Raw genomic sequence first — 57671 nt, forward strand, 5'->3', positions numbered from 1 at the left:
TAGTCGAGCGCTTTGGCGATGTAGTGGAACTTACGATTCAGCACGTTCCGTCTGCGGGAGTAAAGCGTCGTCTCCCCGCCAGTACGCACAACCTCGAGTCTGTAGCCGTCGAGCTTGATCTCATACGTCCACTCCGGACCCTCTGGGATCTTTGTAACGGGCAGGCACTCCATTGACTCGATAAATGTCGCTGTCTGAAGCGGTAATACGCTTTTCCTGGCCATAGTGTTTCGATGCACTTATTCGGGTGATACGCTTCTGGGATGGCGGAGCCCTATAAACTGACGGCCACCCCGTTCCTCTTGCTCGAAGGCGAGGACAAAGGACATTTGGAGACGGTCACCTTTATAGCCACTTCCGAACGCGATACGCAAAAGTGGTGGTCGGTGAACGTGGGTAGCTATGAGACCGATTTTAGTAAACTAGTCCATTCATCGGCCGCCAAGGAGATCGTCAATCGCCTTCGCTCTGGAGAGACTGTCGAGTTTCCTGGTCGCTATGAACTAAGCCAGCTAAAGGGTTTCGGCGGTAGCTGGGGAGATTAGACCAATGTGTGGCCGATACTACCGTCGATCAGACAAGCAACGCATCGCCGAGGCTTTCAAAGTCGGCAAGCTTCCGCCGGGCTTCGAGCTCCCGCCCGACTACAACATAGCTCCAAGTACCTATCAGCCCATTATTCGGGCTGACGCTGAGACCGGCGAGCGCGTTCTTGTCCAGATGCGCTGGGGATTGATTCCGGCCAAGATCGCTGATCCGGATAGTTTCAAAATCTACACAACAAGCAATGCTCGGGCTGAGTCGATTCTCGATAAGCCGATTTGGAAGGGACCCTTCCAACATAGCCGTTGTCTCATCCCCGTTGATGGCTTCTACGAGTGGCTGCAACGCCCTTCCCTGCCCCAACCACCGCCAATCGACCCCGGTGAGCACGGTCTTTTTGGAGATATTCCGGCGCCCCCGAAGAAGTCTCCCAAACCGAAGGCGGGTTCCAGACCCGTCTACAAATTTGAGATGCCGGACGGTGAGCCTTACGCCCTCGCCGGCCTCTTCTCCGAATGGCGGCCACGCAGAGGGGATTTACACCCGCCGCTTGATACTTTCTCGATCGTCACCACCGAAGCAAACGAGTTGATGGAACCTATCCACAACCGCATGCCCGTTATTCTGCACTCGCGGGACTTCGACCGATGGCTCAACGACTACGATGAGTCTCGGCCGCCCGTAGATCTGCTGCGTCCATATGAAGCAGACAAAATGCGCATGACACCCGCCAACAGACTCGTTGGCAATGTGCGCAACAACGGTCCCGAGATGCTGAATAGTGCTTGATACGCGGGAACGCCAATGGGATGCCTAATTGGAGTAGCCAGCATCCTTTTCGGCTATGCAGATTCGGCCCTCTGCCGAGTTCTTCCACGCTGTGTCTGCCTTCATCGCCTCTTTGCATTGTGAAGCGATGTTTCGCGCTACATCTGAGTGCTTCGTTAGCCAGATTTGAAGCCCAGCCACATCAGCCCTGCTCAGGTCTCCAGCACCGGCATCTTCAACCTGTTGCACGATCGTCCGCTGCTGAACGATTGAGGGCTTCGGCTCAGATTTACAGCCAGCTAGACAAATCAAGATCGCTAGAGCTACATAAGAACGGTTCAAGGCACTCTCCTTTTGCTCTTCAAGTTTATAGAAATGAAAAAGGGGTAAAAAGCTTTCTGACTTTTCAACCCTGGTTTTAGTGTTAAAAGCCAATTCCGTAGCCCTCTCGCTCAATTGAGGGGCCTGACGGTTCCGATCCGTTACTGAGACTCGAATCATTGGAAAGCTCCACGTTTGAAAGCTCTGGTTCTTTACCAATGCCGTTTGTCCTGTCCGATATGTAGATTGCGAGGTCGTGAATGTTGGGATTCAGCTTCGTGAGTGCGACTTGCTGCTCCGCGAGTTGGCTGCTCTCGCCGGTTATCAAAACCCGGTCCGCAGAGACGTACTTCGCTGTCTCCACGCTGTAGCCGTGCTCGATGTGGCGGGCCTTTTCGGGGCTAAGCTCAATGTCCTTTCCGTTGTCCAGGCGAACGGAAAGAGCGTTGTCCTCACCGATCCTTTCGACGGTGGCCAAGTCGCCGGAGTGGATGCGGTTTTCCCGGTCGGGCACGGTGAACTGGATGCGATCTCCTACAGCTAGGTCGCGCTCTTCGGCCCGGTAGACGGTGCTCTGCCCCGTCTGCTGTTTTAGGAGCGCCGGATTGTAAGAAGCCTGCTCACCGCTGCGTGTTTCTACGGTGAGGAGATTCTTGGAAATATCGACTGCTATAACAGTGGCCGTGCTGTTATGAATGATGCCATGCTCCTCTGGGTTTCCCTTCTTGTAGTGGATCTCATCTCCCGGTGAGTAGTTCGCAGCGAGACGGGGATTGCCAAATTCCTGTTCGACCAAGACCGACACTGAGCGGCTCTCGGTGAGTCGGCCCTGTGCGTGTAAATCGTCGCGGATGAGCTGGGTAAGTTCGTGCCGATCGGCTGGATCGGCGGCGACGATGACGGTGCGATCCGGCTGTGCTCCGTAATCCAAGGCAACGGCGGCTAGGCGATGATCTGGGTTCGCGTATTCGTAAATTCGGCCCTGCTGCTGTAGCAGTTCGGTCGCTGTGGCTGGGTCGTTGTTGCGGAATGCCTCAACGGCTAGCCGGGTCTGTTCACTGGAACTCGGTTCCCTGAAATCGAGAGCAGCGGTCTTGCTGATGTCCGTTGCAAGCCGCTCTCCTAGCGTCTCCGCGTTGTTCGTGTAAATGCGGGCGTCTTCTGACGCGCGGGAGATGGCCACATACGCAAGCCGTGTATTGATAAGGCTGTTTGATGATTCTGTATCAATGTTTGCGATGACTCGGCCCGCAGTGAGACCTTGAGAGCTGTGAGAGGTAACGGCGTAGCCGTGATCGAATTGCCGGTACTCCGCGGCGTCGAATGTGACGGTGCGCTCGGCTTTGCCGTCGAGTCGAACGGTCATTTTTTCGTCCTCGAGGCCGAGGACTGTTCCAAGATCGCGGTTCGCAAGCCCGAGGTCTTTGTTGGGCACGGTGAACTGGATGCGGTCGCCGGTTGCGAACTCACGCTCAGTCTCTCGAAAGACATTCACTCCTCGGAGTCGTCGCGGGTCATAGGTAACGCTCGATCCATTTTCCAGCTCGACGGTAAGAGAATTGGCGCGTGCATCAACAGAGCGAACGGTAGCGAAGCTATCGCGCCCAATGCCTTCGGCCTTGCTGCCAGTGGTGTATTGCAGTACCTCGCCCACGTTATATCGCGCTGCCCAAGTACGGTCTGCGCCAGTCATATCGGAGCGGTGGGCAAGGGTGCTGAACTTCTGGCCGTCGTCGGCCAGCGTGCCCTGCTGTAGCAGCTCGCCGCGCACGGCTTCATTGATCAGTTGGCGGCTCTTGTTGTCGGGTGACACGATAATGGTGTTTTCGGGCCGCGTAGCATAATCCTTTGCGATAGCGTTGATACGTTCCTGGCCGTTCGTAATCTCCGAAACGCGGCCCTGCTCGGCCAACATCGCAATTCCCTTCTCCGTCTCATTGTTCGCGAGATGCTGGACGGCCTTTAGCAGCTCCGCGTCTTTTTGCCGCATGATGTTATCCAAATGCGAGGTCTGCATCCCGGCCTCTTGCATCTGTTGAAAGGGTCTGCCCGCATCCACACCCTGATGCTGCCGCGTGTCTCCAATTACCAAGACACGGTCGTCTGGATTGAGCTTGTCCAGAAACGCCAGCATCTGCCGGGTGCTGGCAAGGCTGGACTCATCGAGCAAGTAAAGGTGCTTGATTTCGGGATTGGCGCTTGGGTGATTTTCCCCACGCGCAAGGAAGCTTTGGAGCGTGTTAGCGTCGATCCCGGCCTCGCGGAGCTGCCCTGCCGCCTTTGAGGACGGGGCAAAGCCCTCGACCGTGTAGCTGTTCTTTTCTGCGCCCTCGCGTATGACCTCAAGCGTCGTCGTTTTGCCGGTTCCTGCCAGCCCTTGCAAACCGTGGATTCGGTCGGAAGAGTTTAGAATTTCTTCGATAGCCTTCCGCTGGGAGTCATTGAGGAAGTCGCGGGCGTTGGCCTGCTCTCGGGCTTGCTCTGCACCCATAATCGGCGTGACAGTGTTCCGGCCGTCAAGGACGTGCCGCACGTTGGCACGTTCGGCGGCGATGGTTTCGGGCGTGGTGAAGCTCCGCCCTGAGCTGTACTTCTCTCCTTGAACTGATCGGAAATCTCCGGCCTCACGTCGTCTGTCGAACTCGGACCGAATCTCTCCGTATGTCGCCTCACCCATACCGCGACGGAGCGCGTCTCGAAGTATGGCTCGCTCGTCAGCTACCGCCTCGCGCTCGAAGATGCTCTCGCGGGCGAAGGTAATGGCCTCCTTCGCTTGCGTGCTGTTCTCCTGGCGAAGCTCCTGCTGCTCGGCCCGCTCGCGAGCGGCGGCGACGACCTTCTGCGGCTGGTTGCCAAAATCAGAAGCCATGTCTTTGTGCGCCGTAAGAACTTCTTCGGGAGTGAGCGTTTGCTTGCGGTCGCGGGTGGAGTGCGCTGCAATCTGCGCCGCCTCCGGGCCGCTGTGTCCTGTTTTCTCCAATTGATCCTTGATTTGCTGAGAGCGGGGGCTTGAGGCATCAAGGTATTCCCTGGAGTAGCCTTTGATCTCGGGTGCTCCGCTCTTCCCTGCCTCGATTTCATATCCGAGATTGCGGAGCTGATAGGTAAGCGCTGATTGGTAAACGGCGGTCGCATACTGCTGGCTTTCAAAGAAAGCTCGCTCCTGTAATGCACGAGTGGAACCATCAGCCCTTTCCGTCACATTGAAAATGACCGCGTGAGTGTGTAGCTGTGGTGCAGCGTAGCCGTCCACCGGGCGAGCTGTATCATGCTCGAACTTTGCAGCTATGAATTTACCCGTCTCCTCAGCGGGGTTGTTGCCGCCAATCCGCGCATGTGTGTAACGCTCCAGCTCGTCCAAGGCAGTTGCGACGGCGGCACGGTGAGCATCTCGCACGCGCTCATCACCCCCGACCAGGGCGGTAAGCGAAACGGATTTGGGTGCTGAAAAGGTTGCATCCCATCCGGCTCGATGTTCGACCGCCTTGGTAGTTGTCCCGTCCTCGTTCGTATACTCCTGCGCGAGACGGTGTTTGACCATTTGCTCCTCAGTTTGTGGATGCATCCCTTCGGAGAGGCGGTGGAACTCCGACGGCGAGACTTCACCGCTGAGTCCAAGCGATGCGGCGAGCTTCCCTTGCCACTCGCCTTTCACCGTATCGCCCTGCTTGTAGTAATTCTGTGCGTCAGACGTGAACTCTAGCTTGTGATAGCTTTGCGCCTGACTCGAAGAAAGCGCTTTGGAAATAGTGAGCATGGGCGTTATGGCCTCAACTCGAAGGCGGGACCGTCCAGCTCAGTTGTGCCGTTGGCTACCATGATCTGCTCGGCGGTTTCAGCTTGGCTTGTTGTATCGGCTTCTGCAGCTAGCGCGAGTGTAGAGGTAGGCGCGAGCCGGTTCTTCTCGTCGGTGCGGGCTGGTCCAAATTCGTTTTCCTTTGGCCAAGGGATAGGCCGCTGTTTTAGCGCGTGAGCGATCGGAGCGCCGCTGGAGCTGTCCGCCGTTGGCTGAGTTGCCGTACTCTCTGGCTCGGTTTCGACCGTCTCGTCGTCGTCTTCTACTTCAGTGTTCAGGTATGCAGCGCGGCGTGGTTCTAAGGTGTCGGGATCAAAACCCATCCCTCCGTCCGCGTACTTCCGTGGTAAGAATCCCGGCGTCGGAGTCGGCAGGTCTAGGTAGTCAAAATCAAAGCGGGCGACGTTGTTTCCCAGCTTCAAATACGCATGTCGGTCGTCCAGTCCGCTAATCTCAGAACCCATGACAAGCGGTTCAATCTGGCGATCAAGGCTGAAATTATGTCCTGATCGGGTGCCGTCGTACTTAGTCTCTTTGAGCCGTTCGATTTCGACTTTGCCTATCGCTTCAGAGATCCACTCGGCTGCTTTTGGCTCGGCAGTCTTCATGAATATTTTGGTCGCGGGCTGGGACAGCATGACCTCGGCCAGATGGCCATAGATTACTTCAAGCTGGGCTTTTCCTTGGAAGCCCAACACGAGCGGATTTTTGCTCTTACGGTTCTCGGTGATTGCTGTGTGGAGTTGGGGAAGCTTCTGGAGGCTGGCCAGCTCGTCGATCACAAACCAGACCTGTTTCTGTCCGGGCTGTGGGGCGCTCAGCAGGCGCATAACGAGCAAATCTATCCAAAGCGAGTGGAGCGGACGGAGTGTTTCACGCTCGGGCGGGCGCGAAGTGATGAAGATCCAGCCTTTGCGCTCCAGTGACCAGGTGCGGGCACTCCACGTCCGTTTTGCTTGGTCTCGCTCTGGCAACAAGCGGAAGGATTTTGCTACCAGTCCGAGGGAGGCGAGTACGCCTGCTCGCTGTGGTCCGGCCTTGCGGTCGATATAGAAGCTCATCTCCGTACCCGCTACTAGCCTCTCCAGCGTCGTGCCATCTGCCAGCCATTCGGCAAGCTGATGCGGAGACGGACCTTTCTTGAGGAGGTGAGCGAAAATCTGCGCCGGAGTCTGATGAAAGAACTCGTCCTTGCTGTCCGTAGTGGGCTGATAAAGTGATACCGCGATTGCATCGGCTTCAGCATTTGTGGCCATCTCTTGCGCTGGACCCCAATATGGGCAGCGCTCGTCCAACGGGTTCAGAATGATGTCCCCGCGCGCCTCATCGTAGAACCGCTGGACGTACTCGCAAGCCGGATCATAGACGATGGCCGAGTCACCACGGCCTCTGATCTGTCGAAGAATTTGCATGATGAGCTGCGTTTTTCCAACACCGGTGTCGCCCATAATCTGAAAGTGCTGTGCCTCCTTTCGTTCTGGAATACGCATCATCTTTCCCAACTCTGTCGTTTTAAAACCGATGCCATCTCCCTTTGCCGCTCTATTGAAGTCGGCGGGCGTTAGCATGACAGGGCCGCGCAGGACGCGACCGTATTTCATCTGCCGGAAGCGTTTCAGGTCTTTGGGAATCGCGAAGATTAGCATAGCGACTAGGCACACGCCGCTCTCGATCATGCTCACCCGAAACAGTTCTAAAAACCCTTTGTCGTTGTAGACCGCGCCCCTTAGCCAGCGGTGCATCGCGCCGTCTGTGAGCTTCTGAGATGGGCCACGATAGAACCAGCTATAGCCTTGTGCCTGGGCCAGCTCGGAAAGTCCGATCGGCACAGTCTTACCGCTTGGAAGAGTTGTTTTACCATCAGTGAGGTCAACTGGAAGGGCGAGTCGTGGCTTCATTTTTGCGCCAGCAAGATATACAAGTCGATAGTTCCCGTGTGAGTTGAAAGCTGACCCCGCCTGCGACGATACATACTCCATGATGTAGCTCTGCTGAAGCGGCGACATGGAGAAATTCAGGCGCTCCCACATGAAGAACAGCGTGCAGAGCAACGCCATTGCGAGCGCGGAATAGCTCATAATTGGCGCGTGCGGTGGCCAGATGATCGTTTCTTTACGTCCCCATTGCGATGCCATGTTTATCGTCCTCCTGCGTTCTCTTCGCTGTATTGCCGGCGTACTTCCTGCGCGGCTTTCCGTTTCTCTTTGCGTACAGCCGCCATAACTTCAGTGACCCATTCCGGCGATACTGACTTGCCTGTGATGAGGGGCTTGAAGAGGTTCACCATTAGCATTCGTGTGGCTACCAGCTCCGTAAAAAGGGCGTCAGCATCATCTCGTCGCGCTTCGCGTAGAAGAAATTCACGCGCCCACTCGCGCACCGTCGTGCCCTGGGCCGATGCCACATCTTCAAGCTCTCGTGCTTCATCCTCTGTGAAGCGTATGGCGATGCTGCGGACACGCGACGGTCGCCCGATTCTCTGTCTAAGGCGCTCCTGCATATCGAGAATTACTTCGGTCACTGGAACCTCCTATGTGAATGTTTCCGCCCGGAAACACAATGATTCCGCCCGGAAACGTTGTCTCTGTAAGTGATTGCTGCGACAGACGTTTCCGGCGGGAAACATCTGTCGCTCTCCACACCACCCTCCAAGGGATGGAGTGTCATCATTCCTCATGTGCGGAGCACATCCGCCTCGTCGTTTGCTGTTGTTGTTGCATTTGTTGTTGCCGTTGCTGTTGTCTCTACGAAGTGCAGCGAAGTGATGCAGAACTGGAGACGTGAAGGAGACGCACCCTGCGGGTGCTGCTACTTTGCGTCGGAAGCGACGCTCTTAGCGCCGTTTCGATTGCCGTTTTTCATCGCGGTAGGAGTGCCCGGAGCCTTCTTGATTCGCAACGATGCTGGCACATGAACATCAGGCTGCTTATCAAGGTGTTGCTGAAAGTCTTTGTCTTTGGTAAATATGTATTCCATTCCCTTGTCCACCACTTCATCAGCAGAAACATTGAGGAAAGCCGCATAACGGTCAATCATTTTTGCGGTTGACTCTTCAAGTTTTAGGGTGGCGTCGATCTTCTTGGAAGCCTTCACAGTGAGCAATGCCATGCGTTTGTCTCCTTGGGTTTATGCAGCGTTTGGAGTTGAAGCGCTGTAGATGACTTCCGTCTCGAAGCGCTGTTCGTTGTAGTCGTAGCCGTTGACAGTGATAAGCTCTCGAACCTGACGGCGACCGTTGGCAGCGCGTTCGCAGTAAAGAGTGAAATCGATTGCCTCAGCCGTCTCGCTACGCATGAAAGCGTGATTGAGATTTGGTCTCGCACTGAGAGCTAGGTTGGCGAGACGGTTCAAAGCATCCCATGCTGACTTCGCATGGATCGTTGACAATGTTCCGCCGTGCCCTGTGTTCATCGCTTGGAGGAGGTCATAGCCGCACTCGTTGCGAATCTCACCCATGATGATCCGGTCGGGCCGGTGACGCAGAGCTGCCGCCAGCAGCTCGCTAGGTGTGACGGCCACCTGACCGGGAATTGCTTCAACTGCCTCCCACCGAATTGCGTTTGGCTGTAGAACTTTCAACTCTGCAGGCTGCTCGATGATGCACAACCTCTCACTTGGGGGAACATGATCGAGTAGCGCTTTCATGAGGGTTGTTTTGCCGCTGCCTGTGCCGCCAGCAATGATGCCGTTCTTGCGCTGCATCATAAGACGGACGACTGTATCCCTCACCTCTACGGGCATACTTCCCGAGGCAATAAGCTCGTCCGACGTGAACCACTTGTTGAACTTTCGGATGGTGAGGGTAGGACCGTTGATCGAAGATGGCGGGCCTACGACAGCGACGCGGGAACCATCGGGGAGCCTTGTATTGAGAATGGGGTTCTGCGTTGTGAGGTCTTGACCCAAGATTCGAGCCACACGCTCAATCGCTGCGGTTAGTCTCTCGTTGGTGTATGGAGTTGAGAGTGTGATCTGTTCGACAACACCGCCCTTATCCGCATACACCCCGGTCGTTCCGTTGATCATCAAGTCAGAGATTGTTGGATCTAGGAGAAGCACTCGAATCTCTTCTGGAAAGAACGGGAGAATGAGGTCGTAGCTCACCGAATTGCTCCTGATCCTGCCCCAGGAATGGTGGGCGTTGTTATCGCGCCAGGCACAAGGGTCTGTGCTACTGGCCGCGGGTTTGCCGTCGAATCTGTAATCGGCTCTATACCGATCCGGTTCTCGTGAAACTCGGTGATGGTCATGCCGAGAGGGTTGATCGTCTCGAATTGTGGAAAGACACGGGACTGGTCACTTACCTGCTTGGGATTGAGGTAGTATGTGACCGAAAGCATCCAATGCTCTGTACGTGGTTCGTGCGAGTTACGGACGGAATAGAGTTTGTCGATGTTGACCAAGGCCGTTCCCTTGGACATGCGAACGCCCTGAATCTGTTCCTCTGACATGCTGGTGATCGTGACATTTCGCACTTCCACATCGCTCTGCTCGATCTGTCCGGCCATGACCTGAGAGACAAAGTGGTTTCGGTTGTCATCGCTCATCAACTGAGTCGAGAGCTGCTGTGAGAAAAAGAAATAGTTGAGCGGGTACTTTTTGGTGATTGTGTCTCTGTTGATGGTGAAGCGATAGTTAGCCCAATCAGTGAGGTACGTGCGAACCTCGCCCTCGCGTGGACTGTAGTTCAAATCTGTGTATTGGATCGCCTGCGCCCTCCCCATCTCATCTATGCGGATGTAACGGTTCTGAATTGGTTTGTGAGTGAGCGAGACCATAGCTCCAAAGGAGCCAAGCAGCAAGACGGACATGGTGACGATTACGAACCGGCTCATCTTTCGCTCGGCATAGTGCGAGGCGTAGACCTCGTTCGCAATCTCGTCAGTAAGTAACGCTTCCTTGGGAGTCCAGGCAGCGTCAGTGATTGGGGTTGCTTGTGTGGCGGCCATGAGCGGGTGTCCTTTCGATTTGATGTTCTGCCTTGATAAAGCCGAGTGTGGTGAAAATGACTGAGCCAATGAGAATGAGGATCAGACAGGTTCGGAAGATGTAGACCAGAAAGCGCGGAGGAGTAAACGGGATTGTAAAAACAACATTCATGGTGAACCTCACTTACCGCCCCGGAATTTAGCCAGGGCGACTCGCGTTACAAGATTTTGAGCGGAGCCGGTTGCTCCGGCGCCGCCGCCGAAGATAGCTTGGGTCATCGTCGGGATAAAGAGCATGTTGATGATGAACGCGGCGAAAACCATAATGACGGGGATGAGGTTCGCCAACCACATGCCGATGGAATAGTCTCCGTTGAAGGTCTTTTGTAGGAAGGTATTCATAAACCCTTCCCAGACGAAAATGAACGCCGAAGCAACGGCGCGGATCATCGCAAAGCTGAGTAGCACTTCAACGAATGAGTAGAACTTGCCTCGCAAACTGTCAGTCATGTACAGCGGGATAAAGAGAGGGCCAAACAGTGCTGTCACTGCGTAGAAGATGAATGAGCTGACGTTGATCACGAAGAGGATGCCAGCAGCGAGGCCGAGAATGATCTGCACAAGGTAGTAGCAAACCTGTTCGCTGACAGACAGCAGCGAAGGCGAACCTGTCTTCGAGGCGGCTTCGCTGAGGAGCTGAGTGAAGTTTGAGAGCGAGTTCTGATCGAGCACGCTCACGATTGATTGTGCGAGTGCGGAGAACAGGTGGTTGAGGCCGAAACCTGCGCCGGGTAGTGGGTTGACCCAGTAGGTCTCTAGCAGACAGCAGACGGTGAGCCGGAGAAGGAATCGGACGATTTCTCCTGCCTCCAACGGAGTTGGATTGAGGCTGAACGTCATATTGGACGTACTAAAGCTGACAACCATATTCACTAGCTGAAAGAACGCTATGGTGCTCAGCAACGTGATCCCTAGATTCGTGAGCGCTCCGCCATTGGCCGTTGTTAGGGCGGTAAGGTTGTTCGTGAATTGATAAAGCCAATCGGTGCCCGGCAGAGCCAGCGCCAATTCCGAAAAGGTTGTTAGGTGCATCATCATGGCGTCCATTCCGTGGTTTGAGCTGTGCGCTAAAACTGGCTGAAGTCATCTCGTGGAAATGAGGGGTCAAGTTTTATGTGAATGGATTGGCCCCAATGCTGAAGCGAATGATTGGCTCCACAAACCTCCATCAGGAGTCCGAGGGCCAGGGCGCAGGCAGTGAAGGCGAGTAGCGCCGCAATTGGCGGCGCTACATCGGTTGCAAGGCGTTTGAACATCGGCAGTTTCATCGAAGTCAATCCTCTAGGGGAGATAGGTTGTCCACGTGCCGGAATCGGCCACGTTGAGAGTTGGGTTCGCTGTGTGCTGGGCTTGGACGAAACCCCACGTATTCAGATCCTGCGCAGCGGCGTTTCGCTGTTGCATGTTCTGAATGGTCATTTGCTGCGCGAGACAAGCGTGTAGAACGCCCTGCGCTTGCTGTTCGTTGAGCTGTTGCGCTTGGGCTGCGTTGAGGAGATTGAGTTGTTCAATCTCACTGTTGGTAGATGAAGACCCGTCGAGCTGGGCAGACTGAAGGCTTGCCTGAGCTGTGGCGGCATCATTGCGGGCCTGACGGTAGGAACCCACGGCATTGAGGCAATCGGGTGAAGCGGTGTCCGATGCCTCGATCATCGCGAGCTGTGTCAGGTTTGAACTATTCCCTACCGTCTGTGTGCTGAGAATGCCGCTGGTTTCTGGAGTCAAACCAATTTTGGAATTGCTCCAGGCCATGAGTGCGGCACTCTGATTGTTGAGGTTGAGAGCATTCGTAAAACCGTTTGTTTCCCCGTAGGTATTGGGGACCGAAACGGATTTGATCTTGTTCAGTTCCGTTTGCCAAATGGCCTTGGCAGAAAAGTTCTGAACATTGCTCTTGATCGTGTTGTATTGGCTTTGTGCTGTGGTGAGCATTTTGGCCAAAGTGGAGAGCTGCGACACAAGTTGGCCGTAGCTGCTCGGGTCGAAAACGATATCTCCAAACCCGAAAAGGGCAAAGCTGGGGGTAGCGGTTCCGAGTATGACAACGCCTGCAACAATCCACTTGCGGCGTTTTGTGAGCATAAGGTTCATACGTCCTCCTGATTTCGGGAACGGCTGTTACAACGCTGAATCGACGCGATGTTCTGCGTAGGACGGAATCAATATGTCTTGGTTGATGTAAACGCGGGCGCGAGAACCCTCCTTTACTGTGATCACGGGCAGACGATTGAGGAAGTGATTCAATATCTGCTCGGCCTCCATAGCGGACTGCTCGGAGATTCCGTTGCGTATCTGCGTGTCGGCGGTGAGGACGCTACCGTTGTTGCCGATCTGCGCGAGGCCACCCATACCGCCAATTGCGGCGGCGGCGGCAAATGAGCTGAGGAGGTGGTTGTTGACGTTGGTAGCTAGGCCGGTCGTTCCAATGGGATCGAGACCGATGTACTTATTGAGATCGAGTGAGAATCCATCCGGGCAGACTGCGCGATTGAAGACTACGATTAGTTTTCGCTGCTGCTGGCTTCCAACACTCTGCACATTCCCGATAAGGCGGGTGCCCTGCGGTAGCAAAAGCTGTTGATGGTCGTGGGAGTAGTAGTCAGTCGTCAGCATGACAATGATTGGTCCAGGAAGGCCGCCGTCTACGTGGTTGGTCACAACTCCCTCGAAGACTGTTCCCTCAAAAACGCGGTAGAGCCGCCCTTGATACCCGTCGAAGTCGTATGCGGCCATCGGGTCTTTCTTCTGTGATTGCTGCGCGGCGACGTTCTTGAGACCGGCTGGACGCTGCAGCTGCGCTCCCGGACCTCCGTTGTTTGCATCAGGCGCAGCGCTACCGCTGCCGGCCTCGCCAGAGACCGCTATCGGCATGTTCTCTCCGGTATTGGCCGATTGAGGTTCATTGGTGCTGGCCGCGAGCGTAGTTGTGCCGTTGGCTACCGTTCCTCCATGTGCAAAGTCAATGGCTACTGTGTCGCTATTGAGAGCGTCTTGGTGCTGCTTCTCACGGGCGAGCTGTCGCTGCTTTGCTTCTGCCTGCTCTTGCGAAGTGTTCGAGGTGTATTTAGGAGCGTTCGGACTATCTCCGTAGATTGCCTGACGCTGTGCAGCCGTCATGGGAGCTGTGTTCGGCGATTCAGGGCCAGGTATAGCTTGCTCTTGCTGAAGCTGAGCCATTTGCGCGGCGAGCTGCTGTTGACGGATTCGATCGGCCTCGTCACGCTGGGCAAGAAGCCGCTGCTGAGCCTCGAAACTCGTAACCTGCTGAGCATTCGGTGATGCAGGACGCATCGGAAGCGCGCTCCGCGGTGCTTCCTTTGCGCCGTGGTGCAAAAGGTTCCCTACATTGGCAAGCCCGATGATTAGGATGACTGCGGCCAACCCGATGATGATTGGCATCGACTTCTTGATTGCGGGCGTAGCCTCTGGCTGAGCAGGAACGGGGCCGGGATCGTTTACGGTTGGGGGAATCTGGCTTGGATCGGTCATGACGCTAGTTGCCTCCTGTGCGCTTGAACTCGACACGCTTTTTGCCGATGGTGAGATACCCGTCTGAAAGAGATTTGGGAATCGTGTAAAGTCCTTCGTTGAAATCGAAATTGATCAGACTTCCCTTCCCGTCTTTCAGCTCGTAAAGAGCAGGGGTCTCTTGGAACTGACCACGTAAATAGGTGAATTTGTCATCACGCCACACTTGCTGTAGGCCAAGTTCATTACCCTTCTTTTGGTCCCATGTGTAGTCAAAGTGGAGCTGTCCGGGATATTGGCTGCGATACTGCTCCGCCTTAGCTGCTTCAGCCTTACGCTCGTTTGCCGCTTGTACCTCGGCTTCTTGGACCTCCCGCTTCGCCTTGTCCAACTCAGCGGCGGGAACAAAGACAGGCATCGCTGCAAGCTTGTCTTTACCAGCCTGATCGCCGGGCGTGACAAAAACCTTGGAATCGAAATGAGGATCACCGTCGCTCGATACTTCTCTGAGCTGTAGGGTGTATTCGTTCCCGTGATCGGAAACGATATGCACGTCAGTAGTCGTGTTTGCGACTTTTGGTTTGATCGAGATGAATCGGCTAGCGACGTGGCCGCCATCAAACACCCAAGACACGGTATCGCCACCAAAAACAGTAGCGACTTTTTCCTCTGCGGGTAGCAGGATGAGAGTTGATTGAAGGAGTCCGGCCCGGATAACAGGCGGCGTCTCCGTCTCGTGTATGACAACAGTACGTGGTGCGCTCGGCAATAGGGTTGGCGACGTGGCCGCCTGGCTGGTTGTGACTGCGCCAACCGCGAAGCCGGAACTTATAAGCAGGATTGAGATGGTCTTCATAGTGTTTTCCTTGTCGTGGAGTAGTGTGGCGCAGCGGTTAGACAACCTCCCCTTGGGCAAACCGCTCGATGCCCTCGGTGAGTCCGTACTTCTCGATGAGTTTGGTCCGGCGTACCCGGTCCTTTGGTTTAGTGGAGAATTTGGCGTAGCTTCGGTTGTCGAGATTGAGCGTGACAACCTTAGTCAAGCCGTCGCGACGAACGTAGAGCCCTTCACGGTCCCGCAGTGACTCGAATAAATCGAGTTGCTGGTCGGTGAGCTTGAAGAGTTCGCCGTAATGCTTTCGGTTGAAAGTAGCATCCGGTAAAAAAAGGAAAGAGGTGCAAGAGTTGACAACGCTGTCTGCGTTTTCTCCCAGGTCATTCGCAGATTGGCCAATCAAAGTCACGCCGCCGAGGTTTTTGCGAACAGTTTTGATAGAGGCAAGCGCAGAATCTAGGAGCTGCTTGTTCTTCATACTGGAGAAAATCTCCTCGATGAGAACGTGCTTCGGGACGCCTAGATTTGCTGGGTTGTAGAGCACATCGTCAATGCGACGAAGTATCCATACCATCAGCGGCTCGATAAGGTCGGCGTATTGACTGTTGTTCACTCCTTGGAAATCGAAACACTGAAGACGTCCAAGGGAAAGCTCGTCTTCTACGTTGTCGAAGATCGCGGCATAGACACCCTTCCCTACCCACTTGGCCATATAGCGGTCTAGGTGCTTCGGTAGTCCAAGATTTGAGAGACGGCGATTGTGAGGTTCAAGGTGGTAAATGCCTTGCACGGCTTTGTAGATCACATCGTCGTCTTCCGGGCTCAGCATCGCGCCGCCACTTGTGAGCAACAGCTTCTCGAACGAGTAAAGGAATTTGATGTTGTTCTCTGTCGGTTCCAGCGAGAAAGGAGCGGCGCGGGGGCCATCCTTGCCAACTCGGGTCACTTTGCCACCGTAGAGTTCTACCTGACTCTCGTAGGAACCGCCGATATCAAAGATGTAGGAGAAACCGTCGTACTTCCGCTCCAACGCAAGCATCTGGTTAGCGTGGACTGACTTTCCGGTGCCAGTTGGTCCAATGATGAGCATGACGCGCACGCCGTTCACGTAGGCATCTTGGAAAAACGGGGTACGGGTCCGCGTCTCAAAGATGTTCAGGTATTCGGCGTCAAGGTCTTCCGAGTACGGGTGCCCGATGTGCGGGGCGAATACAGAGGACATTCGCGCATGGTGGTTCTCACCCAGCCACAGCGGGAAGACATTGAACTTCTGATTCCCCGGAAACATTGTGTAGAACGAAGAAAGGTTTCCAAGCGTCTCTTCCATCACTTGAGCGCGGGCATCAACGAATAGTCGGTGAACGGCTGGAATTGTTTCACGAAGCTGCTCTACGCTTCTGGCGGCGAGTAGCAATCGCATTGTGAATTCACCTTGTGCGGTCTTGTCGAGAGAGCGGATGACTTCACTAAGATCGTCCACGCTGGCTTCAGCGGCTTTGGCGCCAGCCCCTGTCTCTAGCGAAGCAGTATCCCTACCGCTCATCACGCGGGCGAGAACACCTACCTTGAAAAAGGAGATGAACTTTTCTTGCGACGAAATCTCCGATCGCGCTGATGCTGCCGACTTCGGCCTCCAGCTCGTGCATAGAACACTGTCGCAGTCGAGCGTCATCAAGCCTGAAAACTGACACGGTCTTGAAATTTCCGGTGTATTCATCAGGGAGAACATCTGGACATAACGCTTCCCTACCCGGAGATGGTCACTGTGCCACGACAGCGGGCTCTTTACAATCTGTCGGTCCACTCCGGTATCACGGATGAGACGGTCGTGTTCGCACCACGGCTCTAGGTTGAAGAGATAAGAAAAGAATGGGAACGCCTCGACTTTTTCGAGAAGCCGTAGGCCGACCGCTGAATTTAGATGTGATTCTAGGATCGTCGCGCTTTTTTGAAGACTCGACAGCATCCGCGCATGATCCTCCGCCTTCTCATTGGGCTTTCGTTCAAAAGGGTTTTTCTGCGACGGCTCGAAGGTGAGACACCAATGCAGGTCAATTCTGCGAAACCCTGCTGTCTGATCTAAGAACGCGAGACGGTCGTTTACAAATGTCTCGGTGACGGGATTGCTGTACTTCTTTTGGCGCGGAATCTCAAAACCTGAGAGAACGCGGGCGTACTGATAGAGGCAGGAACCTTCAGGCAATCCGCGTAGTGCGCCCTCGATGGAACGCACTCGCGCTTCGAGTTCTGGATCGGTCAAGCTCTCCTCATCTATGCCGGTTAGAGAAAACAGGCATCCATAGCCGCCTGTTTTCAGGGCGAAGAGGGTCGGGGTCACGAAACGAGAAATCGGCACGATGCTGCAACCGGCTCCAGCTTTCGCGTACCAGGGCGTATGGCGTCTGAGTTCAGTTTTCTTTTCGGGGGTCATAGTAGGGCTTCTGGAAAAGGCTGTGGCCCCAAAGCTCGAACATCTTCGGGTGCTTGCGGACGGTGAGCCACGCAGCAGCTACCAATACTGGGAAGCTGATGAGGGCCAGAATGCGAAAACCAACGAGGAAAACCGTTATCGAGACAAAGACAATAACCATCCACGTCGTCAGTTCCAGACCGGCTTTTGTTCTGGATCTGTTCATCGCCTGATTGATCGGTAACGGTTCCCCTCGTTTGGTCATGGTTGGGCTCCTTACTGGGTAACGGTCTGGCCGGTGAGAGAGCTGATCCAACCAGCGCCCCAGCCGAGAACGCCAGCACCGAAGAGTGCGCCGAAAAGTCCGGGAATCGCATCTTGGAAGCGACCACTCATCATCCGAACGCCAGCGAAGATGAGACCTCCGAGGCAGATGACGGCTCCGGCGTACTCTGCGAACGTTTTGAAGGAGTTCATCGCGGTCGTGGCACCGGAAAAATCAACCGTGCCTTGAGCGTGAGCAAGTGAGGTGAGTGAAATGGCGAGCAGACTCGGTGCGATGCTTCGCCCGAATGTCCGCAGATTCTTCTTGGACAATTTCTGAACCCAGCGTCGCGCCAGGCGTGAGTCGATTGATTTGTTCAAAGTTTTCTCCTTATGAAGCGAATTTTGGGTAAAGGAAATGGGTTGTGCTCTCAAAAGAGCCTTCGTGCAGTGGCTTTTTGTCCTCCTTTCGTGTTGGGCTTTGCGGTCCACAGCCCTATCGCCACGCGGTACAATCCGCCGCCGTGTACACGTTGCTGTGTTACCACAAACTTGTGTAATCATGCACAACTTATAGCGAGTCTTCCGCTTCGTGTCAACACACTTTTCATACCCACAATTTTGTGTACAAGACACAATAAGGCATCTCCACATTTGTGTGTGTGCTTTGGAGGTTGCTAAGATTTTGCAGAGATCGCTATACCGGGAGGTTGCGGTGTGCTCTTATCATCTTGCGCGAGGTCCACATCGACACCGATTCCATGCTGCGATACGACTACAAAAAGTTCTCAGCGGCTTTAGGTAAGCGAGTCAAACTGTTGCGCAAGGAGCGCGGGCTGACCTTGCGCGCACTTGTTGTTCAGCATGGCTTTCACTTGACGCAGATACAACGTATAGAGAAAGGTGATGGTCTCTCAGTGCCGACTCTGCTTCGGATTGCCGAAGTTTTTCAAATACCTGTCGAAGAACTGGTCGCCGGTCTAGGCTTGGTCGAGGGCGGCGAGTCGCGAACAAAATCGTCAAAGAAATAGTTCTCCCTTTCCACAGAGTCTGCAACTCGCTGTTGGCGGTCAGTTACAGACACGTAGTAAATTTGACTTCTACCCTCTAAGCGAGATGAGAGGGGCTCTTTTGGACACCATTGAGCACTTTTTTTTGCAGAGATGATTTGCCAATGACTCGGGCTCACTTACATCTCGTGGACACAAACGGAACCGTTGTTTGTGCAGCGGTCGAAACCGCTGTAGAGCGGTCGTTTCATTGGGTACTGAGGGATTACCCTCAAGTCGATCCGGCGATGATTGCGAACTGGGCTGAAGAAGTAGCTCACAGCATGCAAGAGCGAGCAACGATCCTTATTTCACCTCAACGCTACGCATACTCCGCACTCAAAGGCAAAGTTCGCGACTGGATGAGGAGTGGAGCGGCCAGAGAGCAAGTCGCCGGGATTGGGCGTGACCTTGAAAGTATTGGTGGCCTGAGTGGTTCTTTTCAGGGCGCTATCGATCGTAAAATACTCTTTGAACAACTAAAAGCAACCCTGAATGAACGGGACAGGTATATTCTCGTTCTGCTTTTGCAAGATAAAACGAGCCCGGCAACTGTCGCGAATGCGCTGGGAACGACATACTCCGCAGCCGCGAAAGCCATCCAGCGCGTCAAAGAGCGCTTAGCTTCCACATTGACTGGTGCTCGCAAAATAGATGATCCGGGCCACGGCTCACCACAATTTTGCGAGACGAAAGGGTAGATCGTCATTGAACCCGGATCTGATGAAGGACTTCCTTCTTGAGGCATTTCCGAATCCCGAGCGAAAAGGCTGTCCTGACGACAAAACGCTAGAAGCCCTGGCTGAGGATAGGCTGCCGGCAGAGCATCCGGCCCGCCTTCATGTTGGATCTTGTTCTGAATGTTATGCCGAGTACCGGCATTACCGCTTGGATTGGGAAGAATCGAAGGCCGTCGCCTCTACGTCCAACTCCGAAGCCATTTCTGGCTCTGTCGAGGGGCCGCCTTCCAACTCTGGGCGAGTCCCAAAAACCTCGCGCCTGAGGGTTGTTCCTTTGGCATTGGCGGCCTCTCTGATTGTGATGTGTAGCGGCGGTTATGTAGCATTCAGACACTACCATTCAGCGAACGCTCCGAACGGCCAGGTTGCCTCTGCTCAGCCTGTAAGCGCTACGGTTGATCTTTTCAATAGCGGCACCCTGAGAGGGGCTGATGATGAGACAACCCCGTTGAAAGAGGTCTCATTGCCAGCCGCGATCGTCCACCTTTCGGTTGTGCTTCCCCGCTTCAGCGAAGTGGGCAGCTATAACGTGAATGTGTCCCAAGACAAGACTGGAAGCCAAATCATCGCAACGGGGGCTGGGAATGCAGTTGAAAGAGACGGAGGAAAGGTCTCGGTGAATGTAACGCTCGATCTGCGAGCTGCCAAGCCAGGAGCCTACTTCCTCGCGACTGTGCGAGGCACTGACAACGGCACGTACTACTATCCACTGAAGATTAATTAGCTCTGGTTGCGGCATCATAGGGATGTGGATATGAATACTCCCCCTAGCCATGAGTCGGGCCTGACGGACAAAGCGAGACACGATGTTCTTGAGCGTGTTCTGAAGGCTCTCGAATCAAAATTCTACAAACCGGAACTCCTCGGGCAAGACTGGCAGAACGCGGTCGCGAACCATCGGGCCACAATTGAATCCGCGGCGACGGCTGACGCTTTCGAGCAGGCGATGATGGAGCTGCTGCAAACGCTCAAAACTTCGCATCTGGGTTTTTTCCACGGAGCAGCACGGAGGGCATCAAGTCGGGCGGCACTGAGCGCAACTTACCTCTCTGACGAAACCGCCTACGGCTCACGATGGATTTTTCAAGATGTGCATGACGGGGGAGCTGCAGCCGTCGCATGTGTTGAGCCAGGAAATATCCTCCTTCGGGTGGACGGCAAAGAAATAGTCCCGCCTCAGCACCCGGTGTTCCCGATGGGAAAGACTTCAAACCTTGACATCGTTGCAAACGATGGAACAGAGAGGAGCGTCGTAGTCAATGTCTCCAGGCCAAAGGGTAAGAAACTCCATTTCGTTGAGCCTACCCTTGTTCAATCAAGGAAATTGAGCGACCATACCGGCTACCTCAAGGTCGCTATGTTCCCAGGAATGCTCGGAGTCGAAGTCTCGAACGCAATGTCCGCCGCCATCGCGGAGCTCGGCAATATCGAACGCCTCATCGTAGACCTTCGGGGCAATACAGGTGGTGGCGCCGGATCGCTGCGCCTGATGAGTCTGTTGACCCCAGACCGAGTGCCGGTCGGTTATGCTGCCGATAAACGCTGGGCAACGCGTGATCTGTCCTCGATAAAAACTTCGTTTCCCCGCTTGGGCAAGATTCCCTCATCAACACGCTTCCTCTGGCTGCTGGGTCTGCGATATTTGCCGGCATTCATTACCAAATCTCCTATTGTTCTGGAGTCTGAGGGTTTAGGCTCGAAGCCTTATGACGGCAACATCGTCCTGCTCGTGGATCGCCACACGGCGAGTGCTGCTGAGATGGTCACAGTATTCGCGAAGGAAAATAAGCTCGCGACGATTGTTGGTGAAAAGACTGCCGGTCGGCTCTTGTCTGCAACTTCGGTAAAAGTTGGGCACGGTTTTCGGCTCGCCCTCCCGACAGGGGCTTATTACACATGGAGAGGTACTGCTCTTGAGGGCAGCCCGATTGAACCTGATGTGATCAGCGAATTCGATTGGCAGGACAGAAGACATGGCAACGATCAGCAGTTTGAGACGGCACTAAAGGCCGTAAGTGGCGAATATCCGGTTAGCTCCCCACAACTTCGATGAGTGCATTGCCCTGTTACCGTCATTTCAGAATGGCTGCATTCGTTCGGCCTCTCCGAAGATCTCATCATCCCCGCCCTAGAAGGCTTCGGCCTCGAAATCGTAGAGCAAGTCGCGATCCCGGTTACATCTGAAATTCCTTTTGCGTTGAGAATGCTTAGCTAACCAACAAAGAAGCCATCGTCGTTCTACTTTCTGGCCTGGGACTCAATTAGGCGAATTATTAGACAAAGGATGAAAAAGTTAACAATTGGACCGAATAGCAACACTATAAAATTTAGGCCGTGGTGGCCGGAGCCATACCAATAATTCAGGAGTTCGGTCCAAGGAAAAGAGGCGTAAGCAATCACCAAAGAACCGACTGCATAAACACCTAATGACAATAGGAAATCAAATTTGACCGCCAAAATAACACCCATCCAAGATAATGCGACGAGTCCAAGGTAAGAAAACACTAGTGCTTTACCGATCGTCCTTTGGGGTAGAAATCGCAAGTCGAACCTCGTAAACCGAATTTGGAGTTCGCCGTCATCTCCACGCTATCAGCACGAACCGTCCGGAACAATTCTCAGTTGGTGCAAAATCGCCATTGCGCTCAGCGACAGCTCCGGGGACTTGTCTATCTGTGGGTACCGCCCGTCTCACAATGTGCCGTTTGGGTCTCCGACAACCTGGAAGCTCGCCCAATAGTACGGCGGCACTCCCTTGTCTAGCAGCTCCATTTGAGCAGCACGAAGAGCGTCTACTTTCCTTTGGTGGTTGGCGAGCTGTGAGTAGAACTGCGCCATCAGGTGTTCGGTGGTGTGGTCCTCCAGCTCCCAAAGCGTGGACACAACGGAATCGGCTCCTGCCTCGATAAAGGCGTTCACAAGGTTTGCTACACCCGTTTGTCCAACCGGCCCGACACCGGTATTGCAGGCTGAGAGAGTGACCAATTTCGCTTTCAGATGGAGGCCGCGGATTTCGCGCACTTGCAACAAGCCATCCTCTGCGCTGGTTGTTTGTTCCGGCGCGAATACCAACGCTGATCGGTCGGGATAGTCTAGGTCGGCATACCCATGAAGAGCAAGATGTACAACCTCCGTACTCTCCATCGAGACTTGCTTGAAACGCGATTCCGTCGCGTCTGCTCCTAAGAGGATCGTGCTTGGATGTGGCAGGTCGCCCGCAATTGTTTCCACTTCTTTCTTGCTGTCTGGGAGCGGTATAAGCTGGCTGCGTTGAGGTCCGTTTATAGCTCTTAGAACCGGATTCCGGGTGTCGGCAGGTTGAGTCCATGCAGCGACTCCGATGTACGGCATGGCAACCGCTTCCCTGCTTTCGCTGCGTCTCGATAGCAGCTCGTAGACCGTGGACGAAGGTGCCACATCGACAGTATGGGTCTTGAGGACGTAAGCGGTGTTATCAGCAAGCGCCGAAAATGGCAGAAGATGAAGTGAGCCATCGGGAATAATCACAAGGTCTGCTTTTTCGCTGTACTGCTTGATTGGCTCTATTAGTTCCGAAAAGAGATGCTGTGCGAGAGCTCGATCTTCCTTCTGATCGTGAATTTCCTTCCTGTAGCGGTTGGCGTCTGCTTCAATCACGCTCTTGGAAGGCAACTGGTAAGGCGTCACAGTCTCGCGTGTGATGGCGAAAGCATAGGAGTTGGGTTCTGCAAGCACGTATTCGATCAGTAGGGCGTTTGCCGATAGGCTGCGCTGCAACTCCGACAAACGAACTGGATGCGCGATGGTCTGCTGCGTTAGCGCGCTGGGGCTGATCCGCAGCTCAGTGTTGTATATCGCGCTCGTGAGCGCTTCCCTTCTAGCGGGGTCGTCGGTGTTGATAAGGGCGACGTTTAGATCCGTCAGTTCCCTTTCTTCCGGCGTGGGCGCGTGAACGGGTTGGCTCGTGTGGTGTTCAAGTGCCTCTGTTTCGATACGGCCACGCACTTTCTCTAGCATCTGTAATGCTTCGTTGTAGTGCTTTTGAGCGCAAAGAGAAGCGAAGTAGCCCGAGTAAACATCGCTCATCTCCGCAAGTAAGTATCGTTCAATGTTCGTTGTCGCGGCGTGCTGGATCATTTCATCGACCAGGGCGACACTCTTTCGATAAAGAGTGTCTGCTTCCTGGGTGTTGCCCATCTTCTCAGTAATCTCAGCCTTGATTGCGAGATTGCGCGGAACTAGGTAAAGCTCGTCGGCAATGTGGGTGTTCGCTGCAATGGCTGCGTTGATCGCGCCCAAAGCTGCGGTAAGGTCGCCGGTGTGCTCGTAGGCTTGAGCAAGCAACCCTCCTGCATCCGTTACCCCGCGATAGTTCTCGGTTTTTTCTGAAATCGAGACTGCTTGCTTGTAATCCGGGATAGCAGCGCTCCACTCTCCTCGCTCTCGGTTGATGGAGCCACGAGAGATGTAAACTTGCGCCTTATGCTGTTCGTAAATGGTTCCCTGAAGCCGCGAGAGAGATGCGTTGGCAAGAGCCAAGGCTGAATCGTACTGTTTCAATCCCGCGAGCGCGTCGATCTTCGCGTAAACCGCTATCGTTGGGTATGCGAGAGCTGGATTCGACTCTGCAATCTTGATTGCCTGATCGAGCGGAGTAAGAGCCTCTTTATAGCGACGAAGCTGCACAAGTCCAGCTCCGAATACGCTTGCATAGCGGACGGTCGCGGCGGGATCGTGTTCGACTTTTGAAAGTCCCCACGCTCGCACAACCTGCTTCTTCGCTGTATCGGTGTCGCCAAGGATAAAAGCGGCGATGCCCTGCTCACCTTCAGCTCGTGAGGCAAGTTCGAAATGGCGTTGCTTCAATGCAAGCGCCTTTACTTCCTCCCATGTAGACCGTGCCTGTCCCGCGTCGTAATTCGTCTCCAGCATTCCCCGGATTGTGAGAATACGGAGTCTGGTTTCGGCCTCTTGAGCTGCAGGGCTTCCCAGGTCTTGGGTCAGTTGGAAGATTTTGCCCGGAACACTACCCGATTCGTCTGGTGGGACCTGGCTCACTTCGGCATACAGCGCTTTGGAGTGTTGCTTTTGAGCGTCGAACAGATGCTGCGCTCTCGCGTACAAAGGCTGTGCATCTGCCCAGCGATTCCCCCACGCTAAGGTATCGGCCCTGTCGAGCAAGCCTTCCGCTGACTCAGGGGGAGCGGAGCTGTGGTGCGGTGAAATCAGGTAAAAGTAAGTGCTTCCAAGGACTACGAGTGTGACACCGAAAACTGCAAGAATCCTTTTGCCCCAACTGGCTCGCGACATGGCATCATCTTATCGAAGATGTACACATATTTGTGTGTAGGAAGCTCCCTTGTCCTCAGTACCTGCCGCGAAATCACGTATCACTCGTTCTTCGTTGTGCCAGCCAACCTCTCTAGGTGGAATCAAGGCGATTAATAGAGAGGTTGACTGGCACGCCCACGGCCTAAATGATTTGTTTGCATCATTTCCGTTGCATTTTCCACACCTACCCTTCAGTGTTTTTGCCAGCGTACCTCTCGATCAGTTGAAATTCGCTGAATTGGGGTGTCAAAACTTCCGAATTAGAGAGGTTGGCTGGCAAAAAGAGGGTCTTGGGGTGCTCAAGACGGGTTCCGATTGGATTTGGGAACACCATAGAGAGGTCCGCTGGCAGCAAGAACAGCGTAGAGAGGTCCGCTGGCAGCAAATAGAGAGGCTCGCTGGCAGAATAGAGAGGTCTGCTGGCATTAAGCGAGAGGAACGCTGGCACAGGTAGTGAGAGGTGTGTTGGCAGCTCTAGAGAGGTGCGCTGGCAAAGATAGAGAGGTGCGCTGGCAAAGATTAGGGTATAAACGTAGGCACAACAGCCACTTGCAAAAACCTATAGTACTTAAAGCGTTTTAAAGTATTTGCTTTTCTTATAGTATTCACCAAGCAACAACAGTTCACACGATGTCAAAATCAGTGGCCCACAAAACGGAACGTTCAGCACCGTTGTTGCCTGTTGCTGTTGATCCTGATTTGGTTCGTTTCGAAAAGAATCTCCTGTCTATCGGATTCTTTGGCGCCAATGACTCACGCGACAAGAATCGCACATCACGGCGCATCGAGCAGGTCGTTTTCCGAAATGGGCACAAAGTCAAAGTTGCGGCTGAATTCCGCGGCTCGGAGCAGCTCGGACTTCCTTCTACGACAGATCGAGACAAGTTCATTGCTTTGCTGAAGATACTCAGTGAAGAGCGCGTCAAAACTGGCCAGATTGCGAATCCAATCCGCTTTAGCGGCTATCGCATGATTCAGGAACTCGGCCTGTCTCGCAACGGAGAAATCTACGAAGAGATTGTGCGCTGGGGTAAGCGCATGACCGATACCACGATTACTTCGGAAAAGGTGGTCTATCGCGCTGCGAAGAAGGTCTACTCGGATGAAGTGCTGCACGTTTTCCGCTCGTTTAAGCGGACCGGGGAGAGCAATCTCAACGGAACGGATAGGCAGGAACATTACGAGGTGATGCTCGAAGAGTGGTTGATCGAGAACCTCAATCAGCGGTACGTCATCCCCGAAGATTTCAATGCGTACAAGATGCTCACGCGGCCGACTGCGAAGGGTATCTTTGGCAACCTGCATCTCTGGTTTCATGCTAGCCAGGGGAGGCAGGTCGAAAAAGACTATGCCGAGCTGTGCAATCTGCTCAACGTGCAGGTCTACCCTCATCTGTCGAAGATTAAATCAACCATGGGTCTCGCACTGAATGAGCTCGTGAACATCAAGTACCTCGACAAATGGGACGTGCAGCCCATGTCCAGCAAAGATGGGTACAAAATCGTACTTGCGCCTGGTCCTGCATTGATGCGCGTTCTACGTGAGTCATATCCGGAGCAGCAAGAATTGCCAGCCGGGAAATCAGAAGCGTCGAAGCTTCCCTCCTCTCCGGAAGATGAGGCAATCCAGCTCTTGAAGAGACACGGCATCTTGCCCGCGAAGTGCTTGGCGTTAGTCGAGCGCTTCGGCGCTGACTTGGTCTGCGATACGGTCGAGTACCTCGAATCGCAGATGAATTCTGGTAAACGAAACGGCGTCGAGAACCCTGCCGGACTTATCATCTACTCGCTGGAGAAAGATCTTCCCGTCCCTGCTGGGTTCATCAGCAGCCGCCGACGCGAAGTGATGCGGCAAGCCGCTGAACGCGATCGTGCTAAGGAAGAGGCCCGACAGGCTTTGGAAGCGGCCTACATGCGCTGGGTAGACGGCAAGCGTCAAGAAGCATTGGCCGAGCGCTATTCAGGCGACGAACTCGAAGCTAAACTCTCCGAAGTCATCAAGAAAAACAGCAAAGGCGACACGTTCTTCCGGCGCGTACCTCCTGCCCAGCATCGGAACCTCGCCCTGCAGCTCATCATGAAAGAGATCCGCGACGGTCTCGTTCTTCCCTCTTTCGAGGAATGGAAGTCGCAAAACGGACAAATTGACCTCTTCCAAGCAAACTGAGCTAATTTCTAGTTCCCCCCAAATCTCCTTGCAACAAGCGATATAGCTGCGACAAAGTTGCGATAAGCAATATCGCAACTAGGGTAACGCTTTGTATACCGCAAGTTGCGATAAGAAATATTGCTGCGATATAGCTGCGACATCGCGATATAGTTGCAATATCGCAGCGACAAGTAATGTCGCAAGAAAGAGTGTTTATGCCTGTAATTGCTGTTTCAAATCCGAAGGGCGGGGCCGGGAAGAGCACTACAACACTACTGCTTGCAACTTATCTCGCTCAAAGCGGAGCGTCGGTGTGTGTTCTCGATGCAGATCCGAATCAACCGATCATGGATTGGAAGACGAACGGGCTGTCGAAAACTACTTTGAAGGTCATCGGTGGTATCAAAGAGTCGAACCTAATGGAGGTACTCGACGCGCAAAATGATCAATTCGTTTTCATAGACCTAGAGGGAACCGCCAGTGTCCTTGTATCCCGTTCGATCGCTATGTCGGATTTCGTAATTATTCCGGTACAGGCCAGTGCCGTCGACGTGAGACAAGCAGGCAAGGCGATCCGGGCCGTAAAAGATGAGGAGAAGGTAGCTCAACGATCAAATATGTTGCGCAAGATTCCTTACCGAGTGCTGATGACGCGCACTCCTGCGCCTGGTGCTCCGGTGTCATCCGTTCAACGCCAATTGGAGTCTGAATTGGTGGACGCGAAGGTGCCTCGATTCCGTACGAGCCTTGCGGAACGTCTCGCGTACAAGGCGATTTTCGTTGAAAGGCTTACTCTTTCGGAGCTGGGTGAGCATAAGGTCGGCAATCTCGAAGCTGCCTATCAAAATATTCATGAGTTGGTAGAGGAATTGGTCGAGACTCTCCGCGAGCTAGATAGAAAGAGGTATCCAAATGAGCAGTAAATTTGGCCTCATAGATGAGTCGGACGACGTTGTCGAGCGATCTGAAGGAAAGATTGACTTGTCGGGGTTCGCCCCGGTCCAGAAAAGATCTCCTATCGATCTCGCTGAGGTAGATGCGGCTGCGGCTCCACATGGTTTTGTGAGCCGCGAGGCTGTCCCTGTAATTACTGAGGCAGCAGCTACCCACGGACGACGGCGCCGAGCAGTGCCGGCGGAGCCTACACGTCATTTGGCGGTGCGTATGGTGCAGTCCCAATACGACCGGTTCGTCGGCTACGCTGATCGATACAAGCTTACGTATCACGACGCCATTACGAAGCTGTTGGACGCTGTTGGGGAGTAGCGTCGCTGCCGCGAGTGGCCTCCAGGTTGGAAAGCTCCTGCAGCATAGCCTCGAACTCGGAGCGATTAGGGCTGCCGTCGTCTGCAACCTCTTGAACCTCGTATCTCCGAGCCAACTCGTCGCCCTCCGTCTCGATTGCGCGGGCGAGGCTATACATCGCTTGGGCGAGATCCTCGATCGTACGAAAGCTCACAATCATCTGGCCGGGAATGAACTCGATATTTGCGGGAAGGGAATCGAGCTGCAGTGGTTCTACGTCACGGCGAACAAGGGTGCGGAGCTTCTTGCGTGAGACTTCTCCCCCCTGGACGCGGATGAGATCCAGCTCAGCTGAAGGATCATCGGCCTTATGGATGCGATCGAGGAAATCGGCGAGTACCTGACGTTCTACGAGCCGCGACCGGCCGATGGCTGTGGTTGGGAGCATCTCCAGTAAGAGTTGGGCGGCGCGGGGCTGCACCTGGAAGAGCGACTCGATTTCCTTACGCTCGTAATGGGAACGGACGGAAGAGGCCACCGCCCGTCGGATTTCGTGTAGTCGAGTGATCCATGAGATGGGTCGTGGCATCGTCCCTCCTTGGAAGATTCCTTTATGTATTAGGAGTTTAGGATGATTTCCAAGAGAAGGGAATAGCTGCGCATATGCGCATTAACTCCTGTGAGGCTTCTGAATTTATTACCTACGACAATGTCAGTTGTCATGGGCTAAAATTCCGACATGGAGATTCAGCTTTTTTCCGGGGCCCCTGACGTTGGGGACAGCCAATCGGCCGAATCGGGCCTCGTAGAAGCCCAGCAGAGGCTTCGCCGGATGGTGCTTGACTCCGTACCATCCCCAAATTCCCGCCGAAATTACGCCAAGGCCCTCGATGACCTCTTTGCGCTCTCGGCTGGGCGGCCACTCACCCGCGCGCTATTTATGGAGTTCCGGGCCTCGATGGAAGGCTTGTCACCGTCCACCGTCAACGTCCGGCTCTCGGCGGTCCGGAAGCTGGTCGCGGAGGCGCGGCGAAACGGCATGATCGGAGTCGAGGATGCGGCGAGCCTCTCGGAGGTCCCGAACATACGGCAGAAGGGAACCCGGCTGGGGAACTGGCTGACGCGGGAACAGGCGAAGGAGCTGCTGGCCGTTCCCGATCGCTCGACGCTGAAAGGCAAGCGGGATTACGTGATTCTGGGGCTGCTGGTTGGCTGTGCGCTTCGCCGGCAGGAGCTGGCCACCCTCGACGTGGAGACAATCCAGCTACGGGAAGGCCGCTGGGTCCTGGTCGATCTCGAAGGGAAGGGAAGGCGCATTCGCACGGTTGCGGTCCCGGTCTGGGTTAAACAGGGAATCAACGCCTGGATGACCGCTGCCGGCATCGAGGATGGTCGACTGCTGCGGTCCATCTCGAAGGGCGGCAAGGTCGGCGAGAGCCTGAGCGACTGGGCGGTTTGGTCCGTAGTCGAGCAATCGGCGAAGGAGATTGGCATCGAGCGGTTCGGAGCCCACGACCTGCGCCGCACCTGCGCCAAGCTCTGCAGAAAGTCGGGCGGCGACCTCGAACAGATCAAGTTTCTGCTGGGGCACTCTTCCATTCAGACGACAGAACGCTATCTGGGGTCAGAGCAAGATATTGCGATCGCGGTGAACGATTCATTAGGCCTATAAGCGAATCGCTTATAGGGGCGATGGACGTAGTAAAAGGATAGGGATGGCAAAAGCAGAGCTGGAAGTGAAACCGGACGAATCTCCAGACCTCCTGAACGAGATCCGGAGTTTAATTGAAGAGGCTCGTCGGCAGACTGCTGCAGCGGTCAACTTTGGACTCACTGCGCTCTATTGGAGGATCGGGAACCGAATCCTGCGGGAAGTCCTTGGAAATGAACGGGCTAGCTACGGGGAGCAAATTGTCGCTACACTGTCGCGACAATTGGTGAGTGAGTTTGGCAGAGGCTTCGCAGACAAAAATCTGCGGAGGATGATGCAGTTTGCCGAGGTGTTCCCGGACGAAGAGATTGTCGCTACGCTGTCGCGACAATTGAGTTGGTCGCACATTAAAGAGCTGTTGCCCCTGGTGCGTCCCCATCAGCGGGAGTTCTACGCTGAGATGTGCCGAATCGAGGGCTGGAGCGTGAGAACGCTTCGCGAACGGGTTGACTCGATGCTCTATGAGCGCACTGCGCTATCGAAGCAGCCCGACGAGCTCGTGCAGCAGGAATTAGCAGTTCTTCGCAGCCGCGGCGATGTGTCGCCGTCCATGTTGCTGAAAGATCCGTACATTCTGGACTTCCTGGGACTCTCCGACCGATTTCTAGAACGCGACCTTGAAGACGCTATTCTGCGCGAACTGGAGACGTTTCTTCTTGAATTGGGTTCGGGGTTTTCATTTGTAGCTCGCCAGAAGCGCATTCAGCTCGATGGAGAAGATTTCTACATTGATCTTCTTTTCTACAACCGCAAATTGAAGCGATTGATTATTGTGGAGTTGAAGCAGGGAAGCTTCAAGCCTGAATACAAGGGGCAGATGGAGCTTTATCTTCGTTGGCTCGCAAAGAATGAAACAGAGCCAGGCGAGCAGAGCCCGATGGGTATAATTCTGTGCGCCGGGAAGAACACCGAGCAGATTGAGCTGCTGGAACTTGGGTCCGCAGGCATCCACGTCGCTGAATACCTCACGGTTCTGCCGCCCCCAGAGGTTCTTCGGGAGAAGTTGCACAGAGCTATCGAAACAGCGCGAATGAGGATTGAGACAGACTCATAATGTGCGCCGCCAGCAAACTCCGAGTCTGTTCCTTTGATATGGCGGAGGTGCCGCCTGATGGGTATGTGCTGGCAGAAGAGCAGGGAGAGATGTACTTCTGCAACGCACGTTGTCTCTGTTTATGGGCAGTGCATTTTGTGACTAATCCGCGGCGCTCCGAAGAACAGAAAAGGGTTGCTTGCGAGCCGACGATGCCTTCGGGTGAGAGACGGAAATTTACTGATTTTATAGAAGTGGCTCAGTGGAGTGCTGCGAATGTCCTGAAAGGAAAGTCGAACCCCTGGCTTGCGAATAGAACGACGGTTACGTAACAAAAAGCAGAATTGGCAACAAGTAACTGGCGCGCCACGTTTCATATGAAGTTGGTCGTGGAATTCAACTTGGGGTGTTATGGCTCTTTTGACCCAATAGAGTATTCTTCTAGTCAGTGAAGTCTCTACGCCAATTCGGAGCTGTCCTGCTGCTGCTCGTGTCCTTTGCGGCACCGGCGATGGCATGTATGGCTCCCGATGCGGAGATGACGGTCGAAGAACGCGCCTGCTGCCGCATGATGAAGAATGACTGTGGACAGATGGAGATGCCCGCTTCTCACGACTGCTGCAAGAAGACTCCGGGGGCGCTACACGATAGTGCTCTCAGGTCGGATTCGGTATCGTTCCACCCTCTTGTAGCCGTCGCAGTCGGGGTTTCATATTTTGATCTTTTCCCGTCTCACGATGCAACAAGCGGCTGGCTACAGCGTCCGGAACACTCGCCCCCAAAGCCCCCCCCCTCGATCATCTCTGCTCTCAGAGTCTAGTTCGCTTCTCTCTCGCTGAAGATTCGAGTCGCGCCTCTGTGCGCGCTCATGTCTGAACTGCAATCGAGACAGGAGTTTCCCTATGAAGGTGGCCTTGTATTGGACCGCCGCATTGGTGATGGCGACCGGCGCTTCTGCGTACGCGCAGGAGATGACCGGAATGCCAACGTCACTTGCTACGTTGATTTCAGAAGCACAGTCGAGCAATACCCAAATCTCGGCCGCAGATCACGCCCGGAAGGCTGCGACACACGTCGCTCAACAGGTGACAACACTTCCCGACCCGCAGTTCACGGTTCAGTCGTACAGTGTCGGGAGCCCCAAACCCTTCGCGGGCTTCAGCAACAGCGACTTCGCGTACATCGGATTTGGGGCATCGCAGGAACTTCCTTATGCCGGGAAGCTCCGGCTCAAGGGTGAGGTAGCCAACCGTGATGCGGATATGCAGCAGACGCAAGTAGACCTTCTGCGTTCGTCGATCACGGATCAGGTTAAGGCTCTCTACCTACGGCTCGCCTATCTTGGTGCAACCCTCTCGATTCTCAGTCGGAACGACGCTGTCCTCAAGCCGATGATTGAGACAGGCTTGTCCCGGTACAGTCTCGGACAAGGCAGCCAGGCCGAGGTGCTGAAAGCGCAGATCGAGCATACGAAGATCCTGCGTGAAGTGACCATGCACCATCAGGAGATGGGACAGCTTCAAGCCAGCCTCAAGCAACTCCTGCATCGGTCACAGTCCTCCCCGGACATCATTCCAGAGCCGCTTTCCCTGACTCCGCTGCAGCGGAGCGCCGAGGAATTGCAAAACCTCATTCTTGCTAATAACCCGGCTGTCTCGGTTAATACAGCGGATGTCCATAAGCAGGATGCCCAACTGAAGTCGGCGCAGCGCGAGAGCAAGCCAGACTTCAATGTCAGCTATATGTTTCAACAGACGGGCGGTGGCTATCGCGACTACTACATGCTGACGGTCAGTCTGCGGTTGCCTCGGCGCAAGCGGGTCGAGGCGGGTGTGGCGGAAGCTGCGGAATCTCTGGAGCGATCCAAACAGGAGCTCGACTCGCAAGTGCAGCAGCAACTCGCAGAGGTAAAGAAGCAATACATCGCCGTGACGAACACTGCCGAGCTAGTGACCGAGTATCAGGACGGCCTTCTACCTCAGGCACGGGCTGCATTTCAGGCCGAGCAGACGACCTATCAATCCGGCAAACAAGCCTTCGCGCCGGTGCTGTCCTCTCTGCTCGATGTCCTGACTTTTGAACATGACTATCAACAGGCGCTGCTCGACCACGAGACCGCCATTGCACGTCTTGAGACTCTGACGGGAGCGCAACTCCGATGAACAAAACTATTATCCGTACATCCCTATTTTGGCTTGGCTTGTTCGCGGTTGTGGCTGCTGTGTACGTCTATCGCACCAGGTCAATCGTTCATCCAGCATCCGCCCCGACAGGTGTTCAACCGATTGCGTCTGGACCGATGGCAGATATGAGCAAAGATGCGTCCATGTCAGCGGCGAAGATAGAGGCTCCGCTGGTGCCCGTGCAACTGACCAATGAACAGATGAACAGCATTGGCATAAAAACCGGAACCGTCGAATACAAGCTATTGAGTGACGAGATACGAGCAACCGGCACCGTGGATGTGGACGAGCGCCTTCAGTCGTCCGTGCAAGTTCGGTTCTCGGGCTATATCCGCAAAGTCTTTGCGAACGCAACGTACCAGTACGTCCGCAAGGGTGATCCACTCTTCACAATTTACAGCCCTGATCTGGTAGCGACGCAGGAAGAGTATCTCCTTGCCCGTCGAAATCAGACTGTTCTCAAGGGCAGTTCCATTGATGGAGTCGCTACCGGCGCGTCATCCCTGACCACAGCGGCAGAGCAACGGCTACGCCAGTGGGACATCCCGAACAGCGAGATCGTCAAACTCCAGGAGACGGGTAAGGCTGTGACCGAGCTAACCATCAACTCCCCTGCATCCGGTTACATCCTGGAACGCGTGGCGCTCCCCAATATGTATGTCGAGCCCGCGACGAAACTCTACACGCTCGCCGATTTCTCTCGTGTCTGGGTAAACGCGCAGGTCTTTCAGAATGACGTAGGCAGGCTGAAGCGCGGCGATAGCTCCTCGATCACGGTCGATGCCTATCCGGGACGCACCTTTCAGGGCCGTGTCGAGGAAGTCCTGCCGCAGGTCGATATGACGACGCGCACCGTCAAGGTGCGGCTGTCGGTCAATAATCCCGCCGTCACCCTCAAGCCGGGGATGTTCGTCAATGTCGATCTAAAGTCGGCGTTGGGGAGGCAACTCGTCGTCCCTACTTCGGCGGTCTTCCAGACGGGTCTCCGTCAGGTGGTCTTTGTCGATCACGGAAGCGGCAGTATCGAACCAAAGGATGTCAGTCTCGGTGCGAGGGTTGGGGATGACTTTATCATTCTGAAGGGACTGTCAGCTCATCAGCAGATTGTGACTTCGGCGAACTTTCTGCTGGACTCCGAGAGCCAGTTGCAAGCTGCGGCTAGTTCGTACACTCCTCCAGCTCCTGGAGCGGGGCAGCAAACCCCGAACCCATCAGCAGCACCTCAAGCTGTGGTCGCGATTGATTTCACAACCGACCCAAATCCGGCGCATAAAGGATCGAACGTCTTCCACGTCAAGCTGACCGGAGCGAACGGGCAGCGTGTCGCCGGAGCGCAAGTTGCGGTCACGTTCTTCATGGCGGCGATGCCGGCAATGGGCATGGGGGCGATGAACACGACCACACACCTCATCCAGACGAGTCCGGGACTCTATGACGGTACGGGTGTGCTGGAGTCCGGTGGGACATGGCAGGTCACGGTGATAGTGAAACAGAACGGCCAAACCATTGGCACAAAGCAGTTGCGCGTCAATGCCGAAGGGGGGATGTGACATGCTCTCCAGAATCATTGATCTTTGCGCGCGAAATCGCTTCCTCGTCTTTACCGGCGTTCTGCTCTTGACCTTCGCCGGTATCTGGTCGCTGCGTCATATCCCCCTTGACGCGTTGCCTGACATCTCCGATGTACAGGTGATCGTACATACGAGTTGGATGGGACAACCACCCGACATCATCGAAGACCAGGTCACGTATCCCATCGTGACCAGCCTTCTTGCTGCTCCTCATGTGAAGGCCGTCCGCGCTCAAACCATGTTCGGGGATTCGTATGTGTATGTGGTCTTCGAGGACGGCACGGACTTGTACTGGGCACGTTCTCGCGTAGTCGAATATCTCCAGCAAATCGGCGGTCGTCTGCCTCCCGAGGTTCATCCGGCTATCGGGCCGGACGCGACAGGAGCAGGCTGGGTTTTCGAGTACGCCCTGATCGATAAGACCGGCAAGCATAGTCTGGCCGATCTTCGTACCCTTCAGGACTGGCATCTGCGATATGAGCTGGAGACCGTCCCCGGTGTCTCGGAGGTTGCGAGCATCGGCGGCTATGTGAAGCAGTACCAGATAGGGCTCGACCCGAATAAGCTGCTCGCTTACAACATACCTCTCTCGATGGTCATCGATCGGGTGAAGGCGAGCACCAATGAAGTCGGTGGCAGGGTGCTCGATCTGAGCGGAGCGCAGTACATGATTCGCGGCCTTGGCTATCTGAAGTCGCTGAACGATCTTGAGTCGATTGCAGTGGGGAGCAAGAATGGAACGCCGGTCTTGCTGCGCGATCTTGGCAGCGTAGTTTTCGGGCCGGACATCCGCGAGGGCGTTGCCGAGTGGAATGGACAAGGCGAGACGGTCGGCGGCATCGTTGTTATGCGGCAAGGCATGAATGCGCTGAAGGTCATCGAAGGGGTCAAGCAACGATTCCGCGAGATCGCGCCATCGCTGCCGGCGGGAGTGCAGATTGTCGCGGGCTACGACCGCTCCGGCCTCATCAACGATTCGATAGCCACCCTCCAGCGCGACTTGCTGGAAGAGGCCATCATCGTCAGCCTAGTCATCATCATCTTTCTGTTCCACTTCCGTTCGGCGTTGATCGCCATCCTTGCTCTACCTATTGCTGTGCTCGTTTCGTTCATCCCGATTTACTTCCTGGGCGTTACCTCGAACATCATGTCTCTCGGCGGCATCGCTCTGGCTGTCGGTGTGCTTGTCGATGCCGCGATTGTGATGGTGGAGAATGGCTACCGCCACCTTTCAGAACGGCAGGAGTCTGACCCCACCCCTGTTACTGAGCTGGAGCGCCGGGAGATACTCATCAACGCCGCGAAGCAGGTTGGACCGGCCCTGTTCTTCTCCCTGCTCATCATCGTTGTCTCGTTCTTGCCGGTCTTCCTCCTAGAAGCGCAAGAGGGCAGGATGTTTCGGCCTCTCGCTTGGACAAAGACACTTGCAGTGGGTTCGTCGTCGATCATTGCCATCACGTTTGTTCCGGTTCTGATGGTGATGCTCATTCGGGGACGGCTCAAACCGGAGAGCGCCAATCCAATCTCCCGCTTCACTCAAGCCATCTATCTGCCTGTCCTGCGGTTCTGTCTGAAGTATCGAAAGCTGACGATTCTGGTCAACTTACTCTTTCTGGCCGCAACGCTGCCCGTTGCGTTCAAGCTGGGGAGCCAGTTCATGCCACCGCTCTTTGAAGGCTCCGTCTTATACATGCCAACTTCACTTCCCGGCATCGCAATCGAGCAGGCAAAAACGCTTTTGCAAAAGCAGGATGCGATTCTCCGTACCATTCCCGAAGTTGAGAGCGTCTTTGGCACAGTCGGTCGCTCGGACAGCGCCACGGACAACGCACCGCTCGATATGTACGATACGACCCTCATGCTCAAGCCGCGAGAGCAATGGCGGCCTGGGATGACGTACACCAAGCTCATCCAGGAGATGGACGAGAAGGTGCAGTTCCCGGGACTGGCGAACACATGGACGAGTCCAGTCGAAAACCGCCTTGACATGGAACTCACCGGAATCAAGACACCGCTGGGTCTCAAAGTACAAGGTCCGAGCGTGGACGGAATTGAGCAGCTTGCGGCGAAGATGCAGGGCGTTCTTTCCTCCATGCCGCAGGTAAGGTCGATCTTTGCTGAACGCATCTCGCAAGGGTTCTACGTCAACGTCGAAGTAAACCGTACTGAGGCGGCACGGTACGGCCTCAGCGTGGCAGATGTGCAGACGGCGGTTTCGTCCGGCATCGGCGGACAAAACATCGCCGAGAATATCGAAGGACGTGAACGGTATCCCATCAATGTGCGCTACTCACAGGATTTCCGTAACAGTGTCGAGCGGATGCAGAGCGTTTTGATCGCTACGCCCTCTGGGGCACAGATCCCGCTAGGGCAGGTAGCCAAAGTGTCGTTCTCTCATGGTCCTGCCATGATCCGGGATGAGGATGGACAACTCACCGGCTATGTCTACATCGACCTGACGAGTACGAACTATGGTGGCTTTGTGGAAGAGGCCACTCGCAGATTACAAAAGGATGTTTCCATCCCTGCCAGCTACGGTTACAAGTGGTCGGGCGAATACGAGTTTGAGTTGCGGGCAAAGGAGCGACTGAAACTCATTCTGCCCATCGTGTTCTTCATGATCTTCCTGCTGCTCTACATGGTCTTCCATTCGGTAGGCGAAGCGGTCGTGCTGATCGTGCCCACCATCTATGGCATGACGGGCGGGCTGTTGCTGCAATGGCTGCTCGGATACAACTTCAGCGTGGCCGTTTGGGTGGGCTACGTCGCGCTCTTCGGAATAGCAGTTGAAACCGGGGTGGTGATGGTCGTCTATCTGCATGAATCTCTGGAACGAGGCTTACAGCAAGGGAAGATTCACAGCAATGCCGACATCGAAGAGGCGGTCATAGAAGGAGCGGTCAAGCGTCTACGTCCCAAGCTCATGACAGTCATAGCGGTCCTTGCCAGCCTCGCGCCAATCCTTTGGGAATCCGGTATCGGCTCCGATGTCATGAAACCAATTGCCGCGCCCATTGTGGGCGGCATGATTACCTCAACCATCCACGTCCTGATCCTGGTGCCCGTCTTCTTCGTCATGATGAAGGAGAGAGCATTCAAGAATGGCACACTTGAGTCAACCCAGGCATCGAAAGCACTAGAAGGCGCTACACCCGCTAGTCATGGCAACATTAGGGTGTCCAATTGACCAGACCGCATTCTCTTTCCTGGCGTATCCTTGGGAGGCCTTTGACGAACGGACTTTCAGAAAGGCAGATCAGATATGCCTCTCAATCAGATTGAGAACGTTGGGTTCAAATCTTCCAATGCGATTGACCGCATCCTGGCTCATCATACGAAGTTCTTAAGCTTTCTTGCTGCCAGAGTCGAAGACAAGACGGCCTCAGAAGACATACTCCAGTCGGCATATATCAAGGCGATCGAGCATGGCTCCGAGATTCGTGAGAAAGAGAGTACGGTCGCCTGGTTCTATCGCATCCTTCGCAATGCGATTGCGGACCACTACCGCAAGGGATCAGCACGGACGAGGGCTCACGACACATATACCGCAGAACTTCCCATTAGCTACGAACCGGAGATTGCTCAAACTGTGTGCGCCTGTATCGGAGATGTGATTCGCGACCTGAAAGACGAGTACCGTGAAGCCATCGAACAAGTAGACCTCGGCGGCGTCACTGTCGAGTCGTTTGCGCAATCCCACAAGACGAACGCGAATAACGCATCTGTTCGGCTGCGCCGAGCGCGCAAAGCTGTTGCAAAAAAGCTGATTGCGGTCTGCGGGGCGTGTGCTGAACACCAATGCCTCGATTGCACTTGTCGCCGGAGCCAACTGTAAGACTTCTTCTCCTCGTCCGTCAGCAGTAGTAAAGGAACGAGGAGGCAATATGTGCTGCTGCTCAAAAGCAAGTGAAGAAGTGGAAGGCTCTACGATGCCAATGATGGTTGATCCGGCGAAGCAGCTTCTTAAAGACCTGGTTTGCGGGATGCAGGTTGATCGCGCCAAAGCGATATCCGTGGATCACAACAGAGAGAAGTTCTATTTCTGCAGCCAAGGCTGCGCAACCAAGTTTCAGGCCGATCCGAACAGGTATCTCCAGACGAATCAGGTAGTCCCAACTAACGAACAGGTGAAGGGAGATGACGCCAAGGCAGACTACACCTGCCCCATGCACCCGGAGGTCCATAAGGCGGGGCCCGGAAACTGTCCCAAATGCGGCATGGCGCTCGAGCCCTCAACGCTTGAGGTGGCAAGAGCACGCATGGAATACTCCTGTCCGATGCACCCTGAGATCGTCCGCGACAAGCCAGGAAACTGTCCTATCTGCGGCATGACGCTTGAACCGAGGGATGTGATGCCAGGCTCGGGAGACTCACCCAATCCAGAGCTGGTGAACATGACACGACGCTTTTGGGTTGGAGTGGCGCTGACGCTGCCGTTGCTAGTCGTGATGGTGTCCGACATCTTGCCCGGACACCCGGTACAGCATGGGCTATCGGGAGCGCTGCTCGGGTGGATCGAATTTGCCTTGGCAACACCCGTCGTCCTATGGGCGGGTTGGCCCTTCTTTGAGCGTGGGTGGGAGTCCGTCGTCCACCGCAGCCCGAATATGTTCACCCTCATTTCGATTGGCGCTGGTTCGGCTTACCTGTACAGCGTTGTTGCAGTGATCGCACCGGGCATCTTTCCCGCGACGTTCCGCGATATGTCCGGCAATCTCGCTTTGTACTTCGAGGCCGCGTCGGTCATTACGGTTCTGGTGCTCCTTGGGCAGGTTTTGGAACTGAAAGCGCGTAGTCAAACCAGTAGTGCAATCAAGGCTTTGCTTGCTCTTGAACCAAAGACGGCAAGGAAGATTTCTGCCGATGGGAAAGAGAAGGATGTAGCGCTGAGTGACATTCAGGTTGGGGACCAGCTCCGCGTTCGACCTGGCGAGAAAGTTCCAACGGATGGCGTCGTAACTGAGGGTCGCAGTTCCGTAGACGAATCCATGGTGAGCGGCGAGCCCATCCCGGTAGAGAAGTCGACCGATGCCAAGGTAGTCGGCGGCACGATCAATGGCACTGGCAGCTTCGTGATGAAGACCGAACGAGTCGGAGCCGACACGCTTCTGGCCCAAATCGTAAAGATGGTGAGCGAAGCTCAAAGGACCCGGGCTCCCATTCAGCGGCTTGCGGATACGGTAGCGTCGTATTTTGTGCCTGCCGTCTTGATTTCGTCGGCGATTACGTTTGCAGTGTGGGCGATCGTCGGCCCGCAGCCCCACTACGCCCACGCGATTGTGAATGCTGTAGCAGTGCTCATTATCGCTTGCCCCTGCGCTCTAGGACTTGCAACACCGATGTCGATCATGGTCGGGACTGGGCGAGGTGCCGGGGAAGGAATACTGATTCGGAACGCTGAAGCTCTCGAAGTCTTTGAGAAGGTCAATACTCTTGTCGTGGACAAGACGGGCACCCTCACCGAGGGCAAGCCACGACTCACCGAAGTGATTCCAGCAGAAGGCTACGATGAGAATCAACTTCTGCAATCGGTCGCAAGTCTTGAGAAAGCAAGCGAACATCCGCTGGCTGCGGCAATCCTCGCGGGCGCGAAGGAGAAAAAGGTTGAACTGGTTGACGTTGCAGACTTCCAATCAATTACGGGGAAAGGCGTCACAGGAACCTTGCGAGGGAAACATATCGGTATAGGAAACGCCGCGCTCATGCACGATCTTGGCGCCAATCTGGAACCACTCAAGAGTCGCGCCGAAGGCCTACAGAAAGAGGGCCAAACTGTGATGTTTATTGCGTCGGATGGGCGCTTTGCAGGACTGATCGCAGTAGCTGACCCCATCAAAGACTCAGCGGTAGAAGCAATTGCTGAATTGAGGGAGGCTGGTATCAAGGTGGTGATGGTCACTGGCGACAATCACACGACTGCGGCAGCCGTCGCGCAGAAGCTGGGCATCGAGTTCGAGGCCGACGTTTTGCCGGAAAAGAAGGCCGAAGTCGTGAAAAAGCTCCAGTCCCAGGGAGCAATCGTTGCGATGGCCGGCGACGGCGTCAATGACGCTCCGGCATTGGCTCAGGCTCAGGTCGGTATCGCCATGGGAACGGGAACCGATGTGGCGATGGAAACCGGTGGAATCACTTTAGTAAAAGGTGATCTGCGCGGAATTGTCAAAGCGCGGCGTTTGAGCCAGCGCACCATGAGCAACATCCGGCAAAACCTGTTCTTCGCTTTTATCTACAACGCTTTGGGGGTGCCGCTTGCCGCAGGCGTCCTGTATCCGGCATTTCATCTTCTGCTGAATCCCATGATCGCAGCGGCGGCCATGAGCTTCAGTTCGGTATCGGTGATTGCGAACGCACTTAGGCTTCGGAAGACGAAGCTCTAACGCTCAGCAGGTGCAGACTTCGCCTCTTCGGGCTTCGTTCGCTTCTTTCAAAACGAGGGGTAATAGGAGCAGCGCCGCGACAGAGTCGGCCCAAGGGACGTGAAATATGGCATTTGAAACTAGTCCCGCAAGCGCGATCAAGACATGTAGGCGCAGATATTGCTTTGGGCTGCATCAGCTCTCAATGCTCCACTGTTTGTCTCCCGGGCTAGGCGCTTCTTGGTAGCGCCTAGCCAAGGCATGATGATTGCCGAAGTGATCAAAAGTACGATGCCGACAATTGAGGGTTGTGGTCGGACTCGACTGAAAAGGGTAAAGAACGAACTAACCACGATATAGACCGCAAGCAAGTATAGGAGTACTGCATTCGTTCTCGACATTGCTCTCTCTGAGTCTGGACCAAGGCTGTAGCTTTGCTAATTATCTGGCGCATTCCTTTGCTGACTATTTGGCACACCGGCTGCAAATCTGGGCCGATAAGGTCTGATTCGGTACAATCCCTGCCGTTTTGAGGCCTTTTCTGTTCGGCGAGGGCACACCAAAAATGATCGTGTGCCAGATAATTCGAATAACAATGTGCCAAATAATTAGCAAAACGACATGCTTTACCAAGCGCTCATAGAGCGGAAACGGTCCACCAAACCGGGTGAGCAGCGGTACAGTTATCCGTTCGCCATTTTTATTGAGATTATCTTCGCAGGTTTCGCAGAGCAGATATGCCTTCGTCTGTTTGACCGTAGGCCGCATCACCTTCGTATTGACGGCAACCGGCTCGAACTCATCCGTCCGACAAAGTAGATATATCTTCTTGGACAAGAGATGCTCATACATAATTTTTTCTCTTCCAGACACATCGAGCATATTCCGAATGGCATTTATCCCCTCTTTGCGTTTGGAGTGTCGGTTTGGGAATTTGATTAGCAGCAACCGACAACCGATAGGGTTTTCGCTACAAAGCCCTGGAGTTCTGTATCGTTGATTGGTTCTGAAGCGGCGTTCGGATTTTCTCCGTGATGGTATCGCTTCGTGTAATCGTTCGCCTCAATCAGATCACTAAGGACGGGCGTCAGACCATGAGTGGTGCCTGCATCTCGAATCTTTCCGCAGATGACGCCGAGGGTGTCGTCATCTTCGAATTGCGTCGGGAACAGATTGCGGGAGTATGTCTCCAATACTGGCCTAATCTTGTTAACAATGTCCCTCGGCTTACCTTCGGCCGCGTTGTAAAAGTTTCTCAGCGCATAGATATCAGCACGCTGCTGTGCTTGTGTTGCCTCCTCGATATCCCACTCCGTCATGAGGGTGTTGCTCTGTCCGACCCGCGTAAGATGTAGGCATTTGTGTTCTAAACTCTGTTCTCGCAGCCGATCATACAGCCGCTTCAAAAAGCTCTGGTCATGGGAGAGAACGATCACTTGAAGGCATTCGCTCCCACACCGTCGTATTTTCTGGACGGTATGGTCTTTGCGGAAGGCGTCTTGGCTGTTGAACGGATCGTCGAAGACAACAATGCGTCCCGACTTGTTGCTGTCGTGCTCCAGCTCGGCGAGAAAGAACGCCAGAGCTAACGTACTTTTATCTCCCGAGCTCAACGTATTGCGAAAGCTGGGCGTGCTCAAGGGCGTGTTTCCGTCGCCAAGGTTGACCGGTGTGTCGTTGATGAGAATCTGAAAATCCGAACTCGGAACACCTCCAGGATAAGCATGTTTGGTTCCAGTGATCCGAAACCCTGCCTGAAAATCGGCTAGCAGCTTATTGATTGTCTTCTCGTAGGTCTTGATTACGGTCTCTGTGTGCGTATCAAGCTTCTCTTTCGCCGCGCTCTTCTTGCCTTCCAAAGATTCCTTATTATTCACCTCACCCAGGTGCTCATCTACAGCTTTAGAACAATCAGGGCTATGACGTGTTTTCGTAGCCTTCAGGATTAGCAGGTCGCGTTGGATCTGGTCGATGCTGGCACCCTCTAAAGATGTCTTCTTTGCCGTGATTGCTATATTTGCGGCACGCACTGCAACGTTGTATTCAGTTGCTGAAGCATGTAAAGCATTCACGACTGCGAACGCGTTTAGATAGCGCTGGTCGATGAGAACTACCTCAAGCGGGGCACCCGCCTTTAGATCGGAAAGTACGAATGCGGCCTCAAGCATCTCACGCAGCGAGCGGCCGAGGCCTTGCGGAGTCGAGAGCTGGGGAGAGGATATGTCGCAATACCTGCTCCAAAACTCTGTAGAGGCCTCATTTCCCGCGATGATCCTTTCGCTGTCTGCGATTGCGCGATCTCCAAATAATGTGCTCAACATATTTCGGTGGTACGCGATGGCTTCCTTCAGATCGTTGTAAGCCTCACCGAAGAAGGCACGATAGGCACCGATTAGGTCCACTCCTTGCAATGGCTGATTGCAGAACGGGCACGAGTCGGCGCGAATATATCCCAGTCCTTCCTGAACCCACCTTTCTCCAGTCTTTCCCATCTCGTGTGTCGCAAGATGCTCGGCGACACGACGCTCGGCATCTGCAGAAAGATCGGTAAGTGTGCGACTTAGTAACGCTTCGAATTCGGCTGGAACCACCGGCAAAACCAATTCGGACAGTCCGGCACGTGCCTTCAGCTGAGTGGATTGTTGGACAGCTTCTAACTCCCTTTCCTTTGCAGCAATCTTCTCATCAACTTTGAGGTCGACCGCCAGTTCCACAAAGGCATCAAAGGCGACGCCTGCAGGAACCCGACCTTCAACACCCGCACGCTTTATCTTGATTGCACTTGTCGACGCCCGGATTTCTGCGTCGATGTCATTGACTTCCTGTGCAAGCTTCACTCCTTGCTTGCCGATAATCACGCGATAGAGATTGCGTTTATGCTCAAGGTCTACAGCATCCCCGGAGAACACATTCTCCGAAATGAACGTAGCGTCGAAGATGGCCAGGTGAGGTAGTGCCTGAGTCCAGGCGTTCGCCTTAAAGTTAACTACTCCAGAGCCGGTGAGCAACATGACTTCGGGCGTGGATGCGCTGCCCAAAGTCGTCCTGCCAAGTACATGCGCCGGATCGTTGTTCTGTAGTGATCTGAGAATGGCGCAGAGCGTACTCTTTCCCCGTCCGTTCTCGGCAAAGATCAAATTCACACGTTTCAACGTGACATCGCCTGCTGCGTTGTAGTTTTGGAATCGACCGATGTTTTTGATGGAGACGAACTTAGTGAGTGTCATTGTCAGCTTTCTTCAAAGCTCCCTTACTGATGGCGTAAGGGGGCTAAATCTTTCATGCTGATCATAAACGCTCTGCTGCAAGGGAAAAGACAATGAAGGTGGATGAGACCGCCCCGGCCTCATCCACATAGCTTGCGACGACTACTCGTCGTCGGCTCCGTCCGAAGGATCATCTGCGGCTTCAACTTTTGAGAGCCGCTTCATGCTGATGGCGTGGATCTCGGCGATCCGGTGCTTGAAGGTGGTCCCGTTGACCTCATCCTCTACCTCGCGATACCGGAGAATGCCTTCCAAGGTGATGAGCTGCCCCTTCTGGAGAGTCTTGGCGAACTTCGAGAGATTCCTCCAGGCGAAAACGCGGTGCCACTCGGTGCGGTTCTCGTATTCGCCCTTGTCGTTCTTCCAGCTTTCCTGGGTTGCGATGTTGAGGATGACGTACTCTTTGTTGTTCTGAGCGGTTTTGGCTTCTGCGTTCTGTCCGAGGCGGCCGATGAAAGTGACTTTGTTGAACATGGTATTTAGCTCCGTTTCTTTTGGTTTGTCCGCTGTCTGCGGTACATGCTTGCCCAACGGGTGTGCCGTCGCGACCCACTCCCTCGGCGACTGGATAGAATCTGCGGAAGGGGACCCAGACTTGCTATGGGGACAGGAGTCCGCACCTCGAAGAGGCGCGCAGTGGAATCTTGGAAGGAGAGCGTGCGTCCGAAGGGCGGGGGTGCTTTGAGCGCGGCACGCTGAACGCAGATAGAAAGGCAAACCGGAAGGGAGCCTCACTGTTCAACGGCCTCTATCATGGCGCGAGTTGCAAAAGCCAGCTCAGAAACTAGAAGAGTCATTTCGCAATCAGGAGGAAGAATGACAAGGGCAAATGCAGCACCGATGCTCATCGTCCGGTCCATCTCCTCGCCTTCTCCATCGTCCTTCGAATGTAGGCAGCTCGTTTTGTAGGGCTGGGATCGCGGGAGAGATAGTCGTCTTCAAGGGCACATTCAATCCGGTCCTCACTTAAGCCATTGGCATAAGCGGCGACGCAGAACGCTATATCAGCAGCGGCGGGCCGGTCCTGGTACTTGACCGAAGTTCGGAAGCGCTCTAGGGATAAATTCGATAACCTCGGTCCCCTTTGGGGAGAAAGAGAACGTTGCAATCGCTGGGCCTCGCGTTCCTGGTCTCGGGCCTCGTATAACTTCGTTATCTCTTGCTCGAAAGCCTGCGCCATCGGGTACTGCTGTCCGGTGTAGCTGTGCAGACGAACGAAAGGGAAGAGGCCGTCAGGCTTGCGGTATTTGGGCTTGCAATTCGTAAAGCCGGGAAGCCGCCCGAACCGCCTCCAGTCAGCCGCGCTGGGGTCGGCATCGTATCGCCCTGCCAATGTCTGCGCGGCGAAGGTTCCGAGAAGCTTCGGAAATACCCGTGAGTGCATGAGCCACGCCTGGAAGTTGCCGGCGCTGGTCTCGATCACGGCACACGGATTGAAGCCGTCTGCCGAGAGCCTGGCGAGGGAGGTCTCGTTGAGATCGTCGAGTGTGGTGAAGCGATGCTCGCCCGATGGACGAATGTAGATGTGCGAGCCGTGGGCATTGCGGTACTTGAACAGAGAAAGCCTATCGAGGATCGCCGCGGCCGAGATGCCGTCGAGTCTCGGAAGCATTCCACGCTCACTCAGGACACCGACATCGTAGAGCGGCCCTTCGATAGCAGTGAGCATGATGCGAACAGTGGATTCGGTCTTATCCATCGATCTCTCCTTCCCGATGCCTTTTGGCTTAGGAGGGGTGCAGGGGAGGGAAAGGCCCCGCCGCCCGCCATTGAGTGGGCGAGTCTTGGCATCTACCATCTAAGCGAGATGAGAAGGGCACTTTTTGACACCATTGCCCACTATTTTGCGAAGAGAAGGGGCTGCAAACGCAACCCCCCGATTCAGAGGGTCGTATTTTGCATGGGTGGTTCATCCTGCTTGGGTAACTGCGGCTTAGTACGTGATCGTCGAACCCGTGTCCAGGGCAATGCTCTTCTTAGAAACTCCCTGTGAGCTGCGTCCAGCGATAGCCTCGCCTGGTGCAGGTCAAAGAGAGAGAAGCAAGTGGAGCATCCACCCTTGATTCCGCCCCGCCCGTCCCGCTCCGGGTTGTAACGGGGATGCCGTTCGCACTTCGCCTTCACCCGCTCGGCGACCTTGAGTTTGTAGTTGAACTGAAACATGATCTCCTCCTTTTGGAAAAGAGCGGGAGCCGGTTAGCTGACTCCCGCTGCGAGTTAGGCTGCAGCTTGCTTCTTAGCCGTCTTCTTCTTCGCTGTGGTCTTCTGAGCGGTTTTGATCGGCGTGGGTGTCTTCGTTTTCTTGCTGTCAGTCTTCTTGGGTTGTGGGGGAGCAAACGCGGTTTCGGCCTCGGTTAGAAGGTCGAGCTCGCCATCGCGTGGAATGGGTGTGTGTGCGGTGAGGACGAGACGAATAGCAAACCCGGTGAGCTCGTCATCTGGTAGTCCGTCGATCGTTGATAGCAGAATCTCTTCGGAGGTCTGCTCGTTGTTTTCGTCGTTAGCGGCAAGCTGTTCCGCTACGTCATCGAAGGCGTAAGGGTCGATAGTGACGAGAGCGCGGAGAAATACCTTCAACTGCGCTGCGCTGAACATGGCTGGAGCCTTTTCGAGGATGCGGTCGAACTTGGATACACGCGCCTTATGCAACTTCTCTCTACGGGCGCGTTCGGCTTCATGCTCTTTCTGTTCCCGCTCGAACTGCTGTTTCCGCTCTTTGGCTTTCCGCTCCTGCTCCTGCTCGTACTCCTTTCGTTGTTGTTCGTAGTTGCGCTGTCGTTCCTCGGCCTCTTCCTGTGTCTCGACTTCGGACGCGGGCGCCAATGTCGGGGCGGGATTGGCGGCTTGTTCTTCTGCTGCTCGTGGGTCGTGTACGGGGCAATCGTCGTCTGTGCATACCGTGAGAGTGGTTCCTACTCGCTTGCCGTAGACGATGATTGCGGGCTTCGCGGCTGCGCACGGTGGGGCTGGGTCGGCGTCCGGGTTCTCGACTACAGTCTCGATCTCGCGGAAGTGCCCGCGCTGGACTGCTCCGGGCCTCTGCTCTCGTGCGTTCCTCCACGCGTTCTCGATCTGGATAAGCTCGGGACGGGCCGCAATCTCGCGGTCGATGTGGGCAGTGAGCTTGATTTGATAGCAGGGTCCGTGGAGGCACTGGTCGCCGTCAGTTACGTCCGAAAAGAGGGAAGTGTTGTATCCGCTGCGGCGGGGGCAAGTGACGCAAGCTCCGGCTGCTGGGTTGAGGGTGGGGTCTTCGCGGTCGAATGGAGCATCCGCAAGGGCGAGGTAGAGGTTGTTCTGAATCCAAGCGGATACGTGCTTGGCGGGTAGCAGGTGCGGCTCCGCGTCTTGCCAGTCCTTGCGCCAGCACTGCTTGAATGCCTCGGCCTGTGATTCCTGCGGTAGACGGGCGATGAGGTTGGCGTGGCTGGCCGTTATGCGCTCCTGCGTGAACGCTTCGGCAACTTCGGGAATGAGTTGCAGTAGAGACAGACGGGCGTAGATGTGACTTGCGCTCTTGCCTGACTTCTCGACCAAGGCGGCTACGTCGTAGCCGAGAATGTCGAGCAACTGCTGGAAACCTTGCGCCTCTTCGTATGGATGAACGTCGACGCGTTGAGAATTTTCGACTAGCGCCCATTCAAGGGATTGTGCATCGGTGAGTTCGACGATACGAGACGGGATTGAGAACTGCTCGGCCAGCAACGAAGCCCTATAGCGCCTTGCTCCTGCAACGATCTCGAATCCTTCGTTGTTAGGCCGGACGGTGATGGGCTGAATGAGGCCATGCTGTCGAATGCTGTCGGCCAGTTCTTGCAACTTGGCTTCATCAAAAGTGCGCCGGGGGTTCGTGGTGGACTCGTGGATGATGTCGATGGCGAGATACTGAAATGCGCTGCTGTTTTGCATGAGTGCCCTCCTTGGGCGGGTTGGGACGCGCGAGGTGGTTGGAGCGGGACGGCCTGAGCCGTCCGCCCTCATGAGGGGAAGAATTGGTTAGCTGGCTTGCGCCAGTGCGGGTTCGGGGTCGGCTTCAGCCTCGCTCTGCTCTACTGCGGCGGGCGTTTCGATGGCGGAAAGAATCAAGGCTGATGTGCGCTGAATCACTTCCAAACTCTCGGCCAAAAGCGCGGCGTTGCCGTGGTACAGGTGGATGTAGTCGGCTGAGCTTTTTCCAGCGTCGAGGCCGATGGTCTGCGAGACGACAAAGGCGATTGCCTCGGCCTCGGTCTCGCGGACGGTCTTGGTGGTAGCTGTTCTGCGCTCTGCTTTGTGGAGCATTTCGTGTGCGATTTCATGGACAAGGGTGCTGAACTCTTCGGCTGCGGCCTGTCCGGGAAGGATGGCGATGCGGCCTCCGTAGCTCATGCCAAGCGCCGGGGCGATGCTCTCTTTGAACTCAAGCTCGATACCCTGCGCGATGAGAAAGTCGATGAGGCGTTCGCGGTACTCGCCTACTTCGCCCTTCACTCGCTCTGAGAGATCGGGGAGCGGTGCGCCATCGGTCTGGCTCACATCGAAGACATAGGCCGAACGAAAGCCGACGAGTACGGGCTGATTCTGCTTGGTGATGTCCTTCTCGGCTTCGCTGTCTTTCTTCTTCCGAATCCCGATCATGGGAGCGAGAATGCGGATGCCCTTCTGCCCCTTGATGACTCTGCGCCCTAGCTGATTCCACGCATACATCCCGGCAACGCGGGTTGCGTCCGGCTTCTGTCGTGCGATTTCGAGAATGTTCCCGAAGCTGTAGTTATGGAAACGGCCCATTGCGGTAAGGTACGCGGTGAGTCCTTCGCTGTGGCCTGCCTCAAGCTGTTCGATGAGGAGCTTTACGTTAGCGGCAATAACTTCTTTGGCCGTTTGCGCTTTGGAGGTCGAGGGAAGGGAAGTAACGTTGCTGGTTTCGTTCGTGGTGGCGATGGTGCTCATTGGGTGAATCCTCCGTCTTTGAATGGCCTTGCTGTGTTTGCTCACAAACACGCCTTGGCCCTGGCCCACGCCAGCGAGGGCGGCAAGTGCAGGGTGTGGGAAAAGTGGCCGACAGGCCAGCCGTAGGCCGGAGGAAGCGAATACCTGGAGCTGCACGGAGTTTTTTCCATCACCTTGCGCGCGCCAGGAGCAGCGCTCCTCAGAAAGGTTTGGCTTCCTTGCAGGGCGCGGAGCGCAGGAGATTGCGTTCGCTGTGGTTTTTGCTCTTGTCGCAGGGGCGTTGCGGGGAGGGGGGACCTCCCCGCTGAGATTCTCTCTCGCTTGTCTAGGCTTTTCTTTTCTCTTTAGGGGTGTCCAGAGGGGATATTTCTCTTTCAGACGGAGCGGAGCGAGATCGTGAAAGCAGACGAATTGCTGATCTCAGCCAAAGAACTTCCTTGCAGAAGCTGATTTCCGCTTGTCGATCACAGCTCAATGAGTGACTCGGCGATTTAGCTTAAAGCGAGAACGAATAGTAGTATTGCTGACTACGTCTAGGATGCACTTATCCTATGCAGAACCCAAGTGCCTCAGTCTTCGCGCAGCAGGATCAGGGGATTGACCGATAGAGCGCGTTGCGCGGGAATCCACGTGGCCACGAGGCCCAGCAGGGCCATTGCCACCACAACCCCAGCCAACACGAACGGGTCGCGCGGCGTCGCCTGGTAGACGATGAACGCCAGCACGCGCGTGGCGAGTAGCCCCAGGGCCAACCCTGCGGCAGACCCGATGGCCAGTAATTTGAAGGGACGCCCCAACGCCACGTGCAGCACTTCCTTGCGCGCCGCGCCCAACGCCATGCGAATGCCCAGTTCGCGCAGCCGCTTGCTCACTGAATACGCCGCCATCCCGAAAATGCCAGTAATCGAAAGCATCGCGCCCATCATCCCCAGTACGCCCAGCGCCATGGTTGCCACTCGCGCGGGAAACAGTACCACCTCCAACATCTGGCTCAACGTCTGCGTGCTAACCGGCAGTCCCGAATCCAGCTCCCGCACCTTGAGCCTCATGGCCGTGGCAAGCTGTTGCGGATCGCGCTTCGAGCGCACCAACAGGTAAGCCGCACTCGACGGCGACTGCATGAACGGAAGAAACATCGCTGGCTGCTGATCTTCCGTGAGGGACATGTATTTTCCATCCTCAACAACGCCCACAACCTGGACTCGTGCTCCGTCCTGAAGTCTGTAAGTTCTGCCGACCGCGGCCGTGACCGAGCCAAACATTCTGTTGGCGAAATCGCGATTGACGACCGCTACGGCGGGCGCGTTCTTGTCGTCCTGCCACGAGAAGCTCCTGCCAACCAGCAAGTTTGTGCTCGCAGCTTCGAAATATCCGGGAGACACCTCATACCGAAAAGGCATGGCAGCGGCGTTCGGAGGCCTTAGATCGGTGGTTTCTTCCTTGTACACATCTACCCGGTTGCCAGCGGTATAGACCAGGGGAGGGTAACCGTTCACGAGGCCCACCGCTTCCACTTTGGGGATCGTCCCCATCGCTTCGATCATCCGCTTCTGCATGGCGGGCACCTTGTCCAAGCTGTAACCGGCCGCAGCCAAGTCCACACCTGCCGTCATCGTGTCGCGCGGATCGAAACCGAACTTGCTGTGCAGCGAGCGCACAAGCCCTCGCACGGCCACCAGCGAAGATGTAACAAGAACCGCGCAGATCGCAATCTGAGCGACGAGAAGCACATCGCGGATTGTCAGCCTGCGCCCGGTCCTGGCGCTCGACCCCGCCTTGATGATCTCGTACGGATTGGCGCGGAGGATCTGGCGTATCGGCACGATGCCGAACAGGAATCCACTGAGCAAAGCCAATCCCAACGCAACGACATAGAGCATTGCGTCGGGGTGAACCGGAATATGGAGCGGAACCGCGGGAATGGGCTGCCAAATACTCATGCGGCGCAATAGCAGGAAGCTGCCCAACAGTCCCGCAGCGCCGCCGGCGAGGGAGATCAGCAGCGCTTCGGTAAATAGCCCGCGCAGGATGCGCTTGCGGGTCGAGCCAAGCGCGAGACGCAGCGCGATTTCACGGGAGCGGTCGGCAGCGCGCGCCGCGAACAGGCTGCCCAGATTGGCGCACGCTGCCAGCAGGATCAGTCCGGAAAGCAGCATCAGTCCCGTGACAAATGCCCGCACCGCTGGACCAAAGGAAGTCAGGCCCTCCCGCGACAGCGCCGTGTCGTGGTGAACAATGTCTCTGGGATAAGTCTTTTCCAGGTATGCGTTCACGACATCCACGTCGGCCACGGCCTGAGCTGGAGTCACTCTCGGCTTCAGGTGTCCCATCGCCTCAAAAACCCCATGTTCAGTCGCGCGTGTGTTGAGGCTCGGCGCACCCATCTGTTCCTCGTTCACGAGGGGCATAAAGAAATCCGGCGCGATAAACATGATCGTTCCCTGGAACTTAGGCGGCGCCACGCCGATGATGGTGAAAGGGTGCTTATCGAGTTGAACGGAGCGGCCCACCACTCCTGGATCGTCGTGGAACCGGTCGTGCCAATATGCGTAAGTGAGCACAATATACGGAGCGCTGTTGGGGCCGTGCTCATCGGATGCGTGGAACAAACGGCCAAGGTAGGGTTGAATGCGCAGCACGTCGAAGTAATTGCCTGTCGCTGCAAAGCCGTTTGCGGCAATCGGATCTTTGCCAGTATCGAATCCCACTCCCAGGACCATGTTGAAAGCGGACAGGTCCTCGAAGCTGTGGTTGCGATTGCGCAGGTCGATGTAGTTGGGATACGACTGCCACGTGGGATTGTCCCCATAGTGAGTTCCGTAGAGGCTCTCCACCTGCAGCACATTCAGTGGCCGCAGAACCAGACCATCCATGATGCCGAACACAACGGCGTTTGCCCCAATTGCCAACGCCAGCGTCAAAACAGCGGCGATGGTGAAACCGGGAGATTTGCGCAACTGGCGCAGGGCAAAGCGGACATCGGCGACGATCGACTCCAGCGTGGGCCATTGCCACACTTCGCGGCTCCGTTCCTCCACGACTGTTCGATTACCGAAGGCAAGGTGCGCTGCTTGTTTCGCTTCCTTCGGGCTCATGCCTTCGAGCATCAGTTGCTCGGTGCGCTCTTCCATGTGCAGGCGGATTTCTTCGGAGAGATCGTTGTAAATTTTGCGGCGGCGGAAGATCTGCGGAATCCAGTTCATTGGAAGCCTCTTTCAGATGGCCCCTTCAGCTTGTGGTGGCCTTGCCCGGGTTGAGAACCAGCGAGATGCCTTCAAACATGCGCTCAAAGCTAGATATCTGCTGTTCCAAGCGGCTCAGACCAGCATCAGTGATTCGATAGGTTCGGACGCGGCGATTGGTCGACGAGAGGCCCCACTCCGCCTTGACCAGCTTTACTTTCAGCAATCGCTGAAGCGCCGGATAGAGCGAGCCCTCTTCTACCTGAAGCAGGTTGTTGGATCGCTGCTGGATATGCTGGACCAGCGCGTATCCATGGGCCGGCTGGCGGCGAAGCGACTCAAGGATCATCATCTCGAGCGCGCCGGGAAACAAATCGCGTGCATTGCTTTCTGTCATAGGCTTGTTCGCTACATGCCTAGACTAAACAAGTATTGAAGGATTGTCAAGACGGAATTCGATCGCCCTCTTCCGGGAACCACTCACTGGGTGAATTGTTGCTTACAGGACAAGGCACTCATTGAGTGGCCCAGCGATTTGGCGCGAACCGAGAATCACTTCCGGCGGCGACATGCCCTGCGGTTCTCTTCTGTATTGCAGAGATCTGCCCCGTTCCATCCATGGTGTTGGCGTGGTGCTCCGAGGGTTGGCATCAAACCTCCCGAGATGGGTCTTATCGACTACAATCAACGCCACATGGTCAAAAGCCAAGTGTCGCCTGCATCATGATCTTTTTCGAGCAAGCTCCAACTCCGCTCTTGCGCCCTTGGGTAAAGTCGCTGTGGTATTGCAACGCACAAAGGATGCCCTGTCGACGAGAGCGAGTTTTGCCTAACGGGTGTGCGCAAATTGTAATCAGCCTATCGAGTCATGATCTCAATTACGGCGAGATTGATGGAAGCGCGAGTGAGAAGCACTCTCGAGCAGTCGTGATGGGAGTACGTGATCAATTTCAGATTATCGATACGGCTGGTGTCGAGGAACTGGCAGGAATAGTGATCCGCCCGGGAGGGTTTACCGGACTGTTCAATGAGCGCGCGGACTTGCTCTTTCGCCAATCAGCCGCGCTAGAGGACGTTTGGCGTGGCACACAAGTCGCCGCTGATGTGTCAAATTTGCAAACCCCGATTCAGAAACTACGGCATCTGGACGAAGAGTTAAGCCGTCTGGTTCAAGCTAGATCGCACCGGTCTGAGATCGCGAATTATGCCGTGCACCTATTTCGGAATAAGGGCCTGAGCGTTTCCAAATGCGCTCATTCGATCGGCATAAGCGAACGTTGGCTGTCTCAAATATTTCGCGAAGAGGTTGGGATTGCCCCCCGGTTGTGGTGCCGCATTCAACGATTTCAAGATATTACTCGCTCCCTGCGCGACGGAACCAAGGTCCCTTTGGCGGACCTAGCCTCAAGTTGTGGGTACTACGACCAGTCACACTTTGCGAACGATTTTCGAGCCTTTGCGGGTCTCGATGCGACAGCTTATGCGGCGCAGACAGGTCGCTGTCAGAACCATATCTCGGAGAGCTGAGTTCCGATTTGTCCAAGACATCGAAGCGTTTGCCATGCAGAATTGCCGCTAGGGACATTGCGGCGCGCCGCCTGTAGATCCGACTTTGTTCAGTGCTTCACGATTCAAGGCTGAACGAGAATGGCTCTCGCTGTCGCGTGCGATCTGACGGATCGCGGGTAAACCAGATATTGCACCCCGCAGCTCAACCGCGAATCGAGAGGAACGTATGAACCGAGAGATTGCCGCGAACGATGTGACCGCACAATATTCCCCGCTTCTCCAGGCCAGAATCGGCGGTTTCCTTTATCTTCTGATTATCCTTGGGGGCTTGTTTGCCCCATTTGCTGTTGCCCCGTCCGGAATGATGCTTGGAGAGCCATCGCTCCAGACTTTGGCCAAGATTCAGCACTCCATCCTCTCATATGAATTTGGAGGTGTCGCACAGTTAGTCGTATATGCATGCGACGTTAGTCTGGCGCTGGTCTTCTACGAGTTGCTCAAGCCCGTCAGCAAGAAGATAGCCCTACTTGCCGCGTATTTCAGGCTTACCTTTGCAGCCATAGCGAGTGCAAATATAATCAATCACTTTGTAGTGTCGATCATCCTGGGCGGCTCGCACTCTCTTGACGAATTCAGCCCCGGCCAATTGCAAGCTCTCGCGATCACCTTGCTGAAGATGCGCACTCTCGGCTTTGATATCGCGCTGTTCTTTTTCGGCCTCCATTGCGCAATTGTCGGGTACCTACTTTACCGATCTACCTACTTCCCCCGAATTCTGGGGATAGCACTGGCGATCGGTGGGCTGGGTTACGTCGCCAACATTTTCGTCAGGGTCATTCCAATCCTCGCCGAGCTTCATCTGTTTCCCTACATTATGTTTCCTGCGGGAATCGCGGAAATGGCTTTGACCCTTTGGCTGCTGGTCCGAGGACTAAACGTCGTCAGATGGAGTGAGCGGACGAACGCACTGTGATTCCAAATAGGTTAGGAATTCATAGCGACGACCCTCCGGAAGTAATACTCAATTGACGCATTCAGGGCTAGTCACTCATCCACTCGAAACAGGTCGTCAAGTGACTCGACGATTCGCCATCTGCATTCCGAGCACGAAAACTGCGCAGGTGCACCGGTCGTAGTCGAATCTTTCCGCGCGTCACAGAATCTAACAACCCGAGCGGCAAGGGAGATAATGCATGGCAAAGGTTGTTCTGGTAACGGGCGCTAACAAGGGCATTGGGTTTGAGGTTTCGCGGGCGCTTGGCAAAGCCGGCTTTATTGTGTTGTTAGGCGCACGCGACGCCGTCCGTGGCGAAGAGGCAGCGGCAAAGCTGCGAGCCGAAGCGCTGGACGTTCGATTCGTGCATGCCGATCTGGAGCGTGCACACGAAACCGCGACTGCGCTCGCCGAGAAGATTGCGAAGGAGTTTGGCCACCTGGATGTGCTGGTCAACAACGCTGGCGTTGCCGACATGACCGGGGCCGATGCGCCTGCCAGTACGGCCTCGATCGACGCGATCAAGGGCATTTTCAACACGAACTTCTTCGGCACGGTGCAGTTCACGCAGCCGTTGCTGCCACTACTGAAGGCAGCGCCCGCAGCACGCATCGTGAACGTCTCCAGCGGTCTGGGTTCTCTCGAGATCAACACCAACTCAGATTCGCCGTTCTACGGTGTGAAGCCGCTCGGTTATAACGCCTCAAAGGCAGCGCTTAACATGTTCACCGTGAACCTGGCGTGGGAACTACGGGACACGAAGGCGAAGGTCAACTCGGTTTGCCCCGGCTACGTCGCCACGGACCTGAACAACCACAGCGGTCCGGGGACGGCAGCCGACGGTGCCATCGCGATAGTGAACTACGCGCAGATCGGCGAAGAGGGCCCGACCGCGGGTTTCTTCCACAAGGACGGCGCTTACGATTGGTAGTTTGCGATTGTTTCCGAAACAACGAATGGGCATCGTGAGCGGTTGTCATTGAGTGCATCGGCGATTTACCACCAAGCGACATGGACTCGACAAATCATAACTCTCCGAAGTTCACCGAATGTGTCTCGCGGGAGCTTGCCTCTTCCCAGAGAGGTCAACCATGGGATTTTCGACTGGTGTCACTTGGCCGAGGTTTTCCGAACGGGTGCATTGACCCGAACGAGGAAACGATCACCCCATTTCTGCATCGCTTGAATCAGTTCACGAAGCGATTCCCCGGCAGGTGACAGCGAGTACTCCACCTTCGGTGGAACGACTGGATAGACCTCACGGACTATTACCTCATCGCGCTCCAGTTCTCGAAGCTGGGCGGTGAGGATGCGGGGGCTCAGGTTCGGCTTCAGCTTCTGAAGCTGATTGAAGCGCAGCGTCCCATGTTGCATAAGGTGGTGGAGAATGAGCCCCTTCCACTTTCCCCCGACCACTTCTAAACAGGCCTCGACGCCGCAGCCGGTTTCCAGTTCGTATTCTTTGAAACGACGCTTCGTCACCGGCTGCTCCTCACTACACTATCTTTTTTGATAGTACATCACATATTTGTAAGTACCATTATTTCTGCATCTTAGAAGCCTCAGTCTTCATCTCTTTAGGGAGTCAGGATGTACCACCCAGAGGAAGCCAAATGCAGAAGACTGTTTTGCTGATCCATGCTCACCCAGAGCCTACGTCCCTAACACGCACGCTCGTGGAAGCCGCCAAGACAAGCTTGCTTGCGTCTGGACATCGCGTTCTCGAAAGCGATCTATACGCGATGAACTGGAAAGCGGTCTTCGATGCGGCTGACTTTCCTCAGCGAGTGAACGAGGACCGACTGTGCTTCGTCAGCGAATCCGGGAACGCATATGCGAAGCGCGCGCAAACTCAGGACGTGGAGGACGAACAGGCCAAGCTGCGCCAGGCAGACGCTATCGTCTTTCAATTTCCGATATGGTGGTTCAGCTTTCCGGCGATCCTGAAAGGCTGGGTTGACCGCGTCTTTGCGTACGGGTTGGCCTACGGATACAAGGATGCTGGGAATCAACACCGCTATGGAGAAGGCGGCTTTGCGGGCAAACGGGCACTGCTCTCCGTCACAGTTGGTGGTCCTTTTGAGGATTATGGTGCGCGCGGTATCAACGGTTCGCTAGAGCAGATCCTCTTTCCCATCACTCACGGAACCTTGTTCTTCTCCGGCATGGAAGTGCTGCCCACATTTGCCGTCTATGGCACCGGTCGTCTTAGCGAAGCAGAGACCGGGCTCGCTATAGAGGGACTGAACAATCGGCTCGATGGATTGTTCACCGATGCACCGATACCGTTTCGTGCCCAAAACAGCGGGGATTACCAGGATAAACATCAGCTTGCGGCGGAGATAGCTCCCGGACGAACCGGTATTGTTGCCCATCACGCAGAACCTGATCTCTTTGTTTGAGGTTCACACTGCATCTGAATCGGTCATCTTGTTTACTTGAGGCGCAGAGCAGAGCTAACGGGATCACGTGTCGGTCCCACCTCGATAGGTAAGTGAGGCCTTATTGTTTTTACGAAGCACGGGCGATGGTGGAAACTCAAATGGCGAGAGCAGGCCGAGTCACTCAACCACTATTACAAAGCATCGATGAGCGTTTTGGCGATTCATCACTACCTGCTCATCGGTTGCAGAATTTCAGCGATCCGATCCGGGGTATTCGGAATACGCTCTAGCACGGGATGCCTTTGCCCACCGTGATAGTCAAGACGCAGGTCCGAGATTACGCCAGTATTGTCAACCTTGAAGTCGATGGGCGTCGTCGTTGTTTTCGCGGCATCGATTGCCTGCTGCAGAGTTGCGCGCGCGAATGGTTGGCCGTTCACCGCAAGTATTTTCATCCCAGGGCCGAAACCTGCCTGATACGCGATTTCGCCCATCAAGACATCCGAGATCACGCCGTCCGCTCCGATGCTCATGGCAAGGGAATACCGAAAGTCATCGTCAGCGCCTTCTTTGTAGACAAGCTTGTAGCCGGCTCCTGCGATGCCTTGAAGCGGAGCTTTGGACAGGGCATGAAGGCGTTCGCTGAGGAAGCCTGCCCAGTCGTTCGG

Annotated in this window: 48 protein-coding genes and 1 pseudogene (1 of these 49 running past the window's edge); 20 read left to right on the forward strand and 29 right to left on the reverse strand. The window is 55.1% G+C overall.

Translation table 11 applies throughout. The annotated features are described in order from the left end of the window. Positions 1 to 224: pseudogene (locus RBB75_RS20460) on the reverse strand (hypothetical protein); the annotation flags it as partial. Between the two features lie 39 nt (positions 225 to 263). Here RBB75_RS20460 and RBB75_RS20465 point away from each other — a divergent pair. Further along, a complete protein-coding gene (locus RBB75_RS20465; protein WP_353070436.1) occupies positions 264 to 545 on the forward strand; it encodes a hypothetical protein in 282 nt (93 codons plus the stop codon). Between the two features lie 4 nt (positions 546 to 549). Further along, a complete protein-coding gene (locus tag RBB75_RS20470) occupies positions 550 to 1332 on the forward strand; it encodes an SOS response-associated peptidase (protein WP_353070437.1) in 783 nt (260 codons plus the stop codon). A 24-nt stretch (positions 1333 to 1356) separates the two neighbouring features. Here RBB75_RS20470 and RBB75_RS20475 read toward each other — a convergent pair whose 3' ends face one another. From RBB75_RS20475 to RBB75_RS20540, 14 genes are all read right to left on the reverse strand, one after another. Continuing rightward, entirely contained in the window at positions 1357 to 1746 is a 390-nt protein-coding gene (locus RBB75_RS20475; RefSeq protein WP_353070438.1) for a hypothetical protein, read from the reverse strand. Continuing rightward, a complete protein-coding gene (mobF, locus tag RBB75_RS20480; protein ID WP_353070439.1) occupies positions 1736 to 5389 on the reverse strand; it encodes a MobF family relaxase in 3654 nt (1217 codons plus the stop codon). The genes RBB75_RS20475 and mobF overlap by 11 nt, the downstream gene beginning before the upstream one ends. A gap of 5 nt (positions 5390 to 5394) precedes the next feature. Next, positions 5395 to 7563 (reverse strand): type IV secretion system DNA-binding domain-containing protein, encoded by a 2169-nt coding sequence (locus tag RBB75_RS20485; RefSeq protein WP_353070440.1) that lies wholly within the window; start codon positions 7561 to 7563, stop codon positions 5395 to 5397. A gap of 2 nt (positions 7564 to 7565) precedes the next feature. Further along, on the reverse strand, positions 7566 to 7949 hold the full coding sequence (locus RBB75_RS20490; protein ID WP_353070441.1) for a hypothetical protein: 384 nt from the start codon (positions 7947 to 7949) through the stop codon (positions 7566 to 7568). A 287-nt stretch (positions 7950 to 8236) separates the two neighbouring features. Then, entirely contained in the window at positions 8237 to 8536 is a 300-nt protein-coding gene (locus RBB75_RS20495) for a hypothetical protein (RefSeq protein ID WP_183816651.1), read from the reverse strand. Between the two features lie 18 nt (positions 8537 to 8554). Beyond that, a complete protein-coding gene (locus tag RBB75_RS20500; RefSeq protein ID WP_353070442.1) occupies positions 8555 to 9532 on the reverse strand; it encodes a CpaF family protein in 978 nt (325 codons plus the stop codon). Then, complete coding sequence (locus tag RBB75_RS20505; protein WP_353070443.1) at positions 9529 to 10377, reverse strand: VirB8/TrbF family protein; 849 nt, start codon at positions 10375 to 10377, stop codon at positions 9529 to 9531. Before RBB75_RS20505 ends, RBB75_RS20500 begins: the two co-directional genes overlap by 4 nt. A gap of 159 nt (positions 10378 to 10536) precedes the next feature. Beyond that, positions 10537 to 11463, reverse strand: a complete 927-nt coding sequence (locus RBB75_RS20510; RefSeq protein WP_353070444.1) for a type IV secretion system protein — start codon at positions 11461 to 11463, stop codon at positions 10537 to 10539. Between the two features lie 234 nt (positions 11464 to 11697). After that, on the reverse strand, positions 11698 to 12507 hold the full coding sequence (locus tag RBB75_RS20515; protein ID WP_353070445.1) for a hypothetical protein: 810 nt from the start codon (positions 12505 to 12507) through the stop codon (positions 11698 to 11700). Between the two features lie 27 nt (positions 12508 to 12534). After that, on the reverse strand, positions 12535 to 13905 hold the full coding sequence (locus RBB75_RS20520; RefSeq protein ID WP_353070446.1) for a TrbI/VirB10 family protein: 1371 nt from the start codon (positions 13903 to 13905) through the stop codon (positions 12535 to 12537). Positions 13906 to 13909: 4 nt separating this feature from the next. After that, a complete protein-coding gene (locus RBB75_RS20525; RefSeq protein WP_353070447.1) occupies positions 13910 to 14740 on the reverse strand; it encodes a TrbG/VirB9 family P-type conjugative transfer protein in 831 nt (276 codons plus the stop codon). A gap of 37 nt (positions 14741 to 14777) precedes the next feature. Beyond that, the gene (locus RBB75_RS20530; RefSeq protein WP_353070448.1) at positions 14778 to 17150 is read right to left on the reverse strand and encodes a VirB4 family type IV secretion system protein; all 2373 of its coding nucleotides are present in this window, start codon (positions 17148 to 17150) and stop codon (positions 14778 to 14780) included. Next, entirely contained in the window at positions 17128 to 17394 is a 267-nt protein-coding gene (locus tag RBB75_RS20535; RefSeq protein ID WP_183816635.1) for a VirB3 family type IV secretion system protein, read from the reverse strand. The genes RBB75_RS20530 and RBB75_RS20535 overlap by 23 nt, the downstream gene beginning before the upstream one ends. Before the next feature lie 11 nt (positions 17395 to 17405). Then, positions 17406 to 17774: a TrbC/VirB2 family protein gene (locus RBB75_RS20540; protein WP_353070449.1), complete on the reverse strand. Its 369-nt coding sequence runs from the start codon at positions 17772 to 17774 to the stop codon at positions 17406 to 17408. A 380-nt stretch (positions 17775 to 18154) separates the two neighbouring features. Here RBB75_RS20540 and RBB75_RS20545 point away from each other — a divergent pair, with 380 nt between their 5' ends. The 4 genes from RBB75_RS20545 (at position 18155) to RBB75_RS20560 (ending at position 21235) form a co-directional block, all read left to right on the forward strand. Further along, positions 18155 to 18424 (forward strand): helix-turn-helix domain-containing protein, encoded by a 270-nt coding sequence (locus RBB75_RS20545; protein WP_353070450.1) that lies wholly within the window; start codon positions 18155 to 18157, stop codon positions 18422 to 18424. 110 nt (positions 18425 to 18534) lie between these two features. Further along, positions 18535 to 19143 carry a sigma-70 family RNA polymerase sigma factor gene (locus RBB75_RS20550; protein WP_353070451.1) on the forward strand — a complete coding sequence of 203 codons (609 nt, stop codon included), beginning with the start codon at positions 18535 to 18537 and terminating at the stop codon, positions 19141 to 19143. A gap of 502 nt (positions 19144 to 19645) precedes the next feature. Then, positions 19646 to 19906, forward strand: coding sequence for a hypothetical protein (locus RBB75_RS20555; protein ID WP_353070452.1), 261 nt, complete (start codon positions 19646 to 19648; stop codon positions 19904 to 19906). Positions 19907 to 19936: 30 nt separating this feature from the next. After that, positions 19937 to 21235 (forward strand): S41 family peptidase, encoded by a 1299-nt coding sequence (locus RBB75_RS20560; protein WP_353070453.1) that lies wholly within the window; start codon positions 19937 to 19939, stop codon positions 21233 to 21235. Positions 21236 to 21873: 638 nt separating this feature from the next. Here the strand turns inward: RBB75_RS20560 and RBB75_RS20565 are convergent. Next, a complete protein-coding gene (locus RBB75_RS20565) occupies positions 21874 to 24471 on the reverse strand; it encodes a CHAT domain-containing protein (RefSeq protein ID WP_353070454.1) in 2598 nt (865 codons plus the stop codon). Positions 24472 to 25122: 651 nt separating this feature from the next. Here RBB75_RS20565 and RBB75_RS20570 point away from each other — a divergent pair. The 3 genes from RBB75_RS20570 to RBB75_RS20580 all read left to right on the forward strand — a co-directional run bounded on the left by RBB75_RS20570 (position 25123) and on the right by RBB75_RS20580 (position 27906). Then, positions 25123 to 26658 carry a replication initiator protein A gene (locus RBB75_RS20570; protein ID WP_353070455.1) on the forward strand — a complete coding sequence of 512 codons (1536 nt, stop codon included), beginning with the start codon at positions 25123 to 25125 and terminating at the stop codon, positions 26656 to 26658. Positions 26659 to 26855: 197 nt separating this feature from the next. Further along, a complete protein-coding gene (locus RBB75_RS20575) occupies positions 26856 to 27563 on the forward strand; it encodes a ParA family protein (protein ID WP_353070456.1) in 708 nt (235 codons plus the stop codon). Continuing rightward, positions 27553 to 27906 carry a hypothetical protein gene (locus tag RBB75_RS20580; RefSeq protein WP_353070457.1) on the forward strand — a complete coding sequence of 118 codons (354 nt, stop codon included), beginning with the start codon at positions 27553 to 27555 and terminating at the stop codon, positions 27904 to 27906. Before RBB75_RS20575 ends, RBB75_RS20580 begins: the two co-directional genes overlap by 11 nt. Here RBB75_RS20580 and RBB75_RS20585 read toward each other — a convergent pair. Further along, positions 27875 to 28474, reverse strand: coding sequence for a hypothetical protein (locus RBB75_RS20585; RefSeq protein WP_353070458.1), 600 nt, complete (start codon positions 28472 to 28474; stop codon positions 27875 to 27877). The two genes, RBB75_RS20580 and RBB75_RS20585, sit on opposite strands and share 32 nt — an antisense overlap. Positions 28475 to 28717: 243 nt before the next feature. Here RBB75_RS20585 and RBB75_RS20590 point away from each other — a divergent pair, with 243 nt between their 5' ends. The 7 genes from RBB75_RS20590 to RBB75_RS20620 all read left to right on the forward strand — a co-directional run bounded on the left by RBB75_RS20590 (position 28718) and on the right by RBB75_RS20620 (position 40760). Beyond that, positions 28718 to 29557, forward strand: coding sequence for a tyrosine-type recombinase/integrase (locus RBB75_RS20590; RefSeq protein ID WP_353070459.1), 840 nt, complete (start codon positions 28718 to 28720; stop codon positions 29555 to 29557). 43 nt (positions 29558 to 29600) lie between these two features. Further along, a complete protein-coding gene (locus tag RBB75_RS20595) occupies positions 29601 to 30650 on the forward strand; it encodes a PDDEXK nuclease domain-containing protein (RefSeq protein WP_353070460.1) in 1050 nt (349 codons plus the stop codon). Positions 30651 to 31531: 881 nt separating this feature from the next. Beyond that, the gene (locus tag RBB75_RS20600; RefSeq protein WP_353070461.1) at positions 31532 to 32791 is read left to right on the forward strand and encodes a TolC family protein; all 1260 of its coding nucleotides are present in this window, start codon (positions 31532 to 31534) and stop codon (positions 32789 to 32791) included. 146 nt (positions 32792 to 32937) lie between these two features. Continuing rightward, positions 32938 to 34362: an efflux RND transporter periplasmic adaptor subunit gene (locus RBB75_RS20605; RefSeq protein WP_353070462.1), complete on the forward strand. Its 1425-nt coding sequence runs from the start codon at positions 32938 to 32940 to the stop codon at positions 34360 to 34362. 1 nt (position 34363) lies between these two features. Beyond that, positions 34364 to 37570 carry an efflux RND transporter permease subunit gene (locus RBB75_RS20610; RefSeq protein ID WP_353070463.1) on the forward strand — a complete coding sequence of 1069 codons (3207 nt, stop codon included), beginning with the start codon at positions 34364 to 34366 and terminating at the stop codon, positions 37568 to 37570. A gap of 75 nt (positions 37571 to 37645) precedes the next feature. Beyond that, positions 37646 to 38218, forward strand: a complete 573-nt coding sequence (locus RBB75_RS20615; RefSeq protein ID WP_353070464.1) for a sigma-70 family RNA polymerase sigma factor — start codon at positions 37646 to 37648, stop codon at positions 38216 to 38218. Positions 38219 to 38312: 94 nt separating this feature from the next. After that, positions 38313 to 40760 (forward strand): heavy metal translocating P-type ATPase, encoded by a 2448-nt coding sequence (locus tag RBB75_RS20620; RefSeq protein WP_434557161.1) that lies wholly within the window; start codon positions 38313 to 38315, stop codon positions 40758 to 40760. A gap of 137 nt (positions 40761 to 40897) precedes the next feature. Here the strand turns inward: RBB75_RS20620 and RBB75_RS20625 are convergent, their stop codons facing one another. The 10 genes from RBB75_RS20625 to RBB75_RS20670 form a co-directional block, all read right to left on the reverse strand. Then, a complete protein-coding gene (locus RBB75_RS20625) occupies positions 40898 to 41140 on the reverse strand; it encodes a cation transporter (protein ID WP_353070465.1) in 243 nt (80 codons plus the stop codon). Between the two features lie 64 nt (positions 41141 to 41204). Next, positions 41205 to 41591, reverse strand: coding sequence for a hypothetical protein (locus RBB75_RS20630; protein WP_353070466.1), 387 nt, complete (start codon positions 41589 to 41591; stop codon positions 41205 to 41207). A gap of 86 nt (positions 41592 to 41677) precedes the next feature. Then, positions 41678 to 43966 (reverse strand): AAA family ATPase, encoded by a 2289-nt coding sequence (locus RBB75_RS20635; RefSeq protein ID WP_353070467.1) that lies wholly within the window; start codon positions 43964 to 43966, stop codon positions 41678 to 41680. 141 nt (positions 43967 to 44107) lie between these two features. Beyond that, on the reverse strand, positions 44108 to 44479 hold the full coding sequence (locus tag RBB75_RS20640; protein WP_353070469.1) for a single-stranded DNA-binding protein: 372 nt from the start codon (positions 44477 to 44479) through the stop codon (positions 44108 to 44110). 370 nt (positions 44480 to 44849) lie between these two features. Next, positions 44850 to 45704 (reverse strand): RepB family DNA primase, encoded by an 855-nt coding sequence (locus RBB75_RS20645; protein WP_353070470.1) that lies wholly within the window; start codon positions 45702 to 45704, stop codon positions 44850 to 44852. 182 nt (positions 45705 to 45886) lie between these two features. Further along, positions 45887 to 46168: a hypothetical protein gene (locus tag RBB75_RS20650; RefSeq protein ID WP_353070471.1), complete on the reverse strand. Its 282-nt coding sequence runs from the start codon at positions 46166 to 46168 to the stop codon at positions 45887 to 45889. 54 nt (positions 46169 to 46222) lie between these two features. Further along, positions 46223 to 47914 (reverse strand): ParB/RepB/Spo0J family partition protein, encoded by a 1692-nt coding sequence (locus RBB75_RS20655; RefSeq protein WP_353070472.1) that lies wholly within the window; start codon positions 47912 to 47914, stop codon positions 46223 to 46225. Positions 47915 to 48001: 87 nt separating this feature from the next. Further along, a complete protein-coding gene (locus tag RBB75_RS20660) occupies positions 48002 to 48934 on the reverse strand; it encodes an ArdC family protein (protein WP_353070473.1) in 933 nt (310 codons plus the stop codon). A gap of 569 nt (positions 48935 to 49503) precedes the next feature. Next, a complete protein-coding gene (locus RBB75_RS20665) occupies positions 49504 to 52137 on the reverse strand; it encodes an ABC transporter permease (protein ID WP_353070474.1) in 2634 nt (877 codons plus the stop codon). Positions 52138 to 52162: 25 nt separating this feature from the next. Next, positions 52163 to 52513 (reverse strand): PadR family transcriptional regulator, encoded by a 351-nt coding sequence (locus RBB75_RS20670; protein WP_353070475.1) that lies wholly within the window; start codon positions 52511 to 52513, stop codon positions 52163 to 52165. 326 nt (positions 52514 to 52839) lie between these two features. Here RBB75_RS20670 and RBB75_RS20675 point away from each other — a divergent pair, with 326 nt between their 5' ends. From RBB75_RS20675 to RBB75_RS20685, 3 genes are all read left to right on the forward strand, one after another. Further along, positions 52840 to 53643 (forward strand): helix-turn-helix domain-containing protein, encoded by an 804-nt coding sequence (locus RBB75_RS20675; RefSeq protein ID WP_353070476.1) that lies wholly within the window; start codon positions 52840 to 52842, stop codon positions 53641 to 53643. Between the two features lie 208 nt (positions 53644 to 53851). Beyond that, entirely contained in the window at positions 53852 to 54598 is a 747-nt protein-coding gene (locus tag RBB75_RS20680; RefSeq protein ID WP_353070477.1) for a DUF4386 domain-containing protein, read from the forward strand. Between the two features lie 220 nt (positions 54599 to 54818). Continuing rightward, positions 54819 to 55550, forward strand: a complete 732-nt coding sequence (locus RBB75_RS20685; RefSeq protein ID WP_353070478.1) for an SDR family oxidoreductase — start codon at positions 54819 to 54821, stop codon at positions 55548 to 55550. Positions 55551 to 55729: 179 nt separating this feature from the next. Here the strand turns inward: RBB75_RS20685 and RBB75_RS20690 are convergent, their stop codons facing one another. Beyond that, the gene (locus RBB75_RS20690) at positions 55730 to 56101 is read right to left on the reverse strand and encodes a winged helix-turn-helix transcriptional regulator (protein ID WP_353070479.1); all 372 of its coding nucleotides are present in this window, start codon (positions 56099 to 56101) and stop codon (positions 55730 to 55732) included. A 131-nt stretch (positions 56102 to 56232) separates the two neighbouring features. Between RBB75_RS20690 and RBB75_RS20695 the strand changes: the two genes are divergently transcribed. Then, on the forward strand, positions 56233 to 57021 hold the full coding sequence (locus RBB75_RS20695) for an NAD(P)H-dependent oxidoreductase (RefSeq protein WP_179638988.1): 789 nt from the start codon (positions 56233 to 56235) through the stop codon (positions 57019 to 57021). A gap of 209 nt (positions 57022 to 57230) precedes the next feature. Here the strand turns inward: RBB75_RS20695 and RBB75_RS20700 are convergent, their stop codons facing one another. Further along, positions 57231 to 57671: the end of a M61 family peptidase gene (locus RBB75_RS20700; protein WP_353070480.1), read on the reverse strand. It continues 1434 nt past the right edge of the window; the window shows 441 of its 1875 coding nt (coding positions 1435-1875); the start codon falls outside the window, past its right edge; it ends in the stop codon at positions 57231 to 57233.

It is taken from the genome of Tunturibacter empetritectus (assembly GCF_040358985.1).
Classification (GTDB): domain Bacteria; phylum Acidobacteriota; class Terriglobia; order Terriglobales; family Acidobacteriaceae; genus Edaphobacter; species Edaphobacter empetritectus.

Excerpts from the sequence above, each read along its gene's own strand:
- RBB75_RS20575 (WP_353070456.1), top strand. The coding sequence starts at position 26,856 with ATGCCTGTAATTGCTGTTTCAAATCCGAAGGGCGGGGCCGGGAAGAGC.
- RBB75_RS20515 (WP_353070445.1), bottom strand. The coding sequence starts at position 12,507 with ATGAACCTTATGCTCACAAAACGCCGCAAGTGGATTGTTGCAGGCGTT.
- RBB75_RS20585 (WP_353070458.1), bottom strand. The coding sequence starts at position 28,474 with ATGCCACGACCCATCTCATGGATCACTCGACTACACGAAATCCGACGG.
- RBB75_RS20675 (WP_353070476.1), top strand. The coding sequence starts at position 52,840 with ATGATCTTTTTCGAGCAAGCTCCAACTCCGCTCTTGCGCCCTTGGGTA.
- RBB75_RS20615 (WP_353070464.1), top strand. The coding sequence starts at position 37,646 with ATGCCTCTCAATCAGATTGAGAACGTTGGGTTCAAATCTTCCAATGCG.
- RBB75_RS20640 (WP_353070469.1), bottom strand. The coding sequence starts at position 44,479 with ATGTTCAACAAAGTCACTTTCATCGGCCGCCTCGGACAGAACGCAGAA.
- RBB75_RS20660 (WP_353070473.1), bottom strand. The coding sequence starts at position 48,934 with ATGAGCACCATCGCCACCACGAACGAAACCAGCAACGTTACTTCCCTT.
- mobF (WP_353070439.1), bottom strand. The coding sequence starts at position 5,389 with ATGCTCACTATTTCCAAAGCGCTTTCTTCGAGTCAGGCGCAAAGCTAT.
- RBB75_RS20535 (WP_183816635.1), bottom strand. The coding sequence starts at position 17,394 with ATGACCAAACGAGGGGAACCGTTACCGATCAATCAGGCGATGAACAGA.
- RBB75_RS20590 (WP_353070459.1), top strand. The coding sequence starts at position 28,718 with ATGGTGCTTGACTCCGTACCATCCCCAAATTCCCGCCGAAATTACGCC.
- RBB75_RS20510 (WP_353070444.1), bottom strand. The coding sequence starts at position 11,463 with ATGGACGCCATGATGATGCACCTAACAACCTTTTCGGAATTGGCGCTG.
- RBB75_RS20680 (WP_353070477.1), top strand. The coding sequence starts at position 53,852 with ATGAACCGAGAGATTGCCGCGAACGATGTGACCGCACAATATTCCCCG.
- RBB75_RS20530 (WP_353070448.1), bottom strand. The coding sequence starts at position 17,150 with ATGACCCCCGAAAAGAAAACTGAACTCAGACGCCATACGCCCTGGTAC.
- RBB75_RS20610 (WP_353070463.1), top strand. The coding sequence starts at position 34,364 with ATGCTCTCCAGAATCATTGATCTTTGCGCGCGAAATCGCTTCCTCGTC.
- RBB75_RS20465 (WP_353070436.1), top strand. The coding sequence starts at position 264 with ATGGCGGAGCCCTATAAACTGACGGCCACCCCGTTCCTCTTGCTCGAA.
- RBB75_RS20625 (WP_353070465.1), bottom strand. The coding sequence starts at position 41,140 with ATGTCGAGAACGAATGCAGTACTCCTATACTTGCTTGCGGTCTATATC.
- RBB75_RS20670 (WP_353070475.1), bottom strand. The coding sequence starts at position 52,513 with ATGACAGAAAGCAATGCACGCGATTTGTTTCCCGGCGCGCTCGAGATG.
- RBB75_RS20485 (WP_353070440.1), bottom strand. The coding sequence starts at position 7,563 with ATGGCATCGCAATGGGGACGTAAAGAAACGATCATCTGGCCACCGCAC.
- RBB75_RS20580 (WP_353070457.1), top strand. The coding sequence starts at position 27,553 with ATGAGCAGTAAATTTGGCCTCATAGATGAGTCGGACGACGTTGTCGAG.
- RBB75_RS20645 (WP_353070470.1), bottom strand. The coding sequence starts at position 45,704 with ATGGATAAGACCGAATCCACTGTTCGCATCATGCTCACTGCTATCGAA.
- RBB75_RS20570 (WP_353070455.1), top strand. The coding sequence starts at position 25,123 with ATGTCAAAATCAGTGGCCCACAAAACGGAACGTTCAGCACCGTTGTTG.
- RBB75_RS20695 (WP_179638988.1), top strand. The coding sequence starts at position 56,233 with ATGCAGAAGACTGTTTTGCTGATCCATGCTCACCCAGAGCCTACGTCC.
- RBB75_RS20605 (WP_353070462.1), top strand. The coding sequence starts at position 32,938 with ATGAGCAAAGATGCGTCCATGTCAGCGGCGAAGATAGAGGCTCCGCTG.
- RBB75_RS20495 (WP_183816651.1), bottom strand. The coding sequence starts at position 8,536 with ATGGCATTGCTCACTGTGAAGGCTTCCAAGAAGATCGACGCCACCCTA.
- RBB75_RS20565 (WP_353070454.1), bottom strand. The coding sequence starts at position 24,471 with ATGTCGCGAGCCAGTTGGGGCAAAAGGATTCTTGCAGTTTTCGGTGTC.
- RBB75_RS20560 (WP_353070453.1), top strand. The coding sequence starts at position 19,937 with ATGAATACTCCCCCTAGCCATGAGTCGGGCCTGACGGACAAAGCGAGA.
- RBB75_RS20505 (WP_353070443.1), bottom strand. The coding sequence starts at position 10,377 with ATGGCCGCCACACAAGCAACCCCAATCACTGACGCTGCCTGGACTCCC.
- RBB75_RS20470 (WP_353070437.1), top strand. The coding sequence starts at position 550 with ATGTGTGGCCGATACTACCGTCGATCAGACAAGCAACGCATCGCCGAG.
- RBB75_RS20655 (WP_353070472.1), bottom strand. The coding sequence starts at position 47,914 with ATGCAAAACAGCAGCGCATTTCAGTATCTCGCCATCGACATCATCCAC.
- RBB75_RS20525 (WP_353070447.1), bottom strand. The coding sequence starts at position 14,740 with ATGAAGACCATCTCAATCCTGCTTATAAGTTCCGGCTTCGCGGTTGGC.
- RBB75_RS20650 (WP_353070471.1), bottom strand. The coding sequence starts at position 46,168 with ATGTTTCAGTTCAACTACAAACTCAAGGTCGCCGAGCGGGTGAAGGCG.
- RBB75_RS20685 (WP_353070478.1), top strand. The coding sequence starts at position 54,819 with ATGGCAAAGGTTGTTCTGGTAACGGGCGCTAACAAGGGCATTGGGTTT.
- RBB75_RS20600 (WP_353070461.1), top strand. The coding sequence starts at position 31,532 with ATGAAGGTGGCCTTGTATTGGACCGCCGCATTGGTGATGGCGACCGGC.
- RBB75_RS20520 (WP_353070446.1), bottom strand. The coding sequence starts at position 13,905 with ATGACCGATCCAAGCCAGATTCCCCCAACCGTAAACGATCCCGGCCCC.
- RBB75_RS20630 (WP_353070466.1), bottom strand. The coding sequence starts at position 41,591 with ATGTATGAGCATCTCTTGTCCAAGAAGATATATCTACTTTGTCGGACG.
- RBB75_RS20635 (WP_353070467.1), bottom strand. The coding sequence starts at position 43,966 with ATGACACTCACTAAGTTCGTCTCCATCAAAAACATCGGTCGATTCCAA.
- RBB75_RS20545 (WP_353070450.1), top strand. The coding sequence starts at position 18,155 with ATGCTGCGATACGACTACAAAAAGTTCTCAGCGGCTTTAGGTAAGCGA.
- RBB75_RS20620 (WP_434557161.1), top strand. The coding sequence starts at position 38,313 with ATGCCAATGATGGTTGATCCGGCGAAGCAGCTTCTTAAAGACCTGGTT.
- RBB75_RS20665 (WP_353070474.1), bottom strand. The coding sequence starts at position 52,137 with ATGAACTGGATTCCGCAGATCTTCCGCCGCCGCAAAATTTACAACGAT.
- RBB75_RS20595 (WP_353070460.1), top strand. The coding sequence starts at position 29,601 with ATGGCAAAAGCAGAGCTGGAAGTGAAACCGGACGAATCTCCAGACCTC.